Genomic DNA, 57671 nt, shown 5'->3' with positions numbered 1-57671 from the left:
AAACTGCTGATACCCCGGCAAAAATACGCCCAGGCAACTCTGGCATTGGCCGGCGCGGCGTAAATTCCCGATAATTCACGCTTTCGATCATGAGCATTCTTCATCTGAAGGGCTTGTGAAGCACTGCCCTGCCTCTTTTCTACAGGATCCAACGATGACCGTTTACTTCATCGGCGCCGGCCCCGGCGACCCGGAATTGATCACTGTCAAAGGCCAGCGGCTGATCCGCAGTTGCCCGGTGATCATCTATGCAGGTTCGCTGGTGCCGACGGCGGTGCTGGAAGGTCATTGCGCGGAAACCGTGGTCAACAGCGCCGAACTGCACCTGGAGCAGATCATCGACCTGATCAAGACCGCCCACGCCAAGGGCCAGGATGTGGCGCGGGTACATTCGGGCGATCCGAGCCTGTATGGCGCGATTGGCGAGCAGATTCGTTATTTGCGCGAGCTGGATATTCCGTTCGAAATCATTCCCGGCGTGACCGCCACCGCCGCGTGCGCCGCGCTGTTGGGCGCTGAACTGACCCTGCCGGACATCTCGCAAAGCGTGATTCTGACCCGCTACGCGGACAAGACGGCGATGCCGGTTGGCGAAGAACTCGGTAGTCTGGCGCAGCACGGGGCGACCATGGCGATTCATCTGGGGGTCAATCATCTGGAGAAGATTCTGGCCGAGTTGCTGCCGCATTACGGCGCAGATTGCCCGATCGCGGTGATTCATCGGGCGACTTGGCCGGATCAGGATTGGGTAGTCGGAACGCTGGAGGATATTGCCGAGAAGGTGACGGCCAAGGGGTTTCGGCGCACCGCGTTGATTCTGGTTGGGCGGGTGTTGGGTAGCGATCACTTTAGCGAGTCGTCGCTGTATCGCGCGGGGCATGCGCACCTTTATCGACCGTGAATGGGACGCGGAGCGTCCACGGCTGCATTCCCACGCAGAGCGTGGGAACGATCAACAGGCATAAAAAACGGCGCTCACGGGGCGCCGTTTTTCATGTCGCAGCGAACACCTTAGTAGTAGGCGTTTTCTTTCTGCGTGTGGTCGGTCACGTCGCGAACGCCCTTGAGCTCCGGAATGCGCTCGAGCAAGGTGCGCTCGATGCCTTCCTTCAGGGTCACGTCCGCCTGGCCGCAGCCCTGGCAACCGCCGCCGAACTGCAACACGGCAATGCCGTCTTCAACCACATCGATCAGGCTGACCTGCCCGCCGTGGCTGGCCAGCCCCGGGTTGATTTCGGTTTGCAGGTAGTAGTTGATGCGCTCGTTGATCGGGCTGTCGGCGTTGACCATCGGGACTTTGGCGTTTGGCGCCTTGATGGTCAGCTGGCCGCCCATGCGGTCGGTGGCGTAGTCGACGACGGCATCATCGAGGAACGCTTCGCTGAACGAGTCGATGTAAGCGGTGAAGCTTTTCAGCCCAAGCGCCGTATCTTCAGGTTTCTCTTCGCCCGGCTTGCAGTAGGCAATGCAGGTTTCGGCGTACTGGGTGCCAGGCTGGGTGATGAAAACGCGGATGCCGATGCCCGGGGTGTTCTGCTTGGAGAGCAGATCGGCCAGGTAATCATGGGCGGCGTCGGTAATGGTAATAGCGGTCATGGAAACTCCTCGCAGGCTTGGGGCGGAGTTTACGCCAATCGGCGCGCGGCACAAAGTCCTAGTATTTACGTAGGAATAGTTCGCAAATCGGCTAAGCGCCAGGTTCGACGTCAATCCGTGCTTTAAGCCACTGATAACTGCGCTTTTCCACCCATTCGTAGCTCAGCCAGGAACCGATACCGATGGCCAGCGCACAGACAACAAACATCAAATACGGGTTGATCCCGTAGCGTCGGGCCAGATAACCGCCGGCCGACAGCACCAGCACGTGCATCAGATACACCGAGTACGAACAGTCGCCCAGCAGCTTGAGCAGCCTGTTGCGCTCGACATGCCGCTCCAGCGCCATACTGGCCATGACCAGCACCGCACTGGGCACGCCCCAGTTCAGCAATCGGGGTTCCGGCGGCAGGTGATAGATCGCCAGCAACGCCGCGCCGATCCCCAATAAGGGCAGCCAAAGCGCCGGGCCGATCCAGCCGCGACGGTAGAGCATGCCGATGCCGATCCCCAGCAGGAACTCATAAACGATGTCCGAGCGATAGAACTCGCTGACCCAGCCAAATCCGGTCCAGGCCTGGCACACCGCGAACAGCAGCGCCGCGACCACCAGCAAGCGCACCTGCAACCGAAACAACAGCGCCCAGGCGAACAACACGTAAAACAGCATCTCGTAATTCACGGTCCAGCCGACATTCAGGGTCGGGTAGATCCCGTAGCCGCCGGGGTTTTCGGTCGGGATAAATAGTAACGACAGGATCAGATGACTCCAGTCCACCGCCTGATCCGGCAGCAATGGCCGGGCGAACACCACCAACAAAGCCATCAGCACCGTGTAGAGCCAATACGCCGGGACAATCCGAAACAGCCGATACAGCAGAAACCGCGCGGGCGGCAGCGCCTTGCCTTCAGTGGACAGGAAAATCACCAGCCCGCTGATCACGAAAAAGATATCGACGCCCACGGCGCCCTTGTCGATGAACAGCTGCCCTATCGGCCCGCGCGCCTCGAAGTCGAAGAAAATCTGCATGAAGTGATGGCAGACCACCGCCCACGCGGCGAGCGCTCGCAGGGCCTGCACTGAAATCAACATCGATGGCGCTCCCGATCCCGTACTTCACAGGATTGGGACAACCGCCATCGCTCAAACGATCAAAGATTCTCGTACCGGTTCATGTCCAGCACGCCCTCCTCCACCGGGTCGGTTTCGTGGATGTACTGGCTCAGGTCATGGAAATAGAACCAGAACTGCGGATGGCTGCGGCGGATGCCCCAGCGTTCGACGACTTTCTCGAACTGCGCCGCGTCTTTGGCACTTTCCATCGCATCGACAAACGCCGGCACCTGATCCGCCGGGACGTTGAACATGAAATTCGGGTAGCTGCTGAGCACGCCCGGGTAGATCGTCAGCGTGTCCAGCCCCGGCTGATAACGCAGCGATTCGCCGAGCAGGAACGCCACGTTGCTGTGGGCGCGGTTGCGCAGCAGGCTGTAGACCTCGCGCTTGCCGCTGCGGGTTTCAACCCGGAGCATGGTGGCTTCCGGCAATTGATCGATCACCTTCAGGCCCGCCGCCGGGCGCGAAGTCAGGCGACTCAGCGCCTGTTCGGCGTTTTGCAGCGCCGGGTCGATGTTCGGGCGCGAGCAATAGGCGTCTTCACAGCGGTTGATCGGATCCGGACGCGCGTTGAGATCGCCGTAACGCGCCAGCAATTGCATAGCGAAATCGCGTTTCGGGTCTTTCTCGTCGAGTTTCAGCGCGGTCGGCTTGTCGTCGTCGATGGCTTCGTAATCGAGCCACATTTTGAACTGGCCGCTGCTCTGGTACCAATCGTCGAGGTAGCCTTCGCGGGAATCGGCTGGCATCAAGCGCAGGAAGTTCTGTTCGGCGCCGTTGCGGATCAGGTCGAAATACAAGCGCGTTTGCGCCTGATGGGAGACGTTGCCGAACACATCGAAATTCACTGCCAACTGATAATAGGTGCGCTCCAGCAGCGGATAGTCGAACAGCCACATCGTCTGCGGCACCTCGCCGATCAGGCCTTTGGTCACCGAAGCGCTGTCGAAGTGGCGGAAGATGCTGAGCAAGGCGTTGTCGTTGCCGGCCCACAGGGTCGACCAGCTCGGCGCCGGCAGATCCGCATAGCTGTCACGGCGCAGGGCTTCGTATTGGTTTCGCTTGTTGCGGTAGTTGTGCCACAGGCTCAGGACACTGCCGACATCGTCGTTCTGCCCCGGCATGGCCAGCAATGGCGTGGCCTGGCCGCGATAATTCGGGTCGGTGATGTAGAGGTCGTGTTCCGGGGCCTGGAACAACGCCCAGAAGTTGTCGCGGATCACGTCAGTCGCGATCTGCCCACGGCACACCGGGCCGCGAATGAAGGTGCGCACGAAGTATTCTGCGTTATCGAGCATGAACTGATAGCGCGCCTGCGCCGGAATCGCCTCAAAGGTCGCGAACGGGTTGGCCCGGCTCTGCGGCCCGTAGCCCGGCAAGGCATTGACCTGCCAGTTACCGTTGTAGAACAGGCTTTTGACCCGCGCCATCTTCGCCGCGCTCAGCGGATAAGTGATGTGGGTCTTGTGCACGATCACGCCCTGCACCGGCCACAGGCGGTAATACACCTGAGTACCCGGATCGTCGTTCGGGCGACGGGTGGCGATCAGATCGATTGGTTGCCCGGTCGGCGTGCGCGAGCGCACCCACTGGAAGTAATGCCCCGGCTCGCCGTCCTTGAAATAGATGTGCGCCAGGAACCAGTGCTCGAACAGCCAGCGCCCGACCAGACTTTCCCGCGCGCCAGGCTGGTTGAGCAGATTTTCCCACTGGACGATCTGCATCGCCTCCTTGGCGCTTGGCGCCAGGCCTTGCTCATCGATCGGTGCGCCGGAAGCGAGCCAGCGTTGCAGTGTCTGATATTGCTGATCGGTCAGCCCGGTCACCGCCAGCGGCATTCCCTCTCTCGGATGGGCGCCGGCATAGCCTTCGAACTCGGCGGGCATCGCGCACAGGTTTTCGCGGTTGAGACCCAGCACAATGTCTTGCGGCAGTTTGGCGTTGGGGGTCAGCGGGGTTTTGTGTCCCAGCTCCAACATGCGCGCCATCAGTGCGGCCTGGCTGCCCTGGGCGTCGAGCACCGAGTAGAAGTCTTTCTGCTGCCAGGCCCGCTTGCCGAAGGCGTCATAGAACAGCCGCGTGGTCGGCGCCGCCTGGGTGCGTTCGCCATCGTAGACCGGCATCTTGCTCGCGCCCCGCGCTGCGCCTTCACCGCTGCCCAGGTTGAGCTGACAGGCAGAGTCATAACACGCATGGCAGGCCACGCACTTCTCGGTGAAGATCGGCTGAATATCGCGGCTGTAAGAAATAGCGGGAGAAATCGAGGGTTGCTGCGCAGCGGCGCCCCAGCTTAAGAACAGCAAAAAAATGCTGATGACGCGGTACGACATGTCCCTGATCCTGATCCTGGAGAAAAACGCCGCGATTCTACCGTTATGACGTCCGTACCAACATGAGCGATATTCATGCAAAAGCGCCACATGCTCTAAAACCGCACAGGTTTGTTATGATCCCGGCCCTTCGTCATGGTCTTTTTCGAGTAGCCCCAATGTCCGATCGCAGCGTCCGCCTTCAAGCTCTCAAGCAAGCTCTCAAAGAGCGCATCCTGATTCTCGACGGCGGCATGGGCACGATGATCCAGAGCTACAAGCTCGAAGAGCAGGATTATCGCGGCAAACGTTTCGCCGACTGGCCGAGCGACGTCAAGGGCAACAACGACCTGTTGGTGCTGACCCGCCCGGACGTGATCGGCGGAATCGAGAAAGCCTATCTGGATGCCGGTGCCGACATCCTCGAGACCAACACCTTCAACGCCACGCAGATTTCCATGGCCGACTACGGCATGGAAGAACTGGTCTACGAACTCAACGTAGAAGGCGCCCGTCTGGCGCGCAAGGTCGCCGACGCGAAAACCCTCGAGACCCCGGACAAGCCGCGTTTCGTCGCCGGCGTTCTGGGCCCGACCAGCCGCACCTGCTCGCTGTCGCCGGACGTCAACAACCCGGGCTATCGCAACGTCACCTTCGATGAGCTGGTGGAAAACTACACCGAGGCCACCAAAGGCCTGATCGAGGGCGGCGCGGACCTGATCCTGATCGAAACCATCTTCGACACCCTCAACGCCAAAGCCGCGATCTTCGCCGTGCAAGGCGTGTTCGAAGAACTGGGCTTCGAGTTGCCGATCATGATTTCCGGCACCATCACCGACGCCTCCGGCCGCACCCTGTCGGGCCAGACCACCGAAGCGTTCTGGAACTCCGTGGCCCACGCCAAACCGATTTCGGTCGGTCTGAACTGCGCCCTAGGTGCCCGCGAACTGCGTCCGTACCTGGAAGAACTGTCGGACAAGGCCAGCACCCACGTTTCGGCGCACCCGAACGCTGGCCTGCCGAACGAGTTCGGCGAGTACGACGAACTGCCGGTGGACACCGCCAAGGTCATCGAAGAATTCGCCCAGAGCGGTTTCCTCAACATTGTCGGCGGTTGCTGCGGCACCACCCCCGGCCACATCGAAGCCATCGCCAAAGCCGTCGCCGGCTACGCGCCACGGCAGATTCCGGACATTCCCAAGGCTTGCCGCCTCTCAGGCCTGGAGCCGTTCACCATCGATCGCAGCTCGCTGTTCGTCAACGTCGGCGAGCGGACCAACATCACCGGTTCCGCAAAATTCGCCCGCCTGATCCGTGAAGACAACTACACCGAAGCCCTGGAAGTCGCCCTGCAGCAGGTCGAGGCCGGCGCCCAGGTGATCGACATCAACATGGACGAAGGGATGCTCGATTCGAAGAAGGCCATGGTGACCTTCCTCAATCTGATTGCCGGTGAGCCGGACATCTCCCGCGTGCCGATCATGATTGACTCCTCGAAATGGGACGTGATCGAAGCCGGCCTCAAATGCATCCAGGGCAAGGGCATCGTCAACTCGATCAGCATGAAAGAAGGCGTCGAGCAGTTCATCCATCACGCCAAACTGTGCAAGCGCTACGGCGCAGCCGTGGTGGTGATGGCGTTCGACGAAGCCGGCCAGGCCGACACCGAAGCGCGCAAGAAAGAAATCTGCAAACGCTCCTACGACATTCTGGTCAACGAAGTCGGCTTCCCGCCGGAAGACATCATTTTCGACCCGAACATCTTCGCCGTGGCCACCGGCATCGAGGAACACAACAACTACGCTGTGGACTTCATCAACGCCTGTGCCTACATCCGTGACGAACTGCCGTATGCCCTGAGCTCCGGCGGCGTGTCCAACGTGTCGTTCTCGTTCCGTGGCAACAACCCGGTGCGCGAGGCGATCCACTCGGTGTTCCTGCTGTACGCGATCCGCGCCGGCCTGACCATGGGCATCGTCAACGCCGGTCAGCTGGAGATCTACGACCAGATCCCGCAGGAACTGCGCGACGCCGTTGAAGACGTGATCCTCAACCGCACGCCGGAAGGCACCGACGCCCTCCTCGCCATCGCCGACAAGTACAAGGGCGACGGCAGCGTCAAGGAAGCCGAGACCGAAGAATGGCGCAGCTGGGACGTCAACAAGCGTCTGGAGCATGCGCTGGTCAAGGGCATCACCACCCACATCGTCGAAGACACCGAAGAGTCCCGTCAGTCCTTCGCGCGCCCGATCGAAGTGATCGAAGGCCCGTTGATGTCCGGCATGAACATCGTCGGCGACCTGTTCGGCGCCGGCAAAATGTTCCTGCCGCAGGTGGTGAAATCCGCCCGTGTGATGAAACAGGCGGTGGCGCACCTGATTCCGTTCATCGAACTGGAAAAGGGCGACAAGCCGGAAGCCAAGGGCAAGATCCTGATGGCCACGGTGAAGGGCGACGTGCACGACATCGGCAAGAACATCGTCGGCGTGGTACTGGGTTGCAACGGCTATGACATCGTCGACCTCGGCGTGATGGTGCCAGCCGAGAAGATCCTGCAGGTGGCCAGGGAGCAGAAGTGCGACATCATCGGACTGTCCGGCCTGATCACCCCGTCGCTGGATGAAATGGTCCATGTGGCCCGCGAGATGCAGCGCCAGGACTTCCACCTGCCGTTGATGATCGGCGGCGCGACCACCTCCAAGGCACACACGGCGGTGAAGATCGAGCCCAAGTACAGCAACGACGCGGTGGTCTACGTGACCGACGCCTCCCGCGCCGTGGGCGTGGCGACGCAGTTGCTGTCCAAGGAACTGAAGGCCGGCTTCGTCCAGAAGACCCGCGAAGAGTACATCGACGTCCGCGAGCGCACCGCCAACCGCAGCGCCCGTACCGAACGTCTGAGCTACGCCGCCGCGATCGCCAAGAAGCCACAATTCGACTGGGCCACCTACACCCCGGTCAAACCGACCTTCACCGGCACCCGCGTGCTGGACAATATCGACCTCAACGTCCTGGCCGAGTACATCGACTGGACGCCGTTCTTCATCTCCTGGGACCTGGCCGGCAAGTTCCCGCGCATCCTCGAAGACGAAGTGGTCGGTGAAGCCGCGACCTCGCTGTACAAGGACGCCCGCGAGATGCTGACCAAGCTGATTGACGAGAAGCTGATCAGCGCCCGTGCAGTGTTCGGCTTCTGGCCGGCCAATCAGGTGCACGACGACGATATCGAGCTGTACGGCGATGACGGCAAGCCAATGGCCCGCCTGCATCACCTGCGCCAGCAGATCATCAAGACCGACGGCAAACCGAACTTCTCCTTGGCCGACTTCGTCGCGCCGAAGGACAGCGAAGTGACCGACTATGTCGGTGGTTTCATCACCACCGCCGGGATCGGTGCCGAAGAAGTGGCCAAGGCTTATCAGGACGCTGGCGACGATTACAACTCGATCATGGTCAAGGCCCTCGCCGACCGTCTGGCCGAGGCCTGCGCCGAGTGGCTGCACCAGCAGGTGCGTAAAGAGCACTGGGGTTACGCCAAGGATGAAGTCCTCGACAACGAGGCGCTGATCAAAGAGCAGTACTCCGGCATCCGCCCTGCCCCGGGCTACCCGGCGTGCCCCGATCACACCGAGAAGGCCACCCTGTTCGCCCTGCTCGACCCTGAGGCCCAGGAAATGCGCGCCGGTCGCAGCGGCGTGTTCCTGACCGAGCACTACGCGATGTTCCCGGCGGCAGCGGTCAGCGGCTGGTACTTCGCCCATCCGCAGGCGCAGTACTTCGCCGTGGGCAAGGTCGACAAGGATCAGGTGCAGAGCTACACCTCGCGCAAAGGCCAGGAACTAAGCCTGACCGAGCGCTGGCTGGCGCCGAATCTGGGTTACGACAACTAATCCGGCTTCACGCGACACCCTGTGGGAGCCAATTGGCTCCCACAGTTATTTCTGTGGCTTCAAAGGCGTTGGCTATGCTTGTCTGACACACACGGCAGACGAGGGATTTATGGACGATCCAGTCGACAACAAGCCACCGACGTTCTGGCAGATGCTGCATAGCGTCATGGCGGCGGCGTTCGGGGTGCAGAGCGGCAAGAACCGGGCAAGGGACTTCACCCACGGCAAGCCCAGCCATTTCATCTTTTTGGGTATCGCATTCACGGCGGTGTTCGCGCTGACGCTGTTCGGCATTGTGCAACTGGTGGTGCACCTGGCGGGCGTCTGACGGCCCTAGTGCATCAGGGTCTGCAGATTGAACGGGTAGCGATACGAAACCGGGCGCCCTTTCGCCGAGAGCTTGCGAAAGTGCACGCCGTAGTCCGGCGAGGCGCCCATGGCAAGGATTCGACGGGCATGATCCCTGTCGATCAGTTGCAGTAACGGAATCTGCCGATCCTGGCCGCCATACTGATTCAGATCGACGCCTTGCGCGTGATCATGCAGCTCGACCAGTGCCCAGCCACCCAGGGTGAAATGGCCGCCGAGCAACGCGCTCAGGCGCCCGTCGACCACCGCCTGCAAAGCCTTGGGCGAGGTATTGACCGCGCTGAACAGCACGTCCTTGCCCGGCACCTTTCCGGCTTCGGAAACGGCGCGCATCGCACCGAAGGCCATTTCATCGTTGGCCGCCCACACCAATGACACCTTGGGATAGCGAACCAATAATTGCCTGGCCTGCTCGTAGGCACGCTGCTGCGTCCAGCCGCCGTAGACCAGTTGTCGCAAACGCACTTGCGGACTCTCCGCCAGGGCTCGCTGCATGCCCTTTTCGCGCAATTGCGCCGATGGCGTGATCTTGAGGCCGGAAAACGCCAGCAGATCGATGCTTTCACCGGGCGCCACAGGCGGATGCAGGCGGATCAGCTCTTTCATCATCAGGTAGCCGCCCTCCTCGTCATTGGGCACCAGGCTGCCGATGCGATCCGCGCCCTCTGTCACCAGTGCCTGCTGGTTGGACGTCAGTCCCGAGTTGACAATAAAAAGCTTCACACCACTGCCATTGGCCAAGCGCAGAATCTGCGGTGCCACGTACTGTTCGTTGACGAACACCAGATAATCCGGGCGATCTGGCCCCTGCAGGGCCAGTCGCGCCTGCGCCAGGGTCAATTCCGGCTGACGCTGGGCGTAGAGGATGCGCAGGTCGATGCCCAGATCCCGGGCGGCAGCCTGCATGAATTGCGAATAGCTGACCCAGAATGCTTCCTGCGTCGAGCCCGGATTCAGGAACAGCACCGACTCCGCACGCGCGCAGGTACCGAAAACCGCGCCGAACAGCAGCAGGCTGAGGTGAAGAAGCTTGAACATGAATCATCCGGGCCCAAGGAAAAATGGCCGCGCATTATAGCCATTGATCACCTGGCCTTTGGCGCTTGATCCCGCCTTTTGTCCGACAATCGTCGCAAGCGGGGCCCGGACGAGTCGTTTTACTGATGGCTGACCCAGAATACCGCCGTTCCAACGACCAGAATGATCAGGAACAGAATCGCCCAGGCATCGACGCTGCTATCGCTTTTCCTTGCTTTGGTTGGGTTGCTCATTGCATCGCCTCTTGTCGGTTTTATCGGTGATTGCAGAAAGACTCGTCCACAGTAAAGACGATGATTGTCCGCACGACAAATGTGGTTTAGTTGACAGTGATTCTTGTTAGGCGATTTGGTTCTTTACATATACTCAAACATCACTTTTGCGCATAACTGCAAACGGGTATATTGCCCCGGCTCCGTCAGGGAGTGCGCGGCCGTGCGCGCAGAATTGCAGAGGAACCATCGGACTCCAGCAAGCGAAAACGCAGCGTTTTCCGAGTGGCCAAAGCCTGAGAACAGGACTTATATGTACGTATACGACGAGTACGATCAGCGGATCATCGAGGACCGCGTCAAGCAGTTCCGTGATCAGACCCGGCGCTATCTGGCAGGTGAGCTGAGCGAAGAAGAATTCCGCCCCCTGCGCCTGCAGAATGGCCTGTATATCCAGCGTTTCGCGCCGATGTTGCGAGTGGCGGTGCCTTACGGCCAACTGACCTCGCGTCAGGTGCGCATGATGGCCAAGATCGCCCGCGACTATGACAAGGGCTACGCCCACATCAGTACGCGGCAGAACGTGCAGTTCAACTGGCCGGCGGTCGAAGACATCCCGGACATCCTCGCCGAACTGGCCACTGTGCAGATGCACGCCATCCAGACCAGCGGCAACTGCCTGCGCAACGTCACTACTGACCAGTTCGCCGGTGTCGCAGCCGACGAGTTGATCGACCCGCGTCCGTGGTGCGAAATCGTTCGTCAGTGGACCACGTTCCACCCGGAATTCGCCTACCTGCCACGCAAGTTCAAGATCGCCGTCAACGGTTCGACTTCCGACCGCGCGGCCATCGAAGTCCACGACATCGGCCTTGAGCCGGTACACAACGCTGCTGGCGAACTCGGTTTCCGCGTGCTGGTCGGCGGTGGTCTGGGTCGTACCCCGGTGGTCGGTGCGTTCATCAACGAGTTCCTGCCATGGCAGGACCTGTTGAGCTACCTCGACGCGATCCTGCGGGTGTACAACCGCTACGGGCGTCGCGACAACAAATACAAGGCGCGGATCAAGATCCTCGTCAAGGCGCTGACGCCGGAAGTCTTCGCCCAAAAAGTCGATGCCGAGATGGAACACCTGCGCGGCGGCCAGACCACCCTGACCGAAGCCGAAGTCCATCGCGTCGCCAAACACTTCGTCGACCCGGACTACAAGGCACTGAGCAGTCAGGACGCCGAACTGGCCGCCCTCGACAAAGAGCATCCGGGTTTCGCCCGCTGGCGCACCCGCAACACCCTGGCGCACAAGAAGCCGGGCTATGTGGCCGTGACCCTGTCCCTGAAGCCGACCGGCGTTGCACCGGGTGACATCACCGACAAGCAGCTCGACGCCGTCGCCGACCTGGCCGACCGCTACAGCTTCGGTCAACTGCGCACCTCCCACGAGCAGAACATCATTCTGGCCGACGTCGAGCAGAGCCAGCTGTTCACCCTGTGGGGCGAGCTGCGCGAGCAAGGTTTCGCCACGCCGAACATCGGCCTGCTGACCGATATCATCTGCTGCCCTGGCGGTGATTTCTGCTCCCTGGCCAACGCCAAGTCGATCCCGATCGCCGAATCGATCCAGCGCCGCTTCGACGACCTGGACTACCTGTTCGACATCGGTGAACTGGACCTGAACATCTCCGGCTGCATGAACGCCTGCGGTCACCACCACGTCGGCCACATCGGCATCCTCGGTGTGGACAAGAAAGGTGAAGAGTTCTACCAGGTCTCGCTCGGCGGCAGCGCCAGCCGTGACGCCAGCCTGGGCAAGATCCTCGGCCCTTCCTTCGCCCAGGAAGACATGCCGGACGTGATCTCCAAACTGATCGACGTGTACGTGGAACAGCGCACCGAAGACGAGCGTTTCATCGACACCTACCAGCGTATTGGCATCGACCTCTTCAAGGAACGCGTCTATGCAGCGAATCATTAAGAACAACGAGGTCGTCGACGAAACCTGGCACCTGCTGCCCAAGGATTTCAACATCGACGAAATCAGCAACTGCGACGACCTGATCGTCCCGCTGCAGCTGTGGCGTGAACACGCCCGCATGCTCAAGGCCCGCGATGGCGGTCTGGGTGTGTGGCTGGACGCCGATGAAGAAGCCGAAGAAATCGGTGACGACGTCAATGAGTTCCAGGTGATTGCCCTGAACTTCCCGGCGTTCACCGATGGCCGCAATTACTCCAACGCCCGCCTGCTGCGTGACCGCTACGGTTTCAAAGGTGAACTGCGGGCGATTGGCGACGTACTGCGCGACCAGCTGTTCTACATGCGCCGTTGCGGTTTCGATGCCTTCGCCCTGCGCGCGGACAAAGACCCGTACGATGCCCTTGAAAGCCTCAAGGACTTCTCGGTGACCTATCAGGCCGCCACTGACGAACCGCTGCCGCTGTTCCGTCGCCGCTGAACATGCGCCTGAGCCCGGCTACCGGGCTCAGGATCGCACCGTTTCCCCCCACTGTTTCAGCTCACAGGCGCGCAGAACCCTGTGCTTGCACACTGCTCAGTCCTGGATGCCGGGCCAGGGCCTGTTCGGTCAACTGTCGGGTCAGTCTCGCCATTTGGTTTCGATAGTTTTCGAAGATCGCCATCATTCTTTGAGTCGCAACCGGCCGTGGCAGCTCTGCCTGCACCTCCAGTCGCGCGAACGCGTCAGCACTGTCATTCAGCACCGTCAGAAACTGTTCCCGATATATCGTATGCAAGTACTGCGACCAGAAAGGCTGTGTCTTGATCGACGCCAGCAGTGCGGGTGAGTTTTCTGCCTTGACGACCTCGGTGTAGGCCCGGTCCAGTTGCTCTTCGGTGATCTCGACATCGAGTCGGACATTGATGTCCCGTGGCTGGGCAGGCAGATCCAGTCGCTGGGCAAGCCCGACCCGGTAGCCGAGGTTCAGCTCCAGCGCCTGCTGACGACTGAGCGTGCCATCCTGCGTACGGCTGCTTATCTCGATCAACGCCTGCTTTTCCACTTCCTGCAAACGGAACAGGCCCCGCAGCAACCGGATCAGCTCCCCTTCAAGAGACTGCGCACCGGAGCGCGCAGCCTCCATTGCCCGGTAACACAACACCCTGACTTCGATATCACTGAACAGAGCCGAGGCATCTGCAGCACTGACTCGACCGACCCAGGCCATTCGAAACAGCGCGTTACGCAGTTCATCGCTTTCTGAAGCGGCCTGCAACACGTTCCAGACTCGCTGGGCCAACTGTGTATGTTGGCGGGTGTAGTCGGCGGTGTAACGCATTTGCTCGAGCACCAGAAAGAAATCCCTGGACCGCGGGTTGGTGATCAATGCCGCCCAGGTCCGCTGCATCTGGACGACCAGATCGCCTGCCACGCCCGAGACCCAGTGAGCACCCAGTGCATCCGTACGCAGCGCCTCCGGCACTCGCTGGATGTAGTCGGCAGTAATCACGCCCAGGCTGATGCCACGATCCCGCTGGTAGGTTGCGATTGCTCTCAGGGTGGCAGGCGAAAGCGGATTGCCGTCGACATTAGTACCTCGGTTCAGCTCCAGACGAGCCGTGAACACTGAGTCGGGCAGTGTCGCGATCATGTTGTCACGCAGATCCAGGGTTTGCAGTTCAGCCAGACCGTATACGCCCAATGGCCACTGACTGATGCCACTGGCACGCAATGACAGGTGACGCAAGCGACTCCAGGAGGTCACGGCCGGCAAGCGGCCGAGATCAGGATTGAAACTCAGGTTCAACGATTGCAGATGTGTCATTGCGGCTAGCGAAGCCTGTGCTTCAGCGGTCAGATGAATCTGATTGTTGCTCAGATTCAGATGGGTCAGCCGTGACATGCTCTCAAGCGCCAGGGGAACCCGAGTCAGCCCGTTTCCAGTCAGGCTCAAGTCGTTCAGATTGGGGAAGTTATGCAAAAAAGCATTCAAACCGGCACTGGCGCCCACATTGTCCATTTCCAGTGCATTGACATGTCGGAAGTCGGCGACGATGACAGGCAGGTCGCCAAGCGGTTGCGGATCAAACACCAGTCTGTAGAACGTCCGGGAGGCTTGCGTCACGGTAGCGGATTCCCTGCGCCAGGCCTGCAGAATCGCCTGGGCGGCCCTTGCCTTGCTGCGCGGAGGAACTTTGCGCCTCGGGCCGTCGCCCACCTGATATCGGGTGTCGCGATGAACCCATTGCTCCAGCGTATTACGCATCGACTCGTATTGTTGCCTCAACCCCTCGAGCGTCCGGACTGCCAGTACATCGTCGCTGTCCAGTGTCTTCACGAAATGATCGATTTGCGCAGCCGAATGCGAGGGGAACAACTCCCGGGCACGTTGTATCAGTACAGATGATCGCCTGGATGCCGGGTCTGCAGGTGGCTCGGCCAGCCAGGTCGATCGTTCCACCAGGCGATCAGCCAGGACCATGGGCGAGCGATAACCTTCACGCAACGCTTCCTTTTCCAGCAGGCGGGCGAAAACCTCGCGTCGTTGATGAGCCATCGCAGTGATTTTTCGACGCAAGACCTCCTCTCCTTTGTCGACGTCAACCTTCAGGGATTTTCGTGCGTGCTCCGGCAGACCGTCCCACAGCGCATGAAAGAAACTCTCGCGAGTGCGGCCGTCGTGAGTTGTAAGCACTTTTTCGTCCGCATCGAGTGCTTGAAATCGATCCGTGTAGGCTTCGATAAAAACCTTGTGGCGCGCAGTCGTACTGCCGATACTCGCGCGCTCGTCCGAATGCACCGCCCACTCCACAATTTCGATGAACACGTCGGCAGGCCACCCCGGCAGACTGGCCAGGCTATCCAGCACCAGCAGATCGCTGGACAGCCCACAGGCGGCGTCCAGATAAAGTCCTTCGTAGGCGCGATTCAACCGAACGACTTGCTCATAGCGCCGCGCTTCTTCGGCCAGACGCAAAGGCACGCTACCGGACTCGAGTTCTTCCAGTTCTCCCGAATCAGCGTTGGCCACCAGTTCATCGGCAACGCTCGCTGGCAGACCGGCAAATGCCTCACGTACCGGCTCGGCCAGGGATTCGCGAAGAACGTCGGTCTGGAGATCGACCCGACGGAACAGTCCCAGGCGTGATTTGTTCGCCTTGCCGGCGATCACGACCCTCAGCTGTTCGATCTGTCCGGCCTGGTCAGCGGGCGCCGAGCCTAGCAAGCGCAATCGTTGAGGGCTGTCGAGACCGGCCAGCAACACCGGATAGTAATCACCCTTGTGAAGCCGTTCTTCGCCGATCTTCAACCGCTGTAGCGCCTTTGCCGGACCATAGCGTTCGATTTCCTTTCCGACGACACTGACCACACTCACCGCGAGGTTTTTTGGCCACCCAGGGGCGGACGTAAGGAGGAAAAGTTGCAAGTCCGGGTTGGCAGCAGAAGCGGATAAAGGGTTATTCAACTGTTTCATGAATTGCTCGACAGCCGCATCGGCGCGAAATCGCCTGACGCTGTCGACGAGCACGGCCATCGGCTTGCTTCGATCAATGAACAGTTGCCGCAACGGCTGTTCGCCGATATCGATGGTCGCCAGGACTTGCAAAGCCTGCGCATCGGTAAGGTGTTCCTGGCGATACCCCAGACGACGGAACAGTCTCAGGCGGTTCCAGTCCTGGGGAAGTTCGGAGTCGTGTCGCCAGGCGCCGGCGCGGTTGGTTTCCAGTACGGGGGAGTAACGGTCCGCCACGTCATGATGGGCCACCTCCCAAACATCGGACTCAGGCCTCGGCCGTACGACATAGTTGTCGGAGTCAATGCGCAAATAAAGGTTGCTGTGCTCTCGGACGAGCCCCTGTTCGTCCATTTCGATCCCGCGAGGCATCGCCCGGTGCCGCCTGTAGGCCGCCAGATCGACATTCCACAACCGCAGCACACCCGACGAGATAGGCACTGAACGCAGTCGCTGGATGAAGGGGGAGGCCCTGACCACCTTGTAGGTACCGATCGCTACCTTTGCGCCTGCGGTCGCAGCAGACATTACAATCAGGTTCTCGATGGTATCAAAGAGATAATCCGTGGCCCGCTCCTGGTCCCCCGCTGCCCAGCTGGAAATACCTTCGTAAATATTGTCAAGCAACTGGATACCGGCCACGGCAAACATGACTTCACCAACAACAGGCACAAATGAGGCGAAGAACAGTGCCGTATTGAACGCAATGGTTTTGTAGGTATCGAGCCTGGCCAACCGGGTCTTTTCGTCCTCGTCATCCGTCGGGATCACCAGCAATCGTGCATCTGCGCGGATGCGTTCGGCCTGCATCTGGAACATTGCCCGAAACAGATCATTCTTGTGCTCTTTACCCAGATCAAGCTCTTCGAGCGGGAGATAGATAGAGTCCTTGGGCAGGATCGGAGGTGTCACCGACAACAAGCGCTTATCCAGAGCAGCGAGAAACTCGGGGCGATCCTTGAGCTTGATGAACCCCATGAAAAAACCGAGAAATTCGGTTGTTCTCAGGCGACGACTTAGATCTACCTCAAATCGGTTAAACGACAGATACTCTTTCAAAGGGTGCAGCGAATCACCCGGCAGGTAAATCACACATCGGTCGTCGTTTTCGCTGACGGGCGCTATGGATATCGGACCATGCAGTTGTACGCCCAGTATTTTCAGAGTCTTGTACGCAAGGACATTCTGATCCGGTTGGTTCGATGACTCTTCGTTCCCCACGGTATGAAGCATACGGTATACATCGGCACTGATATGTTTTTGCAGGTAGGCAAGATGCCGTTCGACCGCGAATCGATCTTTGGCATAGACCAGACCTTTATCAAGCAGGCTGCCAGTTTTATTCTTGTCACCGAACAAATCAGCCACATGGGCTTGATATTGCTTTCCCAGATCCAGATCTCGACAAAGCTTGGCAAACTCATGAGGCTCAATTGAAAGTGTCCGACTGACATGCCCCGTTATCTTTTCCGGAATATAGAGATGTGATTGTTCATGATAATTCTGGGGCAGTGTCTCGCTGACTTCAAAGTTTTCACATGCAGCGGTCAATAGATCCCGTTCAATCGGCAGCACAAGTTTGCGTCGCAGCCCAAGCAGGCTGGAAGTGGAGCGCACATGTTGAAATACCACCCCCTCCACCTGAAAAGGTTCGGCCAACCTGTCGGACATGGCCTTGGCCAGTAAAGGTTTGCAGAATTGCTCCGGCGACTTGAATGCTCGCAACGCGCTGACCGCAGCGTTCCTCGACACATAGCTGGACTTCAGGCTTGCATATAAGTCATTCCGAACTTCGGCTGATGACTCAAGCATCCAGGCAGGGGTATGTTTTTTCAACAGATCAAAATGCACACCCTGTTCAGCCGGTGTCATTTCTAAAGTTATTTTTTCGTCTCGCCTAACTTCCATGTAAAACATCCATCAAACAATTTTGAATAATTAGCCTAGAGCCGGGGCCAATTAAAAAAAAGCATAAATAGTTGATGGATACGAACTATGAAACAGCAGTAACTTTAAACTTTAAACTATATATGTAACGCACATCGTTTCAATAAAAATGCAGAGGGGGCAGTTGGCATTTGCCGCCGACGCCCCCACGGAGCATTACCAGAAACGCTGCTGGGTCAGACGACTCCACCAGCTCAGCAACACGCGATCCACCGAGCCGCTGGCCGCCATGCCGATCCGCTCCTGCAGGCTTTTGCGTTCAGCGTAGTGCAGGTGATAGACCTCGGACTGTTTGGCGCGCTCGGCCAGGTATTCGTCGCTGGTCTTGAGTTCGTCGACCAGTTGCTTGTCCAGTGCCGCGATGCCGAGCCAGACTTCACCGGTGGCGACCTCGTCGATCGCCAGCTGTGGGCGATAACGGGCAACGAAGTTCTTGAACAGCTGATGGGTGATGTCCAGGTCTTCCTGGAATTTCTCCCGGCCCTTCTCGGTGTTTTCACCGAACACGGTCAGGGTGCGTTTGTACTCGCCGGCGGTCAGTACTTCGAAATCGATGTCATGCTTTTTCAGCAGGCGGTTGACGTTGGGCAACTGCGCCACCACACCGATGGAGCCGAGGATGGCGAACGGCGCGCTGATGATCTTCTCGCCGATGCACGCCATCATGTAGCCGCCGCTGGCTGCGACCTTGTCGATGCACACGGTCAACGGCACGCCGGCTTCACGAACGCGTGCCAGTTGCGACGAAGCCAGACCGTAGCTGTGCACCATGCCGCCGCCGCTTTCCAGACGCAGGACCACTTCGTCCTTCGGCGTGGCCAGGGTCAGCAGCGCGGTGATTTCGTGGCGCAGGCTTTCGGTGGCCGAGGCCTTGATGTCGCCGTCGAAGTCGAGCACGAACACCCGAGGTTTGGCTTCGGGTTTCTTTTTCTGTTTCTTCTCGGACTTGGCCTGGCCCTTGCGCAAGGCCTTGAGCTGATCCTTGTCGAGCAGGGTCTGCTCCAGACGCTCACGCAGGCCTTTATAGAAATCGTTGAGCTTGCTGACCTGCAACTGGCCCGCAGATTTGCGCCGGCCCTTGCTGCGCAACGCAGCAAAACTGGCCAGCACCACCAGAATGGCGATGACCAGCGTTACGGTCTTGGCCAGGAAACTGGCGTATTCAGTCAAAAACTCCACAGTGACTCCTTCAAACGATGCGCGATCTTGAAACACACGCGGGAATTGGCTCCAGCATACCCATGCACCGGCCCGTCGGCCAGCCGTGAAACCTCTGGCAACAAGGCTGGAACGGGCATTTCAAACAAGCGTATGTTTTTTCATTGACAGCTCACCGTCATCCCCATAACCTCGCCTCAACCTTCAACGTACCGGGACGACGCGGACGTGGGCAGCATCTACTTGATTCGACATGGCCAGGCCTCCTTCGGTGCAGACGACTATGACGTCCTGTCGCCGACCGGTGTACGCCAGGCAGAAATTCTCGGCCGCCACCTCGCCGAACTCGGAATCAGCTTCGACCGCTGCCTGTCGGGCGACCTGCGCCGCCAGCAACACACGGCCAACAGCGCGCTGGAACAGTTCGCCGCCGTCGGTTTGCCGGTTCCGGCTCTGGAAATCGATTCGGCCTTCAACGAATTCGATGCCGACGCCGTGATCCGCGCCCTGCTCCCGCCCATGCTGCCGCAAGAGCCCGAAGCACTGGAAATCCTGCGCAACGCCGCACAAAACCGTGGCGAGTTCCAGCGCATCTTCGCCTTGATCATCGAACGCTGGCTCGCCGGCACCTACGACACACCTGGCCTGGAAAGCTGGCTGGGTTTCGTCGAGCGGGTCCAGGCCGGTCTGCACCGAATACTCGAACAAGCCGACAACACCCAGAAAATCGCGGTGTTCACTTCCGGTGGCACGATCACCGCCCTGCTCCACCTCATCACTCAAATGCCTGCCCGGCAGGCCTTTGAACTGAACTGGCAAATCGTCAACACCTCGCTCAACCAGCTGAAGTTCCGCGGTCGCGAGGTGGCTCTGGCTTCCTTCAACAGTCATGCACACCTGCAACTGCTGAAGGCCCCGGAACTCATCACGTTTCGCTGAGTCCGGATTACTGTGACCCTGCTGCAATCAACCAAAAAGGATCGAACCATGACCTCCGTAGCTGATGCCGTAAAAGCAATGCAAGCCAAGTTCAACCCAGCCGCCGCTGCCGGTCTGGATCTGGTCTTCGGTTTCAACATCACTGACGAAGACAAGCAATACGCCCTGATCGTCAAAGACGGCACCTGCGACATCCAGGAAGGCGAAAACCCGGACGCCAACTGCACGCTGGTGCTGGACAGCGAAACCCTCAAAGGTATCGTCAGCGGCGAAACCGACGGCATGCAGGCTTTCATGGGCGGCAAGCTGCGCGTTGAAGGCGACATGATGCTGTCGATGAAACTGTCCGAGCTGTTCCCGGCGTAAACGTCCGGACGCAATTCGCGAATCCCGCCTCTGGCGGGATTCGTGCTTTCAGAGGCCGATGATCTCCAACCATCAACGTGTTGAACCCGGCGCTCTTTCCAGCTCTCGCTGAATATCTCGAAACGCAGTGGCCGCTTCACTTCCTTCAGCCAGATGCTCAGCCATCGACCCAGTCAGCATTTTTTTGTCGGTGACATCCCAGTCAATCGTGATGACAAACGTGTCGCCCCCAAGAGTCACAAACAACCAATAGGAATCCACCGGTCTGTCCGGTTGGGAGAACGCACTGTAGGCATATCGAATCTGGCGACGAAGATCCGGTGTATCGAGAACCAGCCCCTCTGTATCCACCTTCGGATAACGCTCTTCCATCGCAACCAGCACTTTGGTCAGAAACTCGTCATTCGAAATGCCCCTCAACGGATCAGGACTGTTGCGCAGCATGGTGACAGGACTCTGTGCGGAAGGCGTACCCATAAAACGCGGTCGATACATTCCCGAGCTGAACCATCGTGTCGCGTCAAAGCGCGTTTCTTCAGGGCTCCAGTCGCCGTAATACATCATTACCCTGGCGGACATTTGATCTTCCTTGCTGTAATAAAAAAATACCGTAGTGATGAACACCGCCAGCAAGATGAGCAGGAGGCTGTTCTTTCTCGATAGACGCAGCATGCTCAAGCGGGTCTGTATTCAAGAAGGTGGGCCGGCACCCCGGTGGGGGTATCCCCGGAACGGACATCACGATGTGCACCCAACGCATCCAGCGGGTAACCCACGGTTTTCTCGTGAAAACTGCGGCTGTCCTCATGTGCTACCAACTTGCGCTCCTCATCAGTAACCGTTGAAAGGGGTTTTTGCGGGGCCTTTTCATCTGGAAGCTCAGCCGTCGGGTTCTTCGCTGTCTTACGGTGTTCTGCAAGCTTTCGTTGATACTCGATATTCTTGCGGGTGTAGCTTTCCATCGCCTCCCTGTCGGAGGCCATCCGCTGACGCGTGCCGGGCACCGATTGCCGCTCCGCGTTGGTGCCATAAGTCGTGTCGTAATTGCTGCGACGCGGAAACGCCATGACGGTTGTCCGGGTTGCATTAGCCATGATTTGCGCGAGGCTGAGTTCATAATGAGGGTCTTCGCCCTCGAGCACCCAACGCTCGGCGTTGATGCCCAGCCCGGTGCGACAGGCATAAGAGTGAATCTTTGCACCGTATGCAAACGCTTCCGGCTTGAACATTTTCGCCTGGGCATCACGTAATCGGTAACTTTCACGCTTATCCAGCTCGTATCCCAGCTCGATTGCACCCACTACGCCATGGGAGAAAAAATCGAGCTGTTTGATTTCTCTGCCGCGACGTTGCCGGGTAAAGATGAAATCCACCAGGCCGGATATTGAATCCAGTTCCCGGTATTGCGCGCCATGATCGCGCTCGACTACCAGTTTCAAGGCCGCCAGCAGGTTTTGCGGATAGTCATCCTTGAAAATCAGAAAGACGCGTTGTTTCGAAAAACTTGGCGTGCCTTCGGGGTACTTCGTCAGTTGTCGGATGCCTTGATTGATGAAGCGCATTTTATTGCCCTTCTGCCCGCGCCAGTTTTCTATCGTCGACATGTAGGAAGCCCCCACCACGGTCACATAATCCTGTGCCAGCGTGCCCGTGACCTGAGTCGTCGCATGCTGATCAGTGGTCTTGGCCTGTTTCTTCTTTGGTGCAGCCACGCGTCGCCCTCCTTAATAGTCGATGCCCAGGGCATCCAGATGGAGGGCCGCTTCCTTGCCCCACTGAACAACAATGGATGTCGGATCGGCTGTAAATACCCTCTCAGCATTGCCATGGTTGTCGGTATGGCCGACCAGGCGCTGTCCATCGCCGGTTTCGATGCAATAGAGCATGTCGGGAATTGCTTCGCCGGTGGTTTCGTCCACCAGCTGGAAGCGTTCACTGTGTTTTGGCACGGTGACAATCGGGCTGAAAGGCGCGGAACCGACCTGCGTGCCGACAAAAACGTCGCCGGAGCCGGTAATGATCATTCCGCCATGGGCTGTGGCGCTGCCGAGGAAGGCGATTGGCTTGCCGTTGATCAGGATGTTGCCGATGCCCTCGGTGACGGAATCACCGCAGGCGGTGGTATCACCGACTCGCAGCACAGGCATGCCATTGATGTTCACATTGGGTGAACCGCTGGTGCTGGGGTTGGTACCGTGTCCAGTGATCGGGCAGGCATTGAGATCGCTGAGGCGCGCGGCAGGTTTTGCCATCATCTACATCCTTGTATGAGCGGAGGCCGCGAAATTTACCGGATCTGCCCTGTGGGTGAAAGGCTGGCCTCCTGCCTGCCCGTCTCTGCCGTGACCGGTGTCACAAACGATGCAGCCAGCAGTTCCCGCGTATACGGGTGTCGGGCCGAATGAAACAACCCGGCCGTTTCGCCACGCTCCACCACCTCGCCATCCTTCATCACGATCAGATCGTGGGCCAGCGCCCGCACCACCGCCAGGTCATGACTGATGAACAGATAAGTCAGACCGTGTTCCTCCTGCAACCTGCGCAACAGCGCGACGATCTGTTTCTGCACCGTGCGATCCAGCGCCGACGTCGGCTCATCGAGCAGGATCAGATCCGGCTTGAGCACCAGCGCCCGAGCGATGGCGATACGTTGCCGTTGCCCGCCGGAAAACTCGTGGGGATAGCGATGACGCGTCGCCGGATCGAGCCCGACTTCCTTCAGTACATCGATCACAGCCTGCTCGCGCGCCTGCGCATTCAAGTCGCTGTGCACCTGCAGACCTTCGGCAATGATCTGCTCCACACACAAGCGCGGACTCAGGCTCCCGAACGGGTCCTGAAACACCACTTGCAGGCGTTTGCGCAGCGGACGCAATTGCTTGCCGCTCAGCTGTTCGAGCGCCTCGCCCTTGAAGCGGATGCTGCCGTCGGCGTCGATCAGACGCAGGATCGCCTGACCCAGCGTGGATTTACCCGAGCCCGACTCACCAACAATCCCCAGCGTCTTGCCCCGCTGCAGGTTCAAATCGATGCCGTTGACCGCATGCAGATACGATTTCGGCCGAAGCCATCCGCCACCCAGCGGAAAGCGCACATTCAGATCACGAACCTCGAGCAAATCCTCTGCTGCATCACGGCAAAGCGCCGCGCCGCCGGGTTCGGCGTTGAGCAATTCGATGCTGTAGGGATGCTGCGGCGCGCGGAACAATTGCTCGCAGCTTGCCTGCTCAACGATCTCGCCCGCACGCATCACCGCCACCCGCTGGGCGATGGTACGCACCAGATTCAAGTCATGGCTGATGATCAGCAGCGCCATGCCCAGGCGCTGTTGCAGTTCCTTGAGCAGCAACAGAATCCTGCGCTGGACCGTGACGTCGAGGGCCGTGGTCGGCTCATCGGCGATCAGCAACTGCGGTTCGCACGCCAGCGCCATGGCGATCATCACCCGTTGCCGCTGCCCGCCGGAGAGCTGATGCGGATACGCCTTGAGCCGCTCGCGCGGACGTTGAATGCCCACCAGTTCCAACAGCTCCAGAATCCGTTTGCGCGCCGCCGTGCCCGCCAAGCCTTTGTGCAGCGCCAGGCTTTCGCCGAGTTGGCGCTCGATGCTGTGCAACGGGTTGAGCGAACTCATTGGCTCCTGAAAAATCATTGCGATGCGGTTGCCGCGCAGTTGCCGCAGATAGCGCTCGTGCACACCCAGCAGCTCTTCGCCGCCATAGCGGATGCTGCCGTCGATCTGCGTGATGTTCGGGTCCAGCAGTTGCAGAATGCTGTGGGCCGTTACCGACTTGCCGGAGCCGGACTCGCCGACCAGGGCCAGGCATTCCCCCGGACAAATGTCGAGGTCGATGCCGTGCACCACTTCCTGCCCTTTGAACGCCACCCGCAGGTCGCGTATTTCGATCAGATGTTCGCGCATATCAAGTCCTGGGGTCGAAGGCATCTCGGCAGGCTTCGCCGATGAATACGAGTAGAGAAAGAATCAGCGCCAGGGCAAAAAATGCCGTCAGCCCCAACCACGGTGCTTGCAGATTGTTCTTGCCCTGGCCGATCAGTTCACCCAGCGAAGCACTGCCGACGGGCATGCCGAAGCCGAGAAAATCCAGCGCCGACAACGTGGCGATCGCCCCGGTCAGAATGAACGGCAGGTACGTCAACGTCGCACTCATGGCATTGGGCAGAATGTGCCGCACGATCACCTGCGCATCGCCGACACCCAGCGCCCGCGCCGCTTTCACGTACTCGAGCCCCCGGCTGCGCAGGAACTCGGCGCGCACCACGTCCACCAGACTCAGCCAGGAAAACAGCGCCATGATCCCCAGCAACCACCAGAAATTCGGCTCGACGAAGCCCGACAGAATGATCAGCAGATAAAGCACCGGCAGGCCCGACCACACTTCCAACAGACGCTGCCCGAGCAAGTCGACCCAGCCGCCGTAATAACCCTGCAAGGCACCGGCGGCGATACCGATCAACGCGCTCACCGCCGTCAACGCCAGCGCGAACAACAGCGAGACCCGCGTGCCGAATATCACCCGCGCCAGCACATCCCGCGCCTGATCGTCGGTGCCCAGCCAGTTTTCAGTAGTGGGCGGACTCGGGGCCGGTTCGGTGAGGTCGTAGTTGGCCGTGTCGAAGCCGAACGGGATCGGCGCAAACCACATCCGTCCGCCCTGCCCCTCGATCAGTTCACGCACCTGGGCGCTGCGGTAGTCAGGCTGGAACGGCAGCTCACCGCCGAAATCCTGCTCGGTGTAGCGCTTGAACGCCGGGAAAAGCCACTCGCCCTGATACGTCACCAGCAACGGTTTGTCGTTGGCGACCAGTTCGCCGCCCAGGCTCAGGCCGAACAGCGCGAGAAACAGCCACAACGACCACCAGCCGCGCCGATGGGCCTTGAACCGCGCCCAGCGGCGCTGTCCGATGGGAGAAAGCGTCGGCATCAGGCAGTCCTCGCGGTGAAGTCGATGCGCGGATCGACCAGCGTGTAGCACAGGTCGCCCAGCAGTTTTATCAAGAGCCCGAACAGGGTGAAGATGAACAGCGAACCGAACACCACCGGGTAATCCCGTGACACCGCCGCCTCGTAGCTCAGGCGGCCGAGACCGTCGAGGGAGAAGATCACTTCGATCAGCAACGAACCGCCGAAGAACACCGTGACCAATGCCTGAGGCAATCCGGCCACCACCAGCAGCATCGCGTTGCGAAACACATGCCCGTACAACACCTGTCGCTCGCTCAGGCCCTTGGCCCGAGCCGTGACCACGTACAGCCGTGAGATTTCATTGAGAAAGCTGTTCTTGGTCAGGATCGTCAGCGTCGCGAAACCGCCGATCACCAGCGCACTGACCGGCAACACCAGATGCCAGAAGTAATCGGCAACCTTGCCCCACAGCGACAGCTCGGCAAAGTTGTCCGAGACCAGCCCGCGCACCGGAAACCAGTCCAGCGCCGTCCCGCCGGCGAACACCACGATCAGCAGCAGCGCAAACAGAAACCCCGGCATGGCGTAGCCGATGATGATCGCCGCGCTGCTCCAGACATCGAACGCCGAACCGTTGTGCACCGCCTTGCGAATCCCCAGCGGGATCGACACCAGATAGGTGATCAGCGTCGCCCACAAACCCAGCGACAGGGTCACCGGCAGCTTCTGCCAGATCAGTTCGGTCACCGTCGCGCCACGGAAGAAGCTCTTGCCGAAGTCCAGTTGCGCGTAGCTCTTGAGCATCAGCCACAAGCGCTCGCCAGCGCTTTTGTCGAAGCCATACTGCCGCTCGATCTCGGCCACCAGTTTCGGATCCAGCCCCCGAGTCGCGCGGGACTCGCCGCCAATGTTCTCGACATGACTGGCACCCACCGCCGCACCGACACCGATCCCCTGCAATCGGGCGATGGCCTGCTCGACCGGGCCACCGGGCGCGGCCTGCACAATCACGAAGTTCACCAGCAGAATCGCCAGCAAGGTCGGCACGATCAGCAGCAGACGCCGCAGGCTATAACCCCACATGGGCGTACTCCTTGTGCTGTTGCTGCATCTGCGTCGAGGTCAGCGCGGTCGGGCTGATTTCCCACCAGGTGTCGAGTCCGGCGTCGTACAACGGCGCAATAGCCGGGCGACCGAAGCGGTTCCACCACACCGTGGAAATCCCCGGCGGGTAATAGTTGGGAATCCAGTAGTAGCCCCACTGCAACACCCGATCCAGAGCATGGGCGTGGCGCAGAAGGCTCTCGCGATTGTCGGCCTGCACCACACCTTCTAGCAGCGCATCCACCGCCGGATCGCGCAGCACCATGTAGTTGTTCGAGCCAGGATCGTCGGCACCCTCGGAGCCGAAGTAGTTGAACAGCTCGCGCCCCGGCGCCTGACTCACCGGGTAACCGACGACGATCATGTCGTAGTCGCGGCTGCGCACGCGGTTGGTGTATTGCGCGGTGTCGACCTGGCGGATATCGAAGCCGATGCCGATCTGCGCCAGGTTGCGCTTGAACGGCAGCAGCAGGCGCTCGAAGCCCTTCTGGCCGTTGAGAAAAGTGAATTGCAACGGCTCACCGGCGGCATTCACCAATTGATCGCCACGGGGTTTCCAGCCGGCGGACTCCAGCAATTTCAGCGCCTGCAACTGTTGCGCACGAATATTGCCGCTGCCGTCGGTGCGCGGCGCCTCGAATACCTGGCTGAAGACTTCATCGGGAATCTTGCCGCGCCACGGATCAAGGATTTTCAGTTCCTCGGCATCCGGCAGTTCGGTGGCCGACAACGCGCTGTGGGAAAAGAAGCTGCGCTGGCGCAGGTACATGCTGCGCATCATCTGCCGGTTGCTCCATTCGAAATCCCAAAGCATGGCGATCGCCTGCCGGACCCGGCGATCCTGAAACATCGGTTTCTGCAGATTGAACACAAACCCTTGAGACCCTTGCGCAGCGCCGGGTGCGAGGTGTTCGCGCAGCAACTTGCCCTGCTCCAGCGCCGCGCCGGCGTAACCGATGGTGTAACTGGTGGCGGAGAACTCGCGGTTGTAATCGAAGCCGCCGGCCTTCAGTACTTGTCGCGACACGTCGGTGTCGGCAAAAAACTCCACGCTCAACTGATCGAAGTTATAGAGCCCGCGAGTGATCGGCAGATCCCTGGCCCACCAGTCCTTGATCCGCTGGAATTTCACGCTGCGTCCGGCATCCACCGCGCTGACCTTGTACGGCCCGCTGCCCGGCGGAATCTCGAAGCCTGCGCCATCGGCGAAATTGCGTGTGCGCCACCAATGCTCGGGCAGCACCGGCAACGTCGCCAGATCCAGCGGCAATGTGCGGCTCTCGTTGTTCTTGAACACGAAACGCACCTGGGTCGGCGACTCGACCTGCACCTCGGCGACATCACGAAACTGCTGGCGATACTTAAGGCTGCCCTGGGTAGTGAACAGTTCGAAGGTGTAGCGCACGTCTTCAGCGGAGATCGGCGTGCCGTCCTCGAACCGCGCCTTGGGGTTCAAGTAAAAGCGCAGCCAGCGGCGGTCCACGTCCAACTCCATGCGTTGCGCGACCAGCCCGTAGACGCTGTAAGGCTCGTCCTTGCTGCGATAGGCCAGCGGCGCATAGAGCCAGCCGTCGATGTCGGCAACGCCGGTGCCTTTGTCGATGTAGGGAATCATGTGATCGAACGGGCCGCTCTCCAGCGAAGAGCGGCGCAAGGTTCCACCCTTGGGCGCAGCGGGATTGGCGTAGGCCAGGTGCTGGAAGTCCGGGGCGTATTTCGGGGCTTCGCCGTAGACCGTGAGGGCGTGTTGGGGCGCTGCGAACAGCGCCGGGCTCAGCAACAGACCGACACTGAACAGAATGACTCTGGAAAACATGGGCAGATCCTTTCACCACGTGCCTGCCTGACTGTGATGTGCAACAGGCCGGGCCTTTTTATAGGGCGGGGTTTAGAACGATGTGTTACTAAAACCTGCCCCGACCGATCTTTCTCAGAACTTGTAATTGACCCGCGTGTACAGCGTGCGGCCAAACGGGTCGCCGTATTTCGGGTCGTAGCCGCTCTGGAACGTGTAGGTCTGGTTGCTGAACGGCGGCTCGCGGTCGAACAGGTTTTTCACCCCGAGGGTCACCGCCAGGGTCTTGCGCCATGTGTAGGTGCCGGCCACGTCCCAGACGTTGTACGAACCGACGTAATCGTGAGTCTCGCGATCCGAGTCGTGGTAACCACTGGTGTAGCGGTTGGTCAGGCTTGCGCCGAGCGGGCCGTAGTTCCAGCTGCCGGTCAGGCTGTGACGCCAACGGGCCACGGCGCCGGCCGAGGCAAAGTCGCCGCCGCGAAAATCGCCGAGCTTGTCGATGTAGTCACCCTTGAGCTGCTGCTGATAGTCATAACGGGTCACGTAAGTGCCTTGCAGACCGATGCCGAAATCACCGTACGGCGTGCTCGGCAGGCGATAGTCGAAACTCACGTCGACGCCGTTGGTCTTGATCTTGCCGAGGTTGGCCAGCCCGGTGACGATGTGGTCGATGGAACCGTCGGGCTTGCGGATCAGGCGCTCCGGGTACAGCTCCGGATTCTCGAACACCGCCGATTCGGGGAACTCAGCGATCTGGTTGGCGATGTCGATCCACCAGAAATCCAGGCCGGTGGTCAGGCGATCGAACGGCTGGTAAACGAAACCGAGGGTGACGTTGCGCGCGGTCTCCGGGCTCAGGTCGGTGTTGCCGCCGGAGGTGCGATTGAACTGCTGGGCGCAGTCGCGGTTGGCAATGCCGCCGTTGCTCGGGTTGCCTCCAGCGCACAGGCGCGGGTCGTTGTAGTTGGCGTTGGTGAAGGAGGTAAACGTCGGGTTGTACAACTCGTACAGCGATGGCGCACGGAAACCTTCGCTGTAGGCGCCGCGCACCACCAGTTCCTTGAACGGCTGGAAGCGGAACGAGTATTTCGGGTTAGTGGTGCTGCCGAAGTCGCTGTACTTGTCGTGGCGCACGGCGGCGGACAGTTCCAGGCTGTCGAGCACCGGCACGTTGACCTCGGCGTACTGCGCCGAGACGCTGCGATCCCCTTGTACGCTGCCGTTGGGATCAACACCCAGGCTCTGCACGTCGCCGGCAAACGCAGCGAAATCCTGATGAAAATCTTCCTTGCGATACTCGCCGCCCAGCGCCAGTGCCGAAGGCCCTGCACCGAACCAGTCGCCGATCTCGCGGCTGACACGCCCGTCAATCGCCTTGACCCGGCCCACTGCGGTCGCGTAATCGCCTTCTACCTCGTTGGCTGCCAGTAGTGCCGAACCGGCGGCGGTCTGCGGGCCGAACGGGTTGATCACACCGTTGGCGATGCCCTGGCTGACGGCGCGGTCGTTCACATAACCGCTGCGAATCGTGTTGACCACGTTGTTCTGGTTGTACGACGCACCGAGGTTGTAATCCCACCCGACCAGGGTGCCGTCGAAGCTCAACAGCAGGCGCTGACCGGTGTTGTCGTCCTCATGCTGACGCGCACCGACGGCGGTCTCACGCCAGTTCACGTCCACCGGTTGCGTCGGGTCCAAAGCAAAACCGCTCGGCCCGGGCGTAATGCCGTTCCCCGGATAGAACGCCGTGCCAGGGTTGACCTGATTGCCCATCAAAGTGCCGGGCCCGATTTGGGTACGGTTTTCGTTGCGCGCCCAAAAGTATTCGAGGCTGACGTTGTGATCGTCCGACAGCTTGCCGGTGGCCTTGGCGAAGGCCGAGGTCTTCTCGGTTTCCGGCACCAGATCAAGGTAGTTCCACAGGCTCTGGCGGCAGATGCCGTTGCGTGACAACAGCCCCGGCGCATTGCAACCGGAACCGGCCAGCGGGTTGGTGGCATTGCTGCCCTGGCTCCAGTTGGCGGGCGATGCCGTGCCGGAGGTGTAATCGAGTCCGCGCCCCGGCTGGTAGTTATAGGTGTAACCACGGTCGTCGGCGGCCAGGCGATTCTGCTTGTCGTAACTCACCACGCCGAAAACGTTGAAGCGATCGTCCTGTAAATCGCCAAAACCCCAACTGCCGCTGAAATTGCGACTTTCGCCGCCGCCAGAATGGGTCGGTGTGTCGTAGTTCGTGCTGATCTGACCTTCGGTGAGGCTGGTCTTGGTGATGAAGTTGATCACCCCGCCGATGGCATCGGTGCCGTACAGCGCCGAAGCACCGTCGCGCAGCACTTCCACCCGGTCGATGGCGGCGAACGGGATAGTGTTGAGGTCGACGCCAGAGCCATTGATCGCATTGGTCGCGTTGTTGCTCAGACGCCGACCGTTGAGCAGCACCAGGGTTTTGTTCGGGCCAATGCCCCGCAGGTCGGCATAGGACGCCCCGCCGCTGCTCGACCCCACCGAGCGCCCGGAGCCCACCGAAGACTGGTTGGCCGAGATGCGGTTGACCAGCTCTTCAGTGGTGGTCACGCCCTGCTTCTGCAACTCCTCGACCCGCAGGATGGTGACCGGCACGGCGGTTTCGGCATCGACCCGGCGGATCGCGGTGCCTGTGACTTCGACCCGTTGCAGTTGGGTGGTCGGTTCGTTTGCCGTGCTGTCGGCAGCGACGGCCGGCAACGTGTTGATCGCCAGCAGCAAGGCCAGGCTCAAAGGGGATTTAACGGGTGAAAAATGGATCATGAACAGCCATCCCTGCGTTTTGGTTTATGCAGGGATGTGCGATGGCAGATGGGGATTTATAGGGTGCGATTTAGACCGTTGGGTGCTGAGGTTATGCAAAAAGAGGCGCGTGATTTTTCATACCAGTTCCGCGTCCTTGAGCAATCGCGTATCCAGCCCGAATCGCTCTTGCGAGATCATCCTGAATTGCCCCTCTGCCAAATCGCAGCTCACCAGCAAATTCCACGAGTGCCGGGTGGCTGCCGATGGAATCAGTACAAACGGGTGCTCGGCGAGCAACGCGTCGGCAAAATCCTGCTGGTTGGGCGAGGCCTGTGCGGGACTCATCCAGTAGGGGTTGGGCAGCTCCTCGGGTTGCACGATTTTCACAAGCGCCTCGCTGACCACCTCAAAGCACGTCAGCACATAGGGACTTCTATCAAGTGCGTTGAAACTCCCGTGAGCGGCCACCTCCAGAATGGCTGTAGATGGATCGATCGAAGCATAAACGACACGGCGGCCGGGCCGGTTCCATCGACCGCCCTGCAGTTCTGAACCGATGCCGCTGTCCCATGTGCACCGATAAACCTCAGGGTCCAAACGCCACGCATACCAGCGGTCGTCCCAAGGCAGCGGGTTCATTGATAAACCCCGTATTTAATCCGGTGCAGATAAGCAATGACCGATTGATACCCCAGTGAGCTTTCAATCAATGCAACGGGTCTGTAACCGTTTAACCATTTGGTCGCCTTGCTCATCCACTCCTCGGCGCTCGGCTGATCGTGGAACACCTCGATAGCGGACTCAAGAGCGTGCGCATACTGAAAAGCGATCATGCTCTGCTGTCGGCTCATTCGCGTCGGCTCGCCACTACTCAGCAAGCGCCGCACGGTTCTGACCGACTTTCCGGTGATGAGCTGCACAAGCTCGCTTTCCCGGTAGAGCTCGGATGTTGAAATCATGTTCACAACGTCCCGCAGATCAAAACCTTCCCGCGCGTAACCAACAATGTGCATGGTGTCTCTGTCCCATATCCGGCCGTTCAGCAACACCTCAACAGGCTTCCCCTCGACCTTCTTCAGCCCCGTAAACCGGGGTGCTTTCGCTTGGGGCATCGGAACACCCTCCATAGGGCATCTGGCATGATCGTGGCGCCAGGAATCACGAGGGGAATAAGTAGAGTTTTCGTGCTCGAGATGTGGGATTCGCATAATCCATCCAATGTCAGGGGCCCGAGTCTCCAGGCCGGTCAGTGACTTCATGTCACGACCGATGCTATAGGCCCCGCTTCCGACGGCCAACCTTAAAAAGTCGTCGGAAATATCCCCGTTTTCGCCCAAAGTCCGGCAACTTCCGTAGGACGCTACCGTGCATTATTCCGCCTTCAACTCCCGAAGTGATAACTCACATCCAGCCACCACTGGCGCCCGTACGGGTCGTAGTTGCCGGTCGGGTAATACGGCCATCCCGCCGAGTCGTCATGCTTGACCTGATTGAGCACATTGTTCACGGTCAGCCCGACACTCGCCCGGTCGTTGAGCTTGTACCGTGCACTGGCGTTGAACACCGTCCACGGCGACAGACGCCCGTCGCCCGCGCCGTTGGTGACCGAGCCGTAACGAATCCCCATCAGCGTCGCCGTAGCTTTCTGGTAATCCCAGGTCAGGCTGGCGTTGACCTTGCTGCGCCAGTCGTAGTTGGTGCGCGAGGTACGCCAGTCCTGGGTCGGGGCTTCGTCCGATTCCTTGTAGTAGTGCGAGAGCACCAGGGTGTAGCCCAGCGCCGAACTGAACGCGCCGTACTGCCCGGCGCCCCAGCGGATGTTGCTCTTGAAGTCCAGGCCGCTGACCCGCTCGCTGGCGGCGTTGATCGCATTCACCCGCACCCGCTGCAACTGATTGGGATCGACAGCGGCATTGCCGGGATTGCGATCGACGCGTGCCAGGGTCGACTGGCAATTGGCCGAATTGATGTCCTGGGTGCCATTGCGGCATTCGTTCTCTTGCTGCAACAGGCGGTTTTCGTCGACGGTGGTCAGCAGGTCATCGATCTCCACCCGCCAGAAATCAGTGGAGAAATCGAAGTTGCGTGAAGGCGACCAGACGAAACCGTAGGTCCAGGATTTGCCGCGTTCGGATTCCAGATCCGCCGTGCCGCTCTGGGTGTAATCGACCCGCCCACGGTCACAGGCGCCCTCCACGCCCTGGCTGCAACCGTAGTAGTCGATCTGCGCCGGGTAGTAGCCGTTGCTGTCGGACTGATAGATGTAGTTCAGGTCCGGCGCGCGGAAACTGGTGCCGTAGCTGCCGCGCACCAACAGGCTGGTTACCGGCCGCCATTCCAGGCCGAGGTTGTAGGTTTTCTGTTGTTCGGTGCGGCCACTGAATTTGTATTGGTCCCAGCGCCCTGCGGCTGTCGCCAGAACCGTGTCGGTGACCGGAATGCTGAACTCGCCGCCGGCCGCGTAACGCTTGCGCGAGCCGCCGGAGCTTTGCGCCGGGGTCACGCCGTAGAAACTGCCGTCATTAAGGCTGTCATCCGGATCGATGCGATATTCCTGCTTGCCCGCCTCGAGCACGCCGGCAAATCCCACCGGACCGGCGGGCAGGTCAAACAACTCGCCGTTGACCGACGCGTTGTAACTGGTGGAAACCGACTTGCTGCTCTGCGTCAGGTTGCCGCGAAACTGCTCCCACTCCTGGGTTGTCAGTGGCCGGTCGAGGCGCGAGGCATCCGGCGCGAACACCGGGTAACCGTCACGGGTGCCCAGCTGCGGGCCGAGGTAGAAATCCTGGATCGACGACAGCGGCGTGTAACGGGTGGTGCGCACGCTTTTGTACTCGGACCGGTTGGCCGCCAGTTCATAGTTCCACCCGGTGTCGGCGATCTTGTCCGAGAGGCCCAGGGTGCCGGTCCAGGAGGTGTCGCGCCACTTGCTGTTGTTGCTGGTGCGCCCACCGATTTCCTCTTCGCCGAAGCGTCGATACCAACGCTCCAGATTGCCGCTGTTCTGGTTGATGAAATCCGGCGAGGTGAAGCTCGGGCCGCGTGTGTTGTTCTGGATGTGATCGAGGCCGTACATCAGATCGGCGAAAACCTGCCCGCTGTCGCTGAAATGCCAGGTGCCACGGGTGTAGCCGTCATAGTTTTCCTTCTGGGTTTGCACCGTCCAGTAATCGTTGTAAATCTGGTCGGTGCGGCAGCGCCCGCCGCTGTTGAACAGCTTGTTGTCGAACGTGCCCTGATACGCGCCACAGCCGGGTCCCAGATAGCGGTTGTTGGTCAGGTCGCGACGGTAGCCGACATCCGCCAGCGGCCCGCTCTGCATGAAGCCGCGATCATCGGCCCAGATCGGATCGCGATTGGTCAGTTCGAGCCCGAACAGCCCGTCGAAGTCGCCCCAGCTGCCGCCGCCGCTGATCTGCAAGCGCTGGTTGTCACCGCCGCCGCGCTCGCTGGTGCCGCCCTTGAGATTGACGTCGACGCCATTCATTTTGTCTTTGAGGATGATGTTCACCACCCCGGCAATCGCGTCCGAACCATAGATCGCCGAAGCGCCGCTGCTGAGCACTTCGATGCGCTCGATGATCGCCGACGGAATGTTCGCCAGGTTGGTGAAGTTGACCTTGCCGTCGTACGGCGTCGGGTAATCGGCGACCCGTCGGCCGTTGATCAGCACCAGCGTGTGGTTCGGGCCGAGGCCGCGCAGGTTGAGGGCGCTGGCCGCCGGTTGCCAGGTATTGCCGTAGTCTTCGCCCTGGGTCATGCCGGTGTTTTGCGTCTGCGTGGCGAGGGCGTCGTAGACGTTCTTGTAGCCGCGCGCTTCCATTTCTTCGTGGGTGATGACATTGACCGGGGTCGCACCATCGCTCTGCGCGCGGGCGATGCGCGAGCCGGTGACGGTGACTTTTTCCATGCGGTAATCGGCAGTGCTGGCGGGTACCACGGCAGCGGCCTTGACCGGCGTGGCACTCGGCGTATCGGCCGGGCGAATGCTCAGGCCCTGCGCCCCCTGTTCGACTTGCAGACCACTGCCGAGCAAAGCCTTCTCCACCGCCTGGCGGCCACCCAATGCGCCGCGCACCGCACTGCTACGCTTGCCCTGAACCAGATTCTGACTGAAGGAAATCGGCACGCCGGTCTGGCGCGAGATGTCCAGCAGCACCTCGTCGAGGGCCCCGGCGGCAATGTCGAAGGTAAAGACTTGAGTGGCGGCGTCTTGCGCCAGAACGGCGGCCGGGACCATACCCGTCGCCAGCACGATGGCCAGTGTCAGGCGGGACAATTGTTGTTGTTTGAATGAAAACATGAGGGGCTTCCCTGTTGAAGGCGTCTGCAGGGAATGAGCAGCGGGCCGGCGCTTTTTATAGGGGGACGGATAGACCGGGAAGTTATGGATTTATAACCGTGCTTCGATGCTGACCCAGTACGGGTTGTGCCAGGTGACACGGATCGGCAGCGAACGCTCCAGCAGTTGCAGGGTGCGGTCGCTGTCGTCCAGCGGATAGAGACCGCTGAGGCGCAAACCGGCGACCTCCGGGCTCAAGTGCAGGATGCCGCGACGGTAGCTGCGCAGGCTGTCGATGACTTCGCTCAAGGGGCGATCGCGCACTTCAAGCCGCCCTTGCACCCAGGCACTTTCCTGCCCTTTGCTGCGTTCCAGCGCGAGGATCTCCTGAGCGTTGAACAGCAGACTTTCGCCCGCCTCCACCACTTGCCGCGCGCCGCTGGCGGTGACCACTTCGACCTGTGAATGCAGCATCACCAGCCGCGTCGAATCCTCACCGCGCTGCACCAGAAATTTCGTCCCGAGCGCGCGCATCCGTCCATGCTCGGTTTCGACCACAAACGGCCGGGACAGATTTTTTGCGACATCGATCAGCAGCTCACCGCTGCGCAAGTCCAGCAGGCGCTCGAGATTGTTGAAGCGCGGCACCACGCGGCTGCGGGCATTCAACGTAAGGGCGCTGCCATCCTCCAGCGTGAATTCCCGACGCTCGCCGGTACCGGTCGACAACTCGCCGGCCTCCGGCAGCCAGTCATAGTGTCGCCCGAGCAGACCCGCCAGCACCGCGATCCCGAGCACACTCAAACTGCCGCTGAGGAATCGACGCCGACTGGACGGCGCATTCAGGCTGTGCAGGACACTTTCACGCGGCAAGCCGCGCAGGTTTGCATGGCGCAGCAGGCTCAACCCGCCACCCATTTGCTCGATGATTTGCTGATGCCGTGGATCCGCCGTGCGCCAGGCGTCGAAGGCCGCGCGCTCCTGCAAGCTGACGTGCCCAGATTGCAGCAGCGCCATCCATTGCGCCGCTTCGTCGATCAGCATGTCGTCCGGCCTCATGCCTGCATCGCCTGATAGCAACGTTTGAACGCCTCGACCATGTATTGCTGCACACGGCTGGTGGACACACCGAGGCGCTCGCCGATTTCGCTGTAGGTCAGGCCATCGACTTGGTGATAGAGAAACGCAGCCTTGGCCTTGGCCGACAGGCCGTTGAGCAAGCGATCCACCGCCAGCAGCGTTTCGATCACCAATTCCCGTTCCTCGGGCGACGGGTGCACCGGTTCCGGCGCCAAGGCAAGGCTTTGCAGATAAGCGCGCTCCAGATCCTGCCGGCGCCAGCCTTCATAGACCAGCCGCCGCGCAATCGTGGTCAACAGCGCGCGGGGTTCGCGAATCGCCAGCGGATCGGGCAGTGCCAAAACCCGAAGAAAAGTTTCCGAAGCGATGTCCTGTGCGCTGTGCGGGCAGCCGAGGGTACGGCTGACCGCTGCGCACAACCATCGGTAGTCCTTTTGGAACATTTGCCCGATGACCTGGTAATGCGGGTTGTGACTCCCCATGCCTTACTCCCTGAAAACGGGCTCCACCCGCTGCGAAAATCCATGGATACGCCGGGATCTTCCGGCGGTGATCAGGGGTGCGACTGTGCAATAGCGCCCGATACATTTGAAGTAATAAAAAATCAGGATCAGCAAACCTTTGAGAATAAGGCACGTCGTCGCCGCAGCAACATTGGCTGACACAACGTTGATCTCGATCAGTGGCGCCCCCCACGCCAGTCTCTAACCTTGCGCCTCCATCGATAGCCACGGACGGCTCACCGGGAGCCTGCGGCTGACCTTTCAAGGACGAGAAATCATGCGATCACTCAACATCATTCTTCTGTCGTCGGCGTTCAACGGCCTGACCCAGCGTGCCTGGCTGGAACTGCGTCAGGCCGGGCACTCACCCAGCGTGGTGCTGTTCACCGACGAAACCGCCGTGTGCGAGCAGATCGAAAACAGCGGCGCCAACCTGGTGATCTGCCCGTTTCTCAAGGATCGCGTTCCCCATGCGCTGTGGAGCAATCCGCAGCGTCCGGTGGTGATCATCCACCCGGGCATCGTCGGCGATCGCGGCGCCAGCGCACTGGATTGGGCGATCATGCGCGAGCTGCCGTCCTGGGGCGTAACCGCCCTGCAAGCGGTGGAAGAAATGGACGCCGGACCGGTCTGGGCCACCTGCGAATTCAACCTGCCGACAGGCTTGCGCAAATCCGAGCTGTACAACGGGCGAGTCAGCGACGCGGCGATCCGTTGCATCCGCGAAGTGGTGGAGAAATTCATCGACGGCTTCGAGCCGGTAGCGCTGGATTACAACGATCCGAAAGTACGCGGGCGTTTGCAGCCGAACATGAAACAGGACGACCGCACCTTCAGCTGGCACGACTGCTCGCGCTTCATCAAGCGCTGCATCGACGCGGCGGACGGCCAGCCCGGCGTACTCGCCAGCCTCGCCGGCGGGCAGTATTACGTGTACGACGCGCACCTCGATCAGCGCACCGGCATGCCCGGCGAGATTCTCGCGGTGCACGACGACGCGGTATTGGTGGCGACCGGTGATCACAGCCTGTGGATCGGCTCGCTGCGGCGCAAACCGCAACCGGGCGAGGAAACCTTCAAGCGTCCGGCGCGGCATGTGCTGGCCGGTCAGTTGTCTGGCGTGCCGGTGCTGGACTGGTCGATTGCCAACGCGCCGTTCAGCGACGAGCCGTATCAACCGATCCGGTATCGCGAGTCCGGTCAGGTCGGCGAGCTGACGCTGGAGTTCTACAACGGCGCCATGAGCACCGAGCAGTGCCGGCGCATGGTCGAGGCCCTGCGCTGGGCTAAATCCCGCGACACTCAGGTGCTGTTGATCAAGGGCGGACGCGGCAGTTTTTCCAATGGCGTGCATCTGAACGTGATCCAGGCCGCCGAAGATCCGGGCGCCGAAGCCTGGGCCAATATCCAGGCCATCGACGATGTGTGCGAAGAATTGCTCAGCGCACGGCAACTGGTGGTCAGCGGGGTTACCGGCAATGCTGGCGCCGGTGGTGTGATGCTCGCCCTGGCGGCTGACATCGTGTTCGCCCGCGCCGATATCGTGCTCAATCCGCACTATAAGAGCATGGGCCTGTATGGCTCGGAATACTGGACCTACAGCCTGCCCCGCGCCGTCGGCCCGGCCATGGCCGAACAACTGACCCAGGCCTGTCTGCCGGTCAGCGCTGCGCAGGCGCTGCAACTGGGCATGGTTCAGGAAATCGGCCCGCGCTGCCCGGACGAGTTCTCGCTGTGGCTGCTGCAACGGGCCAACGGTGTGCTGAGCGATCCGACTTATGCTGCGGTGCGGGAGCGTAAGTTGCGGGTCGATCATGTGTTGATCCGTCAGTGCCGCGAGGCGGAGCTGCGGGAGATGCAGGAAGACATGCTGTACAACCGCAATCAGTTTGCCGAGAAGTGCCGCAACTTCGTCTACAAGCGCAAGACTTGCTGCACGCCGGCGCGGTTGGTGGAAGATTGGGCTCGGGTGCGTGAAGTCGAAGTGGCTGACTGAACAATGACGCGGTCCCGGGGCTGCCCGTACAATGCGCGGACCTCAACCACCGGCCCGCCCATGGACATTGACCTCGCCCGCACCTTTCTGGAAATCGTCCGCCACGGCAGCCTCGCCGCGGCGGCGGAGAAACTGTTCGTCACGCAAACGGCAATCACCGCCCGGGTCCAGAAACTGGAAAGCCAGTTGGGCAGCACGCTGTTCGTGCGCAACCGTGCCGGTGCGCGGCTGACCGCCAACGGCGAGGCCTTCGTGGTCTACGCCAATCAGCTGGTGCAGACCTGGGAAGCCGCACGCCGGGACCTGCCTTTGCCCGAGGGCTATCACAACGTGCTGCACATCGGCGGCGAGGTCAGCCTGTGCAACCCGTTAATGCTCAGTTGGGCCGCCGAATTGCGCGAGAAAATCCCCGGTCACGCCCTGCGCATGGAGATCCGCGATGGTGAAAACCTGCTGCGTCAGCTCGAACTGGGGGTGCTCGATGCGGCGCTGGTCTATCAGCCGGAATACTGGCCGGGGCTGCAGGTCGAGCAGGTGCTGGAAGAAAAACTGATTCTGGTGACCACGCCCGGCCGCCCTGCCCCTTACGTGTACATCGACTGGGGTCCGGATTTCCGCCGCCAGCACGACGCCGCCCTGCCGGAAAAAGCCAAGGCTGCCCTGAGCTTCAACCTCGGCCCGCTGGCCCTGCAATACATTCTCGAGAACGGCGGCAGCGGCTATTTCCGAACCCGGGTCGTGCGCACCTACCTGGAAAGCGGCGCGCTGGAGCCGGTGACCAAAGCCCCGGAATTCGGCTACCCGACCTACCTCGTGTACTCCCGCGACCGCGACTCGGCGATCCTGCAACAGGCGTTCGATCTGTTGCGCGAAGTGATCAGGGCCGATGACGACTGGTCGCAGCGCTGGAACCCGTTGAGCTGACGGCCGCTATGCACCGGAGCATGGCACTTGTGACCTGAAGGTTGGCGCTGCACAAACGGCGGGATCGGCTACGCTGCCGGGATAACGACAATATCCGCAGGTGAGCGCAGTGAGGCAGACCACCGAGGCATTTCGCAGCCGCTACCGGGCGGCGATCCATCCCCGCTACAACCCGTGGCTGCACGGCGCGTTCGTGCTGCTGTTCGGCGTGCTGGCCATCGGCGCGTTCTGGAGCAGCGTGCACCTGGTGCGGCCGCTGGAATGGCTGACCGTGCCGCTGACCCTGCTGTTCTTCAATTTCGGCGTGTACATGGTGCACCGCCACCTCGGCCACCACAAAAAGAGCTTCGCCCGGATGTTCTATGCCCGGCATGCCGGCGATCATCACAGCTTCTTCACCCCCGGCCACATGACCTACGACGGCGCCCGCGACTGGCGGGTGATTCTGTTCCCCGCCTGGCTGATCGTGCTGCACACGCTGGTGATCACCCTGCCCCTGTGGTGGCTGTTTGCGCAGGTCAACAGCAACGTCGCCGGCTTGTTCGGCGGCTGCATGGTGTTCGGTTACCTGACCTATGAAGTGTTTCATGCCTGCGAGCATCTGCCGCCGCAGAACCCGCTGACCCGCCTGCCGTGGATCCGCCAGATGCGCCGTCTGCACGAATTGCATCACCGTCGCGAGCACATGCAGGAGCGTAATTTCAATATCGTTTTTCCGCTGATGGACTACCTGTTCGGCACCCTCTACCGGGAGCCGGAAATCGCCCCTTTGACCGATTCGAGAACGCCCATGACCCGCATGCGGCACACAGTCGATATCGCCGGCGATCCGATCGCCGTCCTCGCCTACGCCGCCACCGTCAGTCGCTGGCCGGAGTGGCACCCGTCTTCGCTGAAGATCGACGGCCCGAGCGGTGCGTTGCATGCCGGCGCACGATTCGACGAGGACATCCATGCCGGCGGTCGCGAGGGGCATTTGCGCTGGGAGGTCACCGAGTACCTGCCCGGCCGACGCTGGTGCGCCCGGGCCCAGGGTGATCAGGGGCTGTCGTTGCGGCTGACCTATGAATGCTCGGCGCACGACGCTGCCACGCGGTTCGTGCGCACCCTCGATTACCGGTTCGAAGGGATCGGCCTGCGCATCGCCAACCATCTGCTGCTCAAGCGGCGCATCGAGCGCGAGTCGGCAACGTCGATGCTGGCCCTGCGCGACATGGCCACCCGGCATCTCGCACTCGCGGGAGCCCACGTGTGAGATGGCGTTATCTGGTGTTGCTGCTGGTTGTCGGGGTTCTGGGCTTTTTGCTGTTGATGCCGACCAGGGTCGAGCCCGTGGCCTGGACGCCGCAACCGGCGCCCTCGCTGACCGAGGGCCAGTACGCTGACAATCAGCGGCTCAAGAGCGCGGCACAGGTCGGTCCAAGTGACATCGAAGGCCCGGAAGCGCTGCTGCTGGAAAACGACTTTCTGATCACCGGACTGCACGACGGACGCCTGCTGCGCACCAGTCTCGATGGCCAGCAGCGCAAGGTGCTGGCCGATACCGGCGGCCGGCCGCTGGGGCTGGCGCGGCATCCCAACGGTTTGCTGGTGATCGCCGACGGGGTCAAGGGTTTGCTATCCCTTGATGCACAGGGGCAACTGGTGGCGCTGACCACCGAAGCCAATGGCCTGCCGTTCGGGTTTACCGATGACGTGGCCATCGACAAGTCCGGGCATTACGCCTACTTCAGCGATGCCTCCAGTCGCTGGGGTTACGGCCACGATGGCGAAGCGATCATCGAGCATGGCGGCGACGGGCGCCTGCTGCGTTACGACTTCCAGACCGGAAAAACCAGCGTATTGCTGGACAAGCTGGAGTTCGCCAACGGCGTGACCCTCGGCCCGGAAGACGCCTATGTGCTGGTCAACGAAACCGGCGCCTACCGCATCAGCCGCTACTGGCTGACCGGGCCGCAGGCCGGCACCCATGACCTGTTCATCGACAATCTGCCGGGGCTGCCGGACAACCTCGCCTTCAATGGCCGGGACCGTTTCTGGGTGGCGTTGTACACACCACGCAATCCGTTGCTCGACCGTACCGCCGCCCACCCTTTCGTGCGCAAGATGCTGGTGCGGGCGATGACCGTGCTGCCCAAACCGGTGGAAAAGCGCGGGTTCGTGCTGGGGCTGGATCTGGAGGGCAAGGTGATCGCCAATCTGCAGGATGCTAGCGCCGGCAATTACTCGCCGATCACCACGGTGCGCGAGTATGGCGACTGGTTGTATTTCGGCTCGCTGAAGGCGACGCACATGGCGCGGATGCCATTGGACGCCGCCTTGAAGTGAGGCCCTGGACTTTGTATTGGGTCGACTGGCGATAGCGGATAGTCAGTTACTGGATCTATCGAAGGTTTCCGGGTCTTCGTCCTCCGGCACTTCCTCGCTCTTGCGTTCCTCTTCAGGATTACGGACGGTATGCGCCGGACTATTGGGCTCGGGATGGGTGGGAACCGGGTCGAATGCACCCTGTTCTTCACTGGGGAATTTTGGATCTTTCATAAGGCACCTCGTTGAGAGTCGCAATGTGAAGACTCTGAACATTCGAGGTGCCGGTCGGGGCTGTCGTTCCAGTCAATTCACCACCGCAGGCCGGTGGTGCGACTGACGGTCAGGATCGAGCCTGCAACTGCTCGACGATCTTGTCTTTGACCTGCAGGCGTTTTTCTTTCAGTTTCTTCAGGGTGTCGTCGCTCGGCGCATCCGAAGTCGCCGTCTCGGCCTTGACGACTTCGGCGTCCGCCTGGGAATACTTGTTGATCAGTGCATCCAGATGTGGATCCGCGGTGCGTCGTTGCTGGATCTCTTCCTTTGTAAGTTTCAAGTCCTGTAACAAATCATGGGTCACCGGCATGGAACACCTCCGTCAGTTGATCGGCAGCCAACGCGACCGATTGCGCTGGCCAGGTATCAGAATGGCCTCGGTTGGCCACTTCTGTCGACCACCTGTCAGACCAGCGGTGTCCGTTCGTCGCCCTTTCGCAAATGCGATAAAACCTTTGGTCGGCGAACTTCCTCCATTGAATAACGCTCACAAAAACCTGCGTGGAGAAACACCAATGGACGGATTCAAACTGCGTCATCTCTTTCTGGCCGTTGCATTGAGCACCGGCATGGGCTCGGCTTTCGCCGCTACCGACAACGATTTTGTCGACAACGCAGCGGCCGGCGGCATCGCTGAAATCGAAACCAGTCGCCTGGCGCTGGAAAAAAGCCAATCCGCCGACATCAAAGCGTTTGCCAACATGATGATCGCCGACCACGGCAAGGCCAACGATGAACTGGCGGCAATTGCCAAGGCCAACGACATCGAGGTGCCGGACACCACGACCCTGGTCAAACAGGCCAAGGAAAAAATACTCGAAGTCCGTGATGAGTCGTTCGACGCCGCCTATGCCAATAATCAGGTGAAGGCTCACGAAGAAACCATCGAGCTGTTCAAGAAACAAGCCAACACCGTGACCGACGACAAAGTCAAAGGCGCCACCGAACTCAAAGCCTTTGCGCAGAAAATGCTGCCGGCACTGGAGAAACACCTGGCCCACGCCAAAGAGCTGCAGGCCAAACACCCCAGCAAGTAACCGCCAGGTAAACAAAGAGGCCGCCTCCATTGGACGCGGCCTCTTTGCGTTGGGGCTTTGTTGCAGGCAAAAGATCAGCATTCCTGGCCGCGCCGACTAGAGTTACCGGTGCATTACTTGCGGCAGATCAAAAATATCCTCGGGGGAACGAACAACTATTTCGAACGGCCAAGGTCATTCACTTCGCGCCGGTCATTTTCCGAAGAACCGGCCCCCAATTCGCAATGGAGCAACAGGCACATGGCAGCACTGCAGAACAGCACACTCGATGCGATGAAAAACAAACAGGTACAACTGCTGGGCGAATGGACTAAAGGACTGGTCGACAGCGGTGCCACCCGCAATCTCAAAGAACACGACTTGCAGCAGCAGACCGGCGAATTCCTGCAACTGGTGGTCAGTGGCCTGGAAAACGACAGCGGCACCAACATCACCGCGCCGGGCTGGGAAGGCATGCGCCAGTTCCTCGAAAAACTCTCCCATAGCCGCGCCCAGCTCGGTCAGGATTCCCAGCAGACCGCCAGCTTTATTTTCTCGCTCAAGGGCCCGCTGTTCGCCCTGCTGCAAAACCATTATCAGGACCAGCCCGCCCTGCTCGCCGAACAGCTTTGGGAAATTTCCGAATTGTTCGATGCTTTCGGCCTGTACACCATTCGCACGTTCCAGAAGTCCCGTGAAGCGGTGATCAAGCGCCAGCAGGAAGAACTGCTGGAGTTGTCGACCCCGGTGGTCAAATTGTGGGATGGCGTGCTTGCACTGCCGATGATCGGCACCCTCGATTCACAGCGCACCCAAGTGGTAATGGAATCGCTGCTGCAACGCATCGTCGACACCGGTTCGGAAATCGCCATCATCGACATCACCGGTGTGCCGACCGTCGACACGCTGGTCGCCCAACACCTGCTCAAGACTGTGACCGCGATCCGCCTGATGGGCGCCGATTGCATCATCAGCGGCGTGCGACCGCAGATTGCCCAGACCATCGTCCATCTGGGCCTCGACCTGCAAGGCGTGGTCACCAAAGCCAATCTGGCCGACGCACTGAAGCTGGCCCTGACCCGTCTGGGCATCACCCTCACCAAGACGGTCTGAACAATGGAACGTATCCCGATTCTTCAGATGGGTGACTTCCTGCTGGTGACCATCCAGGTCGACATGCACGACCAGCTCGCCCTCACCTTGCAGGACGACCTGTCCGAGCGCATCAGCAAGACCTCCGCGCGCGGGGTGCTGATCGACATCTCGGCGCTGGACATGGTCGATTCGTTCATCGGCCGGATGATCGGCACCATTTCCGGCCTGTCGAAAATCATGGACGCTGAAACCATGCTCGTCGGCATGCAGCCGGCGGTCGCCATTACCCTGGTCGAGCTCGGTCTGTACCTGCCGGGCGTCAGCACCGCGCTGAACGTCGAGCGCGGCATGAAACTGCTGCAGGAACGAGTACGCCAGCAATGACCGTGCGCAGCAGCGGTACCCAACCGATCAACATCGAGCAGGATGTGGTGCTGGCGCGGCAAACGGCGCGCAAGCTGGCCACCGAGTGCGGCATGCGCCTGATCGACCTGACCAAACTGGTGACCGCCGTCAGTGAACTGGCGCGCAACACCATGGTGTATGGCGGTGGCGGAGACATGGACTGGCAGATCCTCGACGACAACCACAAGGTCGGCCTGCGCCTGACCTTTCGCGATGAAGGCCCGGGCATTCCCGACATCAAACTGGCGATGACCGACGGCTGGACCTCCGGCAGCGGTCTGGGCCTGGGCCTGACCGGGGCCAAGCGTCTCGTGGACGAATTTGAACTGGACACCGAGCCCGGCAAAGGCACTCGCATAACGATCACCCGATGGACATGAACATCAGCGGGACATTGACCCAGGTGTTGGTGATCGAGGACAGCAGCCAGATCGGCCATGCCCGGCGTACGGCCCAGCGTCTGGCCGAGCAACACGGTTTTGGCGAAAGCGACGCAGGCCGTGTGGCGCTGGTGGCCACGGAGCTGGCGAGCAATGTGCTCAAGCACGCCGGGCGCGGGGAATTGCACCTGCGCCTGTTGCCCCGTCACGGTGACGACGGTATCGAGATGATTGCGGTCGACCGTGCCCAGGGGTTTGATCTGGATGCGTGCATGACCGATGGCTTTTCCACCGGCGGTACTCAGGGCATCGGTCTGGGCGCCGTGGCACGCCAGGCGGATGTCTTCGACGTATATGCCGACCATCGCGGCGCCGTGCTGCTGGCTCGTTTATACCCGCGCAGCGACCGGCAGTTGGATATGCCGTATGGTGTCAGTCAACACTCGCTGCACAACGATCCCGCCTGCGGCGACGTCTGGCATCTGGCGATTCACGGCAGTGACATCAGTGCCCTGATCGTCGATGGTCTGGGCCATGGCGAAGACGCCGAGCGTGCGGCCCGAGCAGGAGAGAAAGCCTTTGCCCTGAGCCCGTTCGGTGCGCCAACGGTCCTGATGGAAGACATGCACCGGGAAATGATCGGGAGCCGGGGTGGCGCAGTGGCATTCGCGCAGTTTCATGCCGGGCGTGCCAGTCTGTCGTTCACCGGTGTCGGTAACATCGGTGCCAGCCTGATCGCCTCCGACAAGTCGCGCGGACTGGCCTCGCATCCAGGGATAGTCGGCGGCCAATACCGAAAAGCCCAGCCCTTTGACTATGCTCACGTGAACGGACATCTATTGATCATGTACAGCGATGGCTTGCAGTCCCGTTGGAACCTTCAAGACTACCCCGGTCTGGTGCATCGCCATCCCGCCGTGATAGCCACCGTCCTGCACCGCGATTTCTGTCGCGGGCGCGACGATGTAACGGTGCTGGTCGTTGCCCTGGAGGCCGCCCATGGCTGAGTCCCCGACACTGAGCAATGCCGAACAGGCTGCGTTGATCGCCCAGTTGCAGAGCGAAACCGCTGCGTTGCGCGAAGAGCTCGACGAAACCAATCAGGGCGTGCTGGCCCTGTACGCCGAACTCGACACCCAGGCCGAACAACTGCGTCAGGCGTCCGATCTGAAAAGCCGCTTTCTGTCGTACATGAGCCACGAGTTCCGCACACCGCTGGGCTCGATCCTGAGCATCAACAGCCTGCTGGCCGACGAACTCGACGGCCCGCTGAGCCCCGAGCAGCACAAACAGGTGGCCTTCGTCAGCAGCGCCGCCCGGGAACTCAGCGACATGGTCGACGACCTGCTCGACCTGGCGAAGATCGAGGCCGGACGCATCAGTATTTCTCCGGCGTGGTTCGACATGTTCGACCTGTTCGCGGCGTTGCGCGGAATGTTCCGGCCGATTGTCGACGCCACTGCCGTAGACCTGATTTTCGAAGAGCCAGTGGGCCTGCCGCGTCTCTATACCGACGACAAGAAGCTCGCGCAGATTCTGCGCAACTTCATTTCCAACTCGCTGAAATTCACCACCCGTGGTGAAGTAAGGATCTCGGCACGCCTTGAGGGTGAGGACAAGGTACGGTTCGCCGTCAGCGACACCGGTATCGGTATCGCTTCGGAGCTGCATGGCACCTTGTTTGAAGACTTTTCTCAGGTCGACTCACCGCTGCAAAAACGCCTGCGCGGCACCGGGCTCGGCTTGTCCCTGTGCAAACGCTTCGCCGAACTGCTCGGTGGCGAGGTCGGCGTCCAGAGTACCCCGAGCGTGGGTTCGTGCTTTTTCGTGATCATCCCGTTGGCGATCGCCCAGGAGAGCGTCGATGAAACATGACATCCGTCTGTTGATCGTCGATGACAACGTCGCCACCCGCTACGCCTTGCGCCGACGGCTGGAACGCCACGGCTATGAGGTGTTAGAGGCCGGCACCGGTGGCGATGGCTTGGCATTGATCGCCAGTGAAAAGCTCGACGCGTTGATTCTCGACGTCAACCTGCCGGACATGAGCGGCTTCGATATTGTCCGCGAACTGCGCGCCGACGCCCGCACCGCCCTGCTCCCGGTGATCCACGTGTCGGCCGCGTCGATCCAGACTGGCGACATCATCACCGGTCTCGATGCCGGTGCCGATGCGTATCTGATTCACCCAGTCGATCCCGACGTGCTGCTGGCAACATTGCGCACCCTGCTTCGGGTGCGCGACACGGAGAACGCGTTGCGCGAAAGCGAGGCGCGTTTCCGCGAGATCTTCGTCAACATCTCCGCGCCCATCGCGGTGCTGGATGCCGACCTGAAAGTCCACGAGTGCAACCACGCTTTCTCCCAACTGATCCAGGACAACCGCGACCCGCAGACCCTCAGCGAATGCTTTGCCGAGGATCAGAGCGCGATCCTCGACGAACTGCGCCTGCGGCTGGTGGATGGCGAACGCTGGAAAGGCACGCTGAACATGCGCGTGCAGGGCGAGATCCGTGAGACCGAGTGGCAGATTTCCCCCTACCGCACCCCGAAACTGAGCCTGGTGTTCGTCGAAGACGTCACCGAACACCGTCACCGCGAACGTTCGCACCTGGCGCGACTGGACGACACCACCACGCAACTGGCCAAGGAAGTCGCCGACCGGGTGCGTGCCGAATCGCAACTGCTGCAAGTACAGAAAATGGATGCGCTGGGCAAACTCACCGGCGGCATTGCCCACGACTTCAACAACCTCCTGACCGGGATCATCACCAGCCTTGAGCTGATCCAGAAACGGGTCGCCGATGCCCGCCCGGACAAGGTGCAGTTTTACGCCGAAGCAGCTCTGAACTCGGCGATGAGTGCGGCCTCGCTCACCCATCGCCTGCTGGCTTTTGCCCGCCAGCAACCGCTCGACACCCGTCCGGTGGACATCAACAAGCACGTCCGCTCGCTGGAAGAATTGCTGGTGCGCACCATCGGCGAACGCATCGCCCTCAAACTGGAAATGACCACCAAACCTGCCATCGCGCTGGTCGATCCGATCCAGCTCGAAAGCGCAGTGCTCAATCTGGTGATCAACGCCCGAGACGCATTGCCACGGGGCGGCAATATCTGGGTCAGCACTTACGCGGCGTATTCCCACGGCGACCCGAACCTCGCCGATGGTTCCTATGTGGCGCTATCGGTGCGCGATGACGGTACCGGCATCGAGCACAGCGTCATCGATAAGGTGTTCGAGCCGTTTTTCACCACCAAACCGCTGGGCCAGGGCACCGGGTTGGGGCTGTCGACGATCTACGGTTTCGCTCGTCAATCCGGTGGCGATGCGCACATCCGCAGCGTGGCGCGACGCGGCACCGAAGTGACGATCATGCTGCCGGCCACCAGTGATCCGACCGCTGTCGATGTGGCCCCGGTGACCATCGATCCGCAAGGCTCGGGCGAACATGTGTTGATCGTCGAAGACATGCCGGCGGTGCGCCTGTTCGTCACCGAAGTGCTGGAAGACGCCGGCTACCGCTGCACCCAGGCGGCCGATATCGAAACCGCGCTGGAGCGCTTGCGGAACGACTCGTCGATCGACCTGCTGCTGACCGACGTGGGCCTGCCACGCATGACCGGCCGTGAACTGGCGGACGTTGCCCGGGGCTGGCGTGAAGCGCTGCCGATTCTGTTCATGACCGGTTACGCGGAAACCGCGATCAACCGCCAGGTGTTTCTCGGGGCCGGCATGGAGATGCTGGTCAAGCCGTTCCAGATCCGCGAGTTGCTGGACAAGGTACGCCGCACGCTCGACGGCGCCTGATACACCGCCATTGCCAGCAGGCTGGCTCCCACATGGAAAACCAGCAACCTGTGGGAGCCAGCCTGCTGGCGATGACGATATTCGACACGCTATGGCTAGCGGCTGAGGGCACGAGAAAGAAACGGCGCAGTCCGGCTCTTCTTGCTCGCCGCCACTTTCTGCGGCGTCCCGGCCACGACGATCTGGCCGCCCTGATCCCCGGCGCCCGGACCAATGTCGATCACCCAGTCGCTCTGCGCCACCACGCGCATTTCATGCTCGACCACGATCACCGTGTGCCCCGCCGTCACCAGCGTATCCAGTTGTTCGAGCAAACGATCAACGTCGCGCGGGTGCAACCCGGTGGTCGGTTCATCCAGCACATACAGCGTCGCGCCGCGCTGGTTGCGTTGCAGCTCGGTGGCCAGTTTGATCCGCTGGGCTTCGCCGCCGGACAGCTCGGTCGCCGGTTGCCCGAGGCGCAGATAACCGAGACCGATGTCGCGCAGTACCTCCAGCGAACGGCGGATCGCCGGTTGCTCGGCAAACACCGTCACCGCTTCGTCTACCGTCAGTTTCAGCACCTGCGCGATGCTCAAGCCCTGCCAGAGGATGGCCAGGGTTTCGGGGTTGTAACGCGCGCCGTGACAGGTCGGGCACGGCGCATAAACGCTGGGCATGAACAGTAATTCGACACTGACAAACCCCTCGCCTTCGCAGGTCGGGCAGCGACCCTTGGCGACGTTGAAGGAAAACTGCCCGGCGTCGTATCCCGCCGCTTTCGCCTCATCGGTCGCGGCAAACAGCTTGCGCACGTTGTCGAACAGCCCGGTGTAGGTCGCCAGATTCGAACGCGGCGTGCGGCCGATGGGTTTCTGATCGACCTGCACCAGACGCTTGATCGACTCCAGCCCGGCGCTGACCTGGCCGGTGCTGGCAGACGGGGTATCGTCTTCCAGATTGAGCTCTTCCGGCTCGGCGTCACTGACGCTGCGCCCGAGCTGCGCGCCGACCAGTTCCAGCAGCGCCTGGCTGACCAGACTGGATTTGCCCGAACCGGAAACACCGGTGACCGAAGTGAAACAACCCAGGGGAAATTCGGCGCTGAGGTTATTCAGGTTGTTGCGTGTGACGCCGTCGAGTTTCAGCCAGCCCGACGGTTTGCGCGCGGCGCGGTTCGGCCGTTGCTGTTCGGCGAACAGATAGGCGCGGGTCTGCGATTCCTCGATCGCGGCCAGCCCCGGCGGCGGGCCGCTGTAGAGAATCTGCCCGCCCTTTTCACCGGCCGCCGGGCCGACGTCGATCAGCCAGTCGGCGCGGCGCATCGTGTCCAGATCGTGCTCGACCACAAACACGCTGTTGCCGTCGGCCTTCAGACGCTGCAAGGCCTCGAACAGCGCCTCGCCGTCAGCCGGGTGCAGGCCGGCGGAGGGTTCGTCGAGCACGTAGATCACGCCGAACAATTGCGACCCCAATTGAGTGGCCAGTCGCAGGCGTTGCAACTCACCGGACGACAGGGTCGGTGTGCTGCGCTCCAGGGCCAGATAACCAAGGCCGAGATCGGTCAGGGTGCTGACCCGGTCCAGCAAGTCCTCGGCAATGCGCTGCGCGGCCAGGCGTTTTTCCAGCGAGAGGTTCGGCGTATGGCGCACGTCCGGCGCGTTGGCGTGGCCGCTGGCGCCATGGGCCACGCGCTGCTGGCGGGCTTCGCGGGTCTGGCTGTGGGTCAGGGTTTCACCGCTTTCATCGGCGTGTTCCAGCCAGCTCGCGTCCGCCACCGGCTTCAAGACTTCGGCGACTTGCAGCAGCGGCATCCGCGACAACTCGCCGATGTCATGCCCGGCAAACGTCACCGACAGCGCCTCGCGCTTGAGGCGCTTGCCATCGCACAGCGGGCAAAGGCTGCCGATCATGAACTGCGACACGCGCTTCTTCATCAGCGCGCTTTGCGAATGGGTGAACGTGTGCAGGATATAGCGCCGGGCGCCAGTGAAGGTGCCTTGATAGCTCGGTTCCATGTTGCGCTTGAGGGCGACGCGGGTCTCTTCCGGCGTCAGCCCGGCGTACACCGGAACGGTCGGTGTTTCCTCGGTGAAGAGGATCCAGTCACGCTGTTTTTTCGGCAGCTTGCGCCACGGTATATCGACATCGATGCCCATGGTCACCAGGATGTCGCGCAGGTTCTGCCCCTGCCAGGCCAGCGGCCAGGACGCCACGGCACGCTGGCGGATGGTCAGATTCGGATCCGGCACCATCAACGCCTCGGTGACCTCGTAAACCCGGCCCAGTCCATGGCATTGCGGGCACGCGCCTTGCGGCGTATTCGGTGAGAAGTCCTCGGCGTAGAGCATCGGCTGCCCCGGCGGATAGCTGCCGGCGCGCGAGTACAGCATTCGGATCAGGCTCGAGAGCGTGGTGACGCTGCCCACCGACGAGCGCGTGCTCGGCGTGCCGCGCTGTTGCTGCAGGGCCACGGCCGGGGGCAGACCTTCGATGGAATCGACGTCCGGTACGCCGACCTGATCGATCAGCCGCCGCGCATAGGGCGCCACCGATTCGAAATAGCGCCGCTGGGCTTCGGCATACAGCGTCGAAAACGCCAGCGACGACTTGCCCGAACCCGACACCCCGGTGAACACCACCAGTGCATCGCGAGGAATGTCGACGTCCACGTTCTTCAGATTGTGTTCACGGGCGCCGCGCACGCGAACCATGCCGGCGGCAGAACTGGAATTGCGTCTGGAAGTCATCGGCCAGCCTTGGTCAGGGGATTTGGAGCTCAGGTGCTGAGCACGGAACGGATCATCTGCAGCAATGCTTCGGGGCCATAGGGCTTGCCGAGCAAATGGGTGTCGGGGCTGAGCTGGTGGTTGCGCGAGATGATGTCGCGGGTGTGGCCCGAGGTGAACAGCACGGCCACCGGCGGCATTTGCACCTTGGCCCACGCCGCCAGATCGGAGCTTTTGATAAGACCGGGCATGACCACGTCGGTGAAGATCAGGTCGACCCGAGCGCCTTCCATCAACATCTGCATGGCCGCGTCGCCGTTGCCGGCGATCAGCACGCGGTAGCCTTCTTCGCGCAACAGTTCGACCGCCGAGGTGCGCACCGCTTCGTTGTCCTCGACCACCAGGATCGTCTCGTGACCACCCGCCTGCTGATGATTGACGCTCGGCGAGTCATCGAGCACGGGGCGCAGGCTGCGTGGAAAGTACAACTGCACCCGCGTGCCTTCGCCAATCCGACTGTCGATCTCCACATGCCCGCCGCTCTGCTTGACGAAGCCGAACACCATGCTCAAGCCCAGGCCAGTGCCCTGGCCGTCGGCCTTGGTGGTGAAGAACGGTTCGAACACCTGCTCGAGCATGTGCGGGGCAATGCCCACGCCGCTGTCACTGACCGAGACCCGGACGAAATCCCCCGGCACGATGCCCTTGCCCGAACAGAACGCCCGATCCAGTGAGAGGTTGGAGGCGCCAAGCACAATCGTGCCCTCGCCCTTCATGGCGTCCCGGGCATTGATTGCCAGATTGAGAATGGCGTTTTCCAGTTGATTGCGGTCAACGTTGATGTGCCACGGCTCAACAGGCAGTTGCACGTCGATCTGAATGGTTTCGCCCAGCGCCCGTTGCAGCAACTCGCCCACGCCTTCGAAAATCTGGCGTGGGTTGCAAACCGCCGGCGACAGCGGCTGACGCCGGGCAAACGCGAGCAGTTGCGAGGACAGCTTGGCGCCGCGCTCCACCGCCGCCAGCGAGGCGCTGACCCGACGCTGGACATTGGCATTGTCCGGTTCATGGCGAGCCAGCAGATGCAGGTTGCCGGCGATCACTTGCAGCAGGTTGTTGAAGTCATGGGCCACGCCGCCCGTAAGGCCGCCGATGGCTTCGAGCTTCTGCGACTGACGCAATTGCTCTTCGGCGGCGAGGCGCGCCTCGACTTCATCCGCTACCCGCTGTTCGAGGTTGCGGGTGAACTTGAGCAGCGATTCCTCGGCGGTCTTGCGCTCGTGAATATCGATCAGCACACCGGGGAAACGGAACGGCCGGCCCTGCTCGTCGAATTCGCAAGCGCCGCTGGCGAGCACCCACAGACAACTGCCATCGGCACGCACCACCCGGTATTCGGCGTTGTACGGCTCGCCGGTACGCACCGCATTCTCGACGCATTCCTGCACCCAACTGCGGTCGTCGGGATGAATGTGCGTCTCGGCGATATGCTGCGGCAGGTTGCTCAGGTCTTGATCAGGTGGGTAGGAAAATGTCCGGGCGAATCGCTCATCGGCCGACAGCACGTTGTTTCTCACGTCCCAGACAAACGAGCCGAGCAATGCCCCGGCATTGAGTGCCAGTCGCACCCGCTCGTTATCGGCGCGATAAGCGTCTTCGGCGGCCTGACGCAAGCGTTCGGACAGCACCAGTTCAGTGGTTTCCACCACCATCGCCATCACACCCGAAGGCACGCCGGCATCGTTGGCCACCGGGCTGTAATACAAATCGAGCCAGACATCCTCGGGCACACCGTCGCGCAGCAACACCAAGACCTTGTTGCGGTATTCCAGGGTGCCGCCGGCCAGACAGGTGTCGACCACATGCCGGTTGAAATCGGCCACCTCCGGCCAGCCCAGTTCCACCGGCGATCCGAGCAGGTACGGATGCCGGCCGCCGGCGAATCGCGAATAGGCGTCGTTGTAGATCATGTAACCGGCATGGCCCCAGAGCATGACCATCGGCAGCGGCGAGGCCAGCATCAGCTGGACCGTGCTGCACAGGCTGGCCGGCCAGGTTTCGAGGGGGCCCAGATCAGTCCTGCTCCAGTCAAACGCACGAATGCGCCCGGCCATCTCGCCTTGCCAGCCGTCACACCCATGGCTATCGGATAAAAACTGCATCAGCTGCTTCAACGCCTTGTAGTGGGTCCGGTTCTATCGCCGCGCGTTCAAACGCCACGCCCGTCTGTTTCGAGCGTGTCGGGCAGCGATGGTTTCATTAGAGGTATAGCCGATTTCACCTGCACTCGACGCTCACACTCCGATCAGGTGTTTGAGCGGATGGTAGCCGGTCTTCATTTTCGCAGCGACGTCGAGGATCGCCTTCTGGATGCCGTCCAGGTGCATGCAGGTCAGCTCGATCGCCGCGCTCTGATTGCCGGCCTCGATGTACTCGATCAGGCGCAGGTGCTCGTCGTCGCGGCAGGCTTCGTGGCTGTCGTCATCCAGCGCGGCGGCGTACAGCGAGGCGCGGGAAATCAGCTTCTGGAACCAGTCGAGCAGTACCGGGTTGTTCAGGCTGCGGGCGAGTTTGATGTGGAACTCGCCGAGCAGGTGAATCAGTCGCTCGTGGTCGCCGGCATCGTGGGCTTCGTCTTCCAGCAGCAAATGATCACGCAGGTCCTGCATCGCCGCAGAGTCCTTGCGCCGACACAGTTCGGTGACGATGCCGATCTCGATCAGACGCCGGGTTTCGAACAAGGAACGGATTTCCTCATCGCTGGGCAGCGACACCGACGCACCTTTATTGGGCTCGGTGGTGACCAGTCCGTCGGCCTCCAATTGCTTGAGCGCCGCGCGAACCGACGTGCGGCTGACATTGAACAATTCCGCCAGCGATGCCTCGCCCAGCTTCATCCCCGGACGCAGCGAACGCTTGCTGATCGCCTCGTAAACCCCTTGGTAGACGCGGTCGACCGTGGTTTCCGTTTTTTTCTCGGTCATTTGAAAGCTCCTTCAACGCTGGCGACGCTGCCCGACGAACGACTCAGTCAGGGAAATGGGGGTTGCGCCAGCAGATTAATCCGGGTATTTCTAAATTGCATTCAGATATTGCATACAATAATTAGAGGATTGCACCATTATGGGTCAACCAATAGCCATTGAAGTGCGTAACGTATCCAAGCGGTATTCTGATGACCCTGGCCTGGCGCCAGCCCTCGACAACGTGTCGGTGAACATCGCCGACAACGAGTTTTTCACCCTCCTCGGCCCCTCGGGCTGCGGCAAGACCACCCTGCTGCGCACCATCGCCGGTTTCGAACACGTCAGCGACGGCGAAATCCGTCTGGCGGGCGAAACGGTCAATCACCTGCCGCCGTTCAAGCGTCGGGTCAACACGGTGTTCCAGAGTTACGCGCTGTTTCCGCACATGAGTGTCGCGCAGAATATCGCCTTCGGCCTCGAGATGCAGGGTCTTGATCGCAAGACGATTCCCGGACGGGTCGACGAAATGCTCGCGCTGGTGCAGATGGAACACCTGGCCGGGCGCAAACCGGCGGAATTATCCGGCGGCCAGCAGCAACGCGTGGCGCTGGCCCGAGCCCTGGCGCCGAAGCCGAAAGTGCTGTTGCTCGACGAGCCGCTGTCGGCGCTGGACCTGAAGCTGCGCAAGGAAATGCAGGTCGAACTCAAGCGCGTGCAGCAGGAAGCCGGAATCACCTTCATCTTCGTCACCCACGATCAGGAAGAAGCGCTGACCCTGTCCGACCGGATCGCGGTGATGTCCGCCGGCAAGATCCTGCAGATCGGCACCCCGACCGACATCTATGAACGCCCGCAGCACCGTTTCGTCGCCCAGTTCATCGGCGACATCAATTTCCTCCCCGGCGAACTCAAGCGCGGCGACCACAACGAAAACCTCTTCGTGCCCAACGGCATGCCGGTGGAAATCCCCTGCCCGCCGCAAGGCGTGAATGGCAGCAGCGTGCAACTGGCGTTTCGTCCCGAGCGCTCGCAACTGGTCGCGGCGGATCAACCGCATCATCTGCGCGGCGTAATCGAGGCCGTGCTGTATGTCGGCACCGCGACCCTGTACCAGTGCCGCTTGAACAACGACATCAAAGTCATGCTGCGGGAAAACAACGAAGGCCTGAACCGTGGTCGTGCAGTCGGCGAGCCCGTGGCGGTGCACCTGCCGCCCCAGGCCTGCCTGTTGATGGAGGCCTGAGATGAGCGTCAGCAGCACTTCCCCCGCCCTCAACCGCGCGCTGTTGCTCAGCCCGGTGGTGTTGACCCTGCTCGCCCTGATCGCCATTCCGCTGGGCATCATGGGCTACATCAGCCTGCTGCCGCGCAACACCTACGGCGGCGTCGACTGGCAGGCCCAATGGCAATTGCAGAGTTACGTGCAGCTGTTTTTCCAGGAAGGTTTTGACGGCGAACTGGAGCTGAACTGGGTCTACGCCCAGGCGCTGTTGCGCTCGGTGTTCCAGGCCGGTGGCACCACGGTGCTGTGCTTTCTGTTCGGATTTCCGGTGGCGCTGTGGATGTCGAGCCTGACCCCGCGCCGACGCAATCTGATGGTGTTGCTCATCACCATTCCGTTCTGGACCAACCTGCTGATCCGCAACTACGCGTGGCTGATCATCCTGCGCGAACAGGGCTGGGTCGCCCAAAGCATTAACGCGCTGTTCCCGAGTGCCGGCGGCATCACCCTGCTCTACAACGACTTCGCGGTCAGCGTGGGTCTGGTCTACAGCTTCCTGCCGTTCATGATTTTGCCGATCTACTCGACCCTGGAAAAACTCGACTGGCGTCTGGTGGAAGCCGCCTATGACCTGGGCGCCAACCGCTGGCATGCGCTGCGGCGGATCATCCTGCCGCTGTCGATGCCCGGCGTGATTGCTGGCGCGTTGCTGGTGTTCGTGCCGAGCCTCGGCGCCTTCATCACCCCGGCGATCCTCGGCGGCGGCAAGACCCTGATGATCGGCAACCTGATCCAGCAGCAATTCGGTACCGCGCGCAACTGGCCGCTCGGCAGTTCGTTGTCGTTCCTGCTGCTGGGGATTCTGCTGTTGTCGCTGGTGCTATACGCCCTGTACAGCCGCAGCGCGGCGAAAACCCTGAACCGGGGAGCGAAAGCATGATCTCTCTGCACCTGAAAAAACTTCCGGCGACCCGGGAAATCAGCCTGCTGATCCTCGCCTATTTGTACGTGCCGATCCTGGTGTTGATCGCCTACAGCTTCAACGCCAACCGCTCGGCGACGGTGTGGACCGAGTTCTCGTTCGCCTGGTACGGGCGGATCCTGGCCAACCCGTCGATCCAGACCGCAGCGCTGAATTCGATCATCGTCGCGACCATCGCCACAGTCTGCGCCACAACCATTGCACTGCTCGCAGCACTGGCGACTTACCGGCCGTTCTACGGACAGAAAATGGTCGAAGGCGGGATCAACCTGCCGCTGATCCTGCCGGAGATCGTCACCGCCGTGGCCACCCTGCTGCTGTTCATGGCGCTGGGGATCAAGCTCGGGCTGATGACGGTGATCGTCGCGCACATCGGCTTCTGCATTCCGTTCGCCTACCTGCCGATCCGCGCGCGGCTCAACGACCTGGACAAGAGCCTGCTGGAGGCCGCCAACGATCTGTATGCCAACCCGTGGCAGGTGTTCCGCCGCGTGACCTTGCCGCTGCTGTGGCCGGCGGTGTTGTCCGGTTCGGTGCTGGCGTTCGTGGTCAGCCTCGACGATTTCATCATGACCTTCTTCGTCGCCGGGCCCGGCTCGACCACGTTGCCGGTGTACATCTTCTCGGCGATCAAGGCCGGCGTGACGCCGGAAATCAACGCGATTTCGACCCTGATGCTGGTGATTTCCATCGTGCTGGTGGTGCTGGCCTTC

46 protein-coding genes (2 of these 46 cut by a window edge) are annotated in these 57671 nt (G+C 61.0%); 22 read left to right on the top strand and 24 right to left on the bottom strand.

The features are described 5' to 3' along the window. Positions 1 to 63, top strand: partial view of a cobalamin biosynthesis protein gene (locus tag AC07Y2_RS19745; RefSeq protein WP_039768823.1) — the 3' portion only. The gene continues 351 nt to the left of window position 1, outside the view; only the last 63 of its 414 coding nucleotides appear in the window; its start codon lies beyond the left edge, outside the window; the stop codon is at positions 61 to 63. 91 nt (positions 64 to 154) lie between these two features. Beyond that, on the top strand, positions 155 to 901 hold the full coding sequence (cobM, locus tag AC07Y2_RS19740) for a precorrin-4 C(11)-methyltransferase (RefSeq protein WP_103386642.1): 747 nt from the start codon (positions 155 to 157) through the stop codon (positions 899 to 901). Positions 902 to 1011: 110 nt separating this feature from the next. Here cobM and nfuA read toward each other — a convergent pair whose 3' ends face one another. The 3 genes from nfuA to AC07Y2_RS19725 form a co-directional block, all read right to left on the bottom strand. Further along, complete coding sequence (gene nfuA, locus AC07Y2_RS19735) at positions 1012 to 1596, bottom strand: Fe-S biogenesis protein NfuA (protein ID WP_007959519.1); 585 nt, start codon at positions 1594 to 1596, stop codon at positions 1012 to 1014. Between the two features lie 91 nt (positions 1597 to 1687). Continuing rightward, entirely contained in the window at positions 1688 to 2689 is a 1002-nt protein-coding gene (locus tag AC07Y2_RS19730; RefSeq protein ID WP_103386643.1) for an acyltransferase family protein, read from the bottom strand. A 59-nt stretch (positions 2690 to 2748) separates the two neighbouring features. Beyond that, a complete protein-coding gene (locus AC07Y2_RS19725) occupies positions 2749 to 5043 on the bottom strand; it encodes a fatty acid cis/trans isomerase (RefSeq protein ID WP_103386644.1) in 2295 nt (764 codons plus the stop codon). A 158-nt stretch (positions 5044 to 5201) separates the two neighbouring features. Between AC07Y2_RS19725 and metH the strand changes: the two genes are divergently transcribed. Beyond that, positions 5202 to 8912: a methionine synthase gene (metH, locus tag AC07Y2_RS19720; protein WP_103386645.1), complete on the top strand. Its 3711-nt coding sequence runs from the start codon at positions 5202 to 5204 to the stop codon at positions 8910 to 8912. 109 nt (positions 8913 to 9021) lie between these two features. Beyond that, positions 9022 to 9240 carry a DUF2970 domain-containing protein gene (locus tag AC07Y2_RS19715; RefSeq protein ID WP_007959515.1) on the top strand — a complete coding sequence of 73 codons (219 nt, stop codon included), beginning with the start codon at positions 9022 to 9024 and terminating at the stop codon, positions 9238 to 9240. A gap of 5 nt (positions 9241 to 9245) precedes the next feature. Here AC07Y2_RS19715 and AC07Y2_RS19710 read toward each other — a convergent pair whose 3' ends face one another. After that, positions 9246 to 10319: an ABC transporter substrate-binding protein gene (locus AC07Y2_RS19710; protein ID WP_103386646.1), complete on the bottom strand. Its 1074-nt coding sequence runs from the start codon at positions 10317 to 10319 to the stop codon at positions 9246 to 9248. Between the two features lie 525 nt (positions 10320 to 10844). Between AC07Y2_RS19710 and AC07Y2_RS19705 the strand changes: the two genes are divergently transcribed. Continuing rightward, positions 10845 to 12503: a nitrite/sulfite reductase gene (locus AC07Y2_RS19705; protein ID WP_085668220.1), complete on the top strand. Its 1659-nt coding sequence runs from the start codon at positions 10845 to 10847 to the stop codon at positions 12501 to 12503. Further along, complete coding sequence (locus AC07Y2_RS19700; RefSeq protein WP_007959510.1) at positions 12487 to 12981, top strand: DUF934 domain-containing protein; 495 nt, start codon at positions 12487 to 12489, stop codon at positions 12979 to 12981. Before AC07Y2_RS19705 ends, AC07Y2_RS19700 begins: the two co-directional genes overlap by 17 nt. 61 nt (positions 12982 to 13042) lie before the next feature. On the opposite strand, the gene AC07Y2_RS19695 is transcribed toward AC07Y2_RS19700, so the two are convergent. Both AC07Y2_RS19695 and sohB read right to left on the bottom strand, forming a co-directional pair. Beyond that, a complete protein-coding gene (locus tag AC07Y2_RS19695) occupies positions 13043 to 17905 on the bottom strand; it encodes an NEL-type E3 ubiquitin ligase domain-containing protein (RefSeq protein ID WP_158248863.1) in 4863 nt (1620 codons plus the stop codon). A gap of 195 nt (positions 17906 to 18100) precedes the next feature. Further along, positions 18101 to 19123: a protease SohB gene (gene sohB / locus AC07Y2_RS19690; RefSeq protein ID WP_039768836.1), complete on the bottom strand. Its 1023-nt coding sequence runs from the start codon at positions 19121 to 19123 to the stop codon at positions 18101 to 18103. Positions 19124 to 19330: 207 nt separating this feature from the next. Here sohB and AC07Y2_RS19685 point away from each other — a divergent pair, with 207 nt between their 5' ends. Together AC07Y2_RS19685 and AC07Y2_RS19680 are read left to right on the top strand one after the other, a co-directional pair. After that, positions 19331 to 20041, top strand: coding sequence for a histidine phosphatase family protein (locus tag AC07Y2_RS19685; RefSeq protein WP_103386648.1), 711 nt, complete (start codon positions 19331 to 19333; stop codon positions 20039 to 20041). Positions 20042 to 20089: 48 nt separating this feature from the next. Then, on the top strand, positions 20090 to 20407 hold the full coding sequence (locus AC07Y2_RS19680; RefSeq protein WP_007959502.1) for an SCP2 sterol-binding domain-containing protein: 318 nt from the start codon (positions 20090 to 20092) through the stop codon (positions 20405 to 20407). A gap of 72 nt (positions 20408 to 20479) precedes the next feature. Here the strand turns inward: AC07Y2_RS19680 and AC07Y2_RS19675 are convergent, their stop codons facing one another. From AC07Y2_RS19675 to AC07Y2_RS19615, 13 genes are all read right to left on the bottom strand, one after another. Next, positions 20480 to 21079, bottom strand: coding sequence for a hypothetical protein (locus AC07Y2_RS19675; RefSeq protein WP_103386649.1), 600 nt, complete (start codon positions 21077 to 21079; stop codon positions 20480 to 20482). Positions 21080 to 21081: 2 nt separating this feature from the next. After that, a complete protein-coding gene (locus AC07Y2_RS19670) occupies positions 21082 to 22119 on the bottom strand; it encodes a hypothetical protein (RefSeq protein WP_039768839.1) in 1038 nt (345 codons plus the stop codon). Between the two features lie 12 nt (positions 22120 to 22131). Beyond that, entirely contained in the window at positions 22132 to 22659 is a 528-nt protein-coding gene (locus tag AC07Y2_RS19665) for a PAAR domain-containing protein (RefSeq protein WP_039768840.1), read from the bottom strand. Positions 22660 to 22694: 35 nt separating this feature from the next. Further along, positions 22695 to 24329 (bottom strand): ABC transporter ATP-binding protein, encoded by a 1635-nt coding sequence (locus AC07Y2_RS19660; RefSeq protein ID WP_103386650.1) that lies wholly within the window; start codon positions 24327 to 24329, stop codon positions 22695 to 22697. A gap of 1 nt (position 24330) precedes the next feature. Then, positions 24331 to 25353 (bottom strand): ABC transporter permease, encoded by a 1023-nt coding sequence (locus tag AC07Y2_RS19655; RefSeq protein ID WP_039768841.1) that lies wholly within the window; start codon positions 25351 to 25353, stop codon positions 24331 to 24333. Then, entirely contained in the window at positions 25353 to 26417 is a 1065-nt protein-coding gene (locus AC07Y2_RS19650) for a microcin C ABC transporter permease YejB (protein ID WP_085668228.1), read from the bottom strand. Before AC07Y2_RS19650 ends, AC07Y2_RS19655 begins: the two co-directional genes overlap by 1 nt. Continuing rightward, entirely contained in the window at positions 26404 to 28254 is a 1851-nt protein-coding gene (locus AC07Y2_RS19645; RefSeq protein ID WP_103386651.1) for an extracellular solute-binding protein, read from the bottom strand. Before AC07Y2_RS19645 ends, AC07Y2_RS19650 begins: the two co-directional genes overlap by 14 nt. Positions 28255 to 28368: 114 nt before the next feature. Beyond that, positions 28369 to 31023, bottom strand: a complete 2655-nt coding sequence (locus AC07Y2_RS19640) for a TonB-dependent receptor (RefSeq protein ID WP_103386652.1) — start codon at positions 31021 to 31023, stop codon at positions 28369 to 28371. Between the two features lie 117 nt (positions 31024 to 31140). Continuing rightward, positions 31141 to 31644, bottom strand: coding sequence for an RES family NAD+ phosphorylase (locus tag AC07Y2_RS19635; protein ID WP_103386653.1), 504 nt, complete (start codon positions 31642 to 31644; stop codon positions 31141 to 31143). Then, positions 31641 to 32117, bottom strand: a complete 477-nt coding sequence (locus AC07Y2_RS19630; RefSeq protein ID WP_170844922.1) for an antitoxin Xre/MbcA/ParS toxin-binding domain-containing protein — start codon at positions 32115 to 32117, stop codon at positions 31641 to 31643. Before AC07Y2_RS19630 ends, AC07Y2_RS19635 begins: the two co-directional genes overlap by 4 nt. Positions 32118 to 32386: 269 nt before the next feature. Further along, positions 32387 to 35311 carry a TonB-dependent receptor gene (locus AC07Y2_RS19625; protein ID WP_103386654.1) on the bottom strand — a complete coding sequence of 975 codons (2925 nt, stop codon included), beginning with the start codon at positions 35309 to 35311 and terminating at the stop codon, positions 32387 to 32389. 90 nt (positions 35312 to 35401) lie between these two features. Then, positions 35402 to 36349 (bottom strand): FecR domain-containing protein, encoded by a 948-nt coding sequence (locus AC07Y2_RS19620; protein ID WP_103386655.1) that lies wholly within the window; start codon positions 36347 to 36349, stop codon positions 35402 to 35404. Continuing rightward, on the bottom strand, positions 36346 to 36852 hold the full coding sequence (locus AC07Y2_RS19615; RefSeq protein WP_103386656.1) for a sigma-70 family RNA polymerase sigma factor: 507 nt from the start codon (positions 36850 to 36852) through the stop codon (positions 36346 to 36348). Before AC07Y2_RS19615 ends, AC07Y2_RS19620 begins: the two co-directional genes overlap by 4 nt. Before the next feature lie 298 nt (positions 36853 to 37150). Here AC07Y2_RS19615 and AC07Y2_RS19610 point away from each other — a divergent pair, with 298 nt between their 5' ends. The 4 genes from AC07Y2_RS19610 to AC07Y2_RS19595 all read left to right on the top strand — a co-directional run bounded on the left by AC07Y2_RS19610 (position 37151) and on the right by AC07Y2_RS19595 (position 42121). Next, positions 37151 to 38869, top strand: coding sequence for a hydrogenase maturation protein (locus AC07Y2_RS19610; RefSeq protein WP_103386657.1), 1719 nt, complete (start codon positions 37151 to 37153; stop codon positions 38867 to 38869). Between the two features lie 60 nt (positions 38870 to 38929). Continuing rightward, positions 38930 to 39793: a LysR family transcriptional regulator gene (locus AC07Y2_RS19605; RefSeq protein WP_039768849.1), complete on the top strand. Its 864-nt coding sequence runs from the start codon at positions 38930 to 38932 to the stop codon at positions 39791 to 39793. 109 nt (positions 39794 to 39902) lie between these two features. Beyond that, a complete protein-coding gene (locus tag AC07Y2_RS19600) occupies positions 39903 to 41048 on the top strand; it encodes an SRPBCC family protein (RefSeq protein WP_103386658.1) in 1146 nt (381 codons plus the stop codon). A gap of 56 nt (positions 41049 to 41104) precedes the next feature. After that, positions 41105 to 42121, top strand: a complete 1017-nt coding sequence (locus AC07Y2_RS19595; protein WP_219736983.1) for an SMP-30/gluconolactonase/LRE family protein — start codon at positions 41105 to 41107, stop codon at positions 42119 to 42121. 42 nt (positions 42122 to 42163) lie between these two features. On the opposite strand, the gene AC07Y2_RS19590 is transcribed toward AC07Y2_RS19595, so the two are convergent. Together AC07Y2_RS19590 and AC07Y2_RS19585 are read right to left on the bottom strand one after the other, a co-directional pair. Then, positions 42164 to 42334 carry a hypothetical protein gene (locus AC07Y2_RS19590; protein ID WP_178076150.1) on the bottom strand — a complete coding sequence of 57 codons (171 nt, stop codon included), beginning with the start codon at positions 42332 to 42334 and terminating at the stop codon, positions 42164 to 42166. Positions 42335 to 42443: 109 nt separating this feature from the next. Next, positions 42444 to 42686 (bottom strand): HP1242/YdcH family protein, encoded by a 243-nt coding sequence (locus AC07Y2_RS19585; RefSeq protein ID WP_039768852.1) that lies wholly within the window; start codon positions 42684 to 42686, stop codon positions 42444 to 42446. Between the two features lie 205 nt (positions 42687 to 42891). Between AC07Y2_RS19585 and AC07Y2_RS19580 the strand changes: the two genes are divergently transcribed. The 7 genes from AC07Y2_RS19580 (at position 42892) to AC07Y2_RS19550 (ending at position 49080) form a co-directional block, all read left to right on the top strand. After that, positions 42892 to 43413: a DUF4142 domain-containing protein gene (locus tag AC07Y2_RS19580; protein ID WP_103386660.1), complete on the top strand. Its 522-nt coding sequence runs from the start codon at positions 42892 to 42894 to the stop codon at positions 43411 to 43413. 240 nt (positions 43414 to 43653) lie between these two features. After that, positions 43654 to 44505 (top strand): STAS domain-containing protein, encoded by an 852-nt coding sequence (locus AC07Y2_RS19575; protein ID WP_103386661.1) that lies wholly within the window; start codon positions 43654 to 43656, stop codon positions 44503 to 44505. A gap of 3 nt (positions 44506 to 44508) precedes the next feature. Beyond that, positions 44509 to 44871: an STAS domain-containing protein gene (locus tag AC07Y2_RS19570; protein ID WP_011334518.1), complete on the top strand. Its 363-nt coding sequence runs from the start codon at positions 44509 to 44511 to the stop codon at positions 44869 to 44871. Continuing rightward, positions 44868 to 45272, top strand: a complete 405-nt coding sequence (locus AC07Y2_RS19565) for an anti-sigma regulatory factor (protein WP_011334519.1) — start codon at positions 44868 to 44870, stop codon at positions 45270 to 45272. Before AC07Y2_RS19570 ends, AC07Y2_RS19565 begins: the two co-directional genes overlap by 4 nt. Continuing rightward, entirely contained in the window at positions 45269 to 46279 is a 1011-nt protein-coding gene (locus tag AC07Y2_RS19560; RefSeq protein WP_103386694.1) for an ATP-binding protein, read from the top strand. Before AC07Y2_RS19565 ends, AC07Y2_RS19560 begins: the two co-directional genes overlap by 4 nt. After that, entirely contained in the window at positions 46272 to 47147 is an 876-nt protein-coding gene (locus AC07Y2_RS19555) for a sensor histidine kinase (protein ID WP_039768858.1), read from the top strand. The genes AC07Y2_RS19560 and AC07Y2_RS19555 overlap by 8 nt, the downstream gene beginning before the upstream one ends. Beyond that, entirely contained in the window at positions 47137 to 49080 is a 1944-nt protein-coding gene (locus AC07Y2_RS19550) for a PAS domain-containing hybrid sensor histidine kinase/response regulator (RefSeq protein ID WP_103386662.1), read from the top strand. Before AC07Y2_RS19555 ends, AC07Y2_RS19550 begins: the two co-directional genes overlap by 11 nt. 95 nt (positions 49081 to 49175) lie before the next feature. On the opposite strand, the gene AC07Y2_RS19545 is transcribed toward AC07Y2_RS19550, so the two are convergent. The 3 genes from AC07Y2_RS19545 to AC07Y2_RS19535 form a co-directional block, all read right to left on the bottom strand. Beyond that, positions 49176 to 51809 (bottom strand): excinuclease ABC subunit UvrA, encoded by a 2634-nt coding sequence (locus AC07Y2_RS19545; RefSeq protein WP_103386663.1) that lies wholly within the window; start codon positions 51807 to 51809, stop codon positions 49176 to 49178. 29 nt (positions 51810 to 51838) lie between these two features. After that, positions 51839 to 53950 (bottom strand): hybrid sensor histidine kinase/response regulator, encoded by a 2112-nt coding sequence (locus tag AC07Y2_RS19540; RefSeq protein ID WP_103386664.1) that lies wholly within the window; start codon positions 53948 to 53950, stop codon positions 51839 to 51841. Between the two features lie 132 nt (positions 53951 to 54082). Next, positions 54083 to 54772, bottom strand: coding sequence for a GntR family transcriptional regulator (locus AC07Y2_RS19535; RefSeq protein ID WP_074690296.1), 690 nt, complete (start codon positions 54770 to 54772; stop codon positions 54083 to 54085). 139 nt (positions 54773 to 54911) lie between these two features. On the opposite strand from AC07Y2_RS19535, the gene AC07Y2_RS19530 reads away from it, so the two are divergent. The 3 genes in view from AC07Y2_RS19530 to AC07Y2_RS19520 are tightly spaced (at most 1 nt apart) and all read left to right on the top strand, a layout consistent with a single transcriptional unit that may run on beyond the window. Next, positions 54912 to 55997, top strand: a complete 1086-nt coding sequence (locus AC07Y2_RS19530) for an ABC transporter ATP-binding protein (protein WP_103386665.1) — start codon at positions 54912 to 54914, stop codon at positions 55995 to 55997. Between the two features lies 1 nt (position 55998). After that, entirely contained in the window at positions 55999 to 56916 is a 918-nt protein-coding gene (locus tag AC07Y2_RS19525; protein WP_103386666.1) for an ABC transporter permease, read from the top strand. Further along, a protein-coding gene (locus AC07Y2_RS19520; RefSeq protein ID WP_007959453.1) for an ABC transporter permease crosses the window boundary here: on the top strand, positions 56913 to 57671 show its 5' portion. It continues 30 nt past the right edge of the window; the window shows 759 of its 789 coding nt (coding positions 1-759); its start codon is at positions 56913 to 56915; its stop codon lies off the right edge, out of view. The genes AC07Y2_RS19525 and AC07Y2_RS19520 overlap by 4 nt, the downstream gene beginning before the upstream one ends.

It is taken from the genome of Pseudomonas sp. GW456-12-1-14-TSB6 (genome assembly GCF_059424205.1).
The sequence above is the reverse complement of the archived record's forward strand: the minus strand, read 5'-3'. Positions and strand labels throughout refer to the sequence as shown.

Coding starts and splice junctions, on each gene's coding strand:
- cobM (WP_103386642.1), top strand. CDS start 155: ATGACCGTTTACTTCATCGGCGCCGGCCCCGGCGACCCGGAATTGATC.
- nfuA (WP_007959519.1), bottom strand. CDS start 1,596: ATGACCGCTATTACCATTACCGACGCCGCCCATGATTACCTGGCCGAT.
- AC07Y2_RS19730 (WP_103386643.1), bottom strand. CDS start 2,689: ATGTTGATTTCAGTGCAGGCCCTGCGAGCGCTCGCCGCGTGGGCGGTG.
- AC07Y2_RS19725 (WP_103386644.1), bottom strand. CDS start 5,043: ATGTCGTACCGCGTCATCAGCATTTTTTTGCTGTTCTTAAGCTGGGGC.
- metH (WP_103386645.1), top strand. CDS start 5,202: ATGTCCGATCGCAGCGTCCGCCTTCAAGCTCTCAAGCAAGCTCTCAAA.
- AC07Y2_RS19715 (WP_007959515.1), top strand. CDS start 9,022: ATGGACGATCCAGTCGACAACAAGCCACCGACGTTCTGGCAGATGCTG.
- AC07Y2_RS19710 (WP_103386646.1), bottom strand. CDS start 10,319: ATGTTCAAGCTTCTTCACCTCAGCCTGCTGCTGTTCGGCGCGGTTTTC.
- AC07Y2_RS19705 (WP_085668220.1), top strand. CDS start 10,845: ATGTACGTATACGACGAGTACGATCAGCGGATCATCGAGGACCGCGTC.
- AC07Y2_RS19700 (WP_007959510.1), top strand. CDS start 12,487: ATGCAGCGAATCATTAAGAACAACGAGGTCGTCGACGAAACCTGGCAC.
- AC07Y2_RS19695 (WP_158248863.1), bottom strand. CDS start 17,905: ATGGAAGTTAGGCGAGACGAAAAAATAACTTTAGAAATGACACCGGCT.
- AC07Y2_RS19680 (WP_007959502.1), top strand. CDS start 20,090: ATGACCTCCGTAGCTGATGCCGTAAAAGCAATGCAAGCCAAGTTCAAC.
- AC07Y2_RS19675 (WP_103386649.1), bottom strand. CDS start 21,079: ATGCTGCGTCTATCGAGAAAGAACAGCCTCCTGCTCATCTTGCTGGCG.
- AC07Y2_RS19665 (WP_039768840.1), bottom strand. CDS start 22,659: ATGGCAAAACCTGCCGCGCGCCTCAGCGATCTCAATGCCTGCCCGATC.
- AC07Y2_RS19660 (WP_103386650.1), bottom strand. CDS start 24,329: ATGCGCGAACATCTGATCGAAATACGCGACCTGCGGGTGGCGTTCAAA.
- AC07Y2_RS19655 (WP_039768841.1), bottom strand. CDS start 25,353: ATGCCGACGCTTTCTCCCATCGGACAGCGCCGCTGGGCGCGGTTCAAG.
- AC07Y2_RS19650 (WP_085668228.1), bottom strand. CDS start 26,417: ATGTGGGGTTATAGCCTGCGGCGTCTGCTGCTGATCGTGCCGACCTTG.
- AC07Y2_RS19645 (WP_103386651.1), bottom strand. CDS start 28,254: ATGTTTTCCAGAGTCATTCTGTTCAGTGTCGGTCTGTTGCTGAGCCCG.
- AC07Y2_RS19640 (WP_103386652.1), bottom strand. CDS start 31,023: ATGATCCATTTTTCACCCGTTAAATCCCCTTTGAGCCTGGCCTTGCTG.
- AC07Y2_RS19635 (WP_103386653.1), bottom strand. CDS start 31,644: ATGAACCCGCTGCCTTGGGACGACCGCTGGTATGCGTGGCGTTTGGAC.
- AC07Y2_RS19630 (WP_170844922.1), bottom strand. CDS start 32,117: ATGCCCCAAGCGAAAGCACCCCGGTTTACGGGGCTGAAGAAGGTCGAG.
- AC07Y2_RS19625 (WP_103386654.1), bottom strand. CDS start 35,311: ATGTTTTCATTCAAACAACAACAATTGTCCCGCCTGACACTGGCCATC.
- AC07Y2_RS19620 (WP_103386655.1), bottom strand. CDS start 36,349: ATGAGGCCGGACGACATGCTGATCGACGAAGCGGCGCAATGGATGGCG.
- AC07Y2_RS19615 (WP_103386656.1), bottom strand. CDS start 36,852: ATGGGGAGTCACAACCCGCATTACCAGGTCATCGGGCAAATGTTCCAA.
- AC07Y2_RS19610 (WP_103386657.1), top strand. CDS start 37,151: ATGCGATCACTCAACATCATTCTTCTGTCGTCGGCGTTCAACGGCCTG.
- AC07Y2_RS19605 (WP_039768849.1), top strand. CDS start 38,930: ATGGACATTGACCTCGCCCGCACCTTTCTGGAAATCGTCCGCCACGGC.
- AC07Y2_RS19595 (WP_219736983.1), top strand. CDS start 41,105: ATGCCGACCAGGGTCGAGCCCGTGGCCTGGACGCCGCAACCGGCGCCC.
- AC07Y2_RS19590 (WP_178076150.1), bottom strand. CDS start 42,334: ATGAAAGATCCAAAATTCCCCAGTGAAGAACAGGGTGCATTCGACCCG.
- AC07Y2_RS19585 (WP_039768852.1), bottom strand. CDS start 42,686: ATGCCGGTGACCCATGATTTGTTACAGGACTTGAAACTTACAAAGGAA.
- AC07Y2_RS19580 (WP_103386660.1), top strand. CDS start 42,892: ATGGACGGATTCAAACTGCGTCATCTCTTTCTGGCCGTTGCATTGAGC.
- AC07Y2_RS19575 (WP_103386661.1), top strand. CDS start 43,654: ATGGCAGCACTGCAGAACAGCACACTCGATGCGATGAAAAACAAACAG.
- AC07Y2_RS19570 (WP_011334518.1), top strand. CDS start 44,509: ATGGAACGTATCCCGATTCTTCAGATGGGTGACTTCCTGCTGGTGACC.
- AC07Y2_RS19565 (WP_011334519.1), top strand. CDS start 44,868: ATGACCGTGCGCAGCAGCGGTACCCAACCGATCAACATCGAGCAGGAT.
- AC07Y2_RS19560 (WP_103386694.1), top strand. CDS start 45,269: ATGAACATCAGCGGGACATTGACCCAGGTGTTGGTGATCGAGGACAGC.
- AC07Y2_RS19555 (WP_039768858.1), top strand. CDS start 46,272: ATGGCTGAGTCCCCGACACTGAGCAATGCCGAACAGGCTGCGTTGATC.
- AC07Y2_RS19550 (WP_103386662.1), top strand. CDS start 47,137: ATGAAACATGACATCCGTCTGTTGATCGTCGATGACAACGTCGCCACC.
- AC07Y2_RS19545 (WP_103386663.1), bottom strand. CDS start 51,809: ATGACTTCCAGACGCAATTCCAGTTCTGCCGCCGGCATGGTTCGCGTG.
- AC07Y2_RS19540 (WP_103386664.1), bottom strand. CDS start 53,950: ATGCAGTTTTTATCCGATAGCCATGGGTGTGACGGCTGGCAAGGCGAG.
- AC07Y2_RS19535 (WP_074690296.1), bottom strand. CDS start 54,772: ATGACCGAGAAAAAAACGGAAACCACGGTCGACCGCGTCTACCAAGGG.
- AC07Y2_RS19530 (WP_103386665.1), top strand. CDS start 54,912: ATGGGTCAACCAATAGCCATTGAAGTGCGTAACGTATCCAAGCGGTAT.
- AC07Y2_RS19525 (WP_103386666.1), top strand. CDS start 55,999: ATGAGCGTCAGCAGCACTTCCCCCGCCCTCAACCGCGCGCTGTTGCTC.